Origin of the sequence: Lactobacillus sp. HMSC08B12, from assembly GCF_001808415.1 — a bacterium.
Taxonomy (GTDB): domain Bacteria; phylum Bacillota; class Bacilli; order Lactobacillales; family Lactobacillaceae; genus Lactobacillus; species Lactobacillus delbrueckii.
Map to the genome: position 1 here is coordinate 1 of NZ_KV793126.1, position 44,380 is coordinate 44,380.

42 protein-coding genes are annotated in these 44,380 nt (G+C 53.7%); 35 read left to right on the top strand and 7 right to left on the bottom strand.

All coding sequences use genetic code 11. The features are described 5' to 3' along the window. Positions 1-84: 84 nt before the first annotated feature. Positions 85-945 carry a competence protein CoiA gene (locus HMPREF3168_RS02505; protein ID WP_016396423.1) on the top strand — a complete coding sequence of 287 codons (861 nt, stop codon included), beginning with the start codon at positions 85-87 and terminating at the stop codon, positions 943-945. 12 nt (positions 946-957) lie between these two features. On the opposite strand, the gene HMPREF3168_RS02510 is transcribed toward HMPREF3168_RS02505, so the two are convergent. Together HMPREF3168_RS02510 and HMPREF3168_RS02515 are read right to left on the bottom strand one after the other, a co-directional pair. Then, on the bottom strand, positions 958-1,602 hold the full coding sequence (locus tag HMPREF3168_RS02510; protein ID WP_013439233.1) for a DsbA family protein: 645 nt from the start codon (positions 1,600-1,602) through the stop codon (positions 958-960). Between the two features lie 80 nt (positions 1,603-1,682). Then, positions 1,683-2,285, bottom strand: a complete 603-nt coding sequence (locus HMPREF3168_RS02515) for a CYTH domain-containing protein (RefSeq protein ID WP_070488352.1) — start codon at positions 2,283-2,285, stop codon at positions 1,683-1,685. A gap of 103 nt (positions 2,286-2,388) precedes the next feature. Here HMPREF3168_RS02515 and HMPREF3168_RS02520 point away from each other — a divergent pair, with 103 nt between their 5' ends. The 3 genes from HMPREF3168_RS02520 to HMPREF3168_RS02530 are packed head-to-tail and all read left to right on the top strand — an operon-like array spanning position 2,389 to position 4,723. Continuing rightward, positions 2,389-3,021, top strand: coding sequence for a GTP diphosphokinase (locus HMPREF3168_RS02520; RefSeq protein WP_003614078.1), 633 nt, complete (start codon positions 2,389-2,391; stop codon positions 3,019-3,021). Next, positions 3,018-3,815, top strand: a complete 798-nt coding sequence (locus HMPREF3168_RS02525; protein ID WP_003614098.1) for an NAD kinase — start codon at positions 3,018-3,020, stop codon at positions 3,813-3,815. Before HMPREF3168_RS02520 ends, HMPREF3168_RS02525 begins: the two co-directional genes overlap by 4 nt. A 14-nt stretch (positions 3,816-3,829) precedes the next feature. Next, entirely contained in the window at positions 3,830-4,723 is an 894-nt protein-coding gene (locus HMPREF3168_RS02530; protein ID WP_003614076.1) for an RluA family pseudouridine synthase, read from the top strand. Positions 4,724-4,808: 85 nt separating this feature from the next. Here the strand turns inward: HMPREF3168_RS02530 and HMPREF3168_RS02535 are convergent, their stop codons facing one another. The 3 genes from HMPREF3168_RS02535 to HMPREF3168_RS02545 all read right to left on the bottom strand — a co-directional run bounded on the left by HMPREF3168_RS02535 (position 4,809) and on the right by HMPREF3168_RS02545 (position 6,930). Beyond that, positions 4,809-4,997 carry a hypothetical protein gene (locus HMPREF3168_RS02535; protein WP_002877046.1) on the bottom strand — a complete coding sequence of 63 codons (189 nt, stop codon included), beginning with the start codon at positions 4,995-4,997 and terminating at the stop codon, positions 4,809-4,811. Positions 4,998-5,068: 71 nt separating this feature from the next. Continuing rightward, complete coding sequence (locus HMPREF3168_RS02540) at positions 5,069-5,896, bottom strand: undecaprenyl-diphosphate phosphatase (RefSeq protein WP_003614066.1); 828 nt, start codon at positions 5,894-5,896, stop codon at positions 5,069-5,071. 23 nt (positions 5,897-5,919) lie between these two features. Then, the gene (locus HMPREF3168_RS02545) at positions 5,920-6,930 is read right to left on the bottom strand and encodes a lactonase family protein (RefSeq protein ID WP_070488354.1); all 1,011 of its coding nucleotides are present in this window, start codon (positions 6,928-6,930) and stop codon (positions 5,920-5,922) included. A gap of 164 nt (positions 6,931-7,094) precedes the next feature. Between HMPREF3168_RS02545 and HMPREF3168_RS02550 the strand changes: the two genes are divergently transcribed. The 13 genes from HMPREF3168_RS02550 (at position 7,095) to HMPREF3168_RS02610 (ending at position 21,486) form a co-directional block, all read left to right on the top strand. Beyond that, a complete protein-coding gene (locus HMPREF3168_RS02550; RefSeq protein ID WP_070488356.1) occupies positions 7,095-7,475 on the top strand; it encodes a PTS glucitol/sorbitol transporter subunit IIA in 381 nt (126 codons plus the stop codon). Positions 7,476-7,484: 9 nt separating this feature from the next. Further along, entirely contained in the window at positions 7,485-8,666 is a 1,182-nt protein-coding gene (locus HMPREF3168_RS02555; RefSeq protein ID WP_003614074.1) for an AI-2E family transporter, read from the top strand. Continuing rightward, positions 8,667-9,224, top strand: coding sequence for a tRNA (cytidine(34)-2'-O)-methyltransferase (locus HMPREF3168_RS02560; RefSeq protein ID WP_070488358.1), 558 nt, complete (start codon positions 8,667-8,669; stop codon positions 9,222-9,224). A 30-nt stretch (positions 9,225-9,254) separates the two neighbouring features. Continuing rightward, positions 9,255-9,650 (top strand): DUF1149 family protein, encoded by a 396-nt coding sequence (locus HMPREF3168_RS02565; RefSeq protein ID WP_003614079.1) that lies wholly within the window; start codon positions 9,255-9,257, stop codon positions 9,648-9,650. A 19-nt stretch (positions 9,651-9,669) separates the two neighbouring features. Next, a complete protein-coding gene (locus HMPREF3168_RS02570; protein WP_070488360.1) occupies positions 9,670-12,036 on the top strand; it encodes an FtsK/SpoIIIE family DNA translocase in 2,367 nt (788 codons plus the stop codon). A gap of 5 nt (positions 12,037-12,041) precedes the next feature. After that, positions 12,042-13,265: a M16 family metallopeptidase gene (locus HMPREF3168_RS02575; RefSeq protein ID WP_070488362.1), complete on the top strand. Its 1,224-nt coding sequence runs from the start codon at positions 12,042-12,044 to the stop codon at positions 13,263-13,265. Beyond that, positions 13,262-14,515, top strand: a complete 1,254-nt coding sequence (locus HMPREF3168_RS02580; protein ID WP_003614093.1) for a M16 family metallopeptidase — start codon at positions 13,262-13,264, stop codon at positions 14,513-14,515. Before HMPREF3168_RS02575 ends, HMPREF3168_RS02580 begins: the two co-directional genes overlap by 4 nt. Then, positions 14,512-15,240, top strand: a complete 729-nt coding sequence (ymfI, locus tag HMPREF3168_RS02585; RefSeq protein WP_003614075.1) for an elongation factor P 5-aminopentanone reductase — start codon at positions 14,512-14,514, stop codon at positions 15,238-15,240. Before HMPREF3168_RS02580 ends, ymfI begins: the two co-directional genes overlap by 4 nt. Before the next feature lie 68 nt (positions 15,241-15,308). Further along, positions 15,309-16,466, top strand: coding sequence for a helix-turn-helix domain-containing protein (locus HMPREF3168_RS02590; RefSeq protein ID WP_070488364.1), 1,158 nt, complete (start codon positions 15,309-15,311; stop codon positions 16,464-16,466). Between the two features lie 44 nt (positions 16,467-16,510). Continuing rightward, complete coding sequence (pgsA, locus tag HMPREF3168_RS02595) at positions 16,511-17,074, top strand: CDP-diacylglycerol--glycerol-3-phosphate 3-phosphatidyltransferase (protein ID WP_003617247.1); 564 nt, start codon at positions 16,511-16,513, stop codon at positions 17,072-17,074. Positions 17,075-17,281: 207 nt separating this feature from the next. Beyond that, positions 17,282-18,391 carry a recombinase RecA gene (gene recA / locus HMPREF3168_RS02600; RefSeq protein WP_003614071.1) on the top strand — a complete coding sequence of 370 codons (1,110 nt, stop codon included), beginning with the start codon at positions 17,282-17,284 and terminating at the stop codon, positions 18,389-18,391. 148 nt (positions 18,392-18,539) lie between these two features. Continuing rightward, positions 18,540-20,183: a ribonuclease Y gene (gene rny, locus HMPREF3168_RS02605; RefSeq protein ID WP_003614761.1), complete on the top strand. Its 1,644-nt coding sequence runs from the start codon at positions 18,540-18,542 to the stop codon at positions 20,181-20,183. 103 nt (positions 20,184-20,286) lie between these two features. Next, a complete protein-coding gene (locus HMPREF3168_RS02610; protein WP_003614759.1) occupies positions 20,287-21,486 on the top strand; it encodes a glycosyltransferase family 4 protein in 1,200 nt (399 codons plus the stop codon). Positions 21,487-21,538: 52 nt separating this feature from the next. Here HMPREF3168_RS02610 and HMPREF3168_RS02615 read toward each other — a convergent pair whose 3' ends face one another. Further along, a complete protein-coding gene (locus tag HMPREF3168_RS02615) occupies positions 21,539-22,192 on the bottom strand; it encodes a YigZ family protein (protein ID WP_070488366.1) in 654 nt (217 codons plus the stop codon). Between the two features lie 43 nt (positions 22,193-22,235). Here HMPREF3168_RS02615 and HMPREF3168_RS02620 point away from each other — a divergent pair, with 43 nt between their 5' ends. The 18 genes from HMPREF3168_RS02620 to whiA all read left to right on the top strand — a co-directional run bounded on the left by HMPREF3168_RS02620 (position 22,236) and on the right by whiA (position 43,299). Further along, on the top strand, positions 22,236-23,513 hold the full coding sequence (locus tag HMPREF3168_RS02620) for a DEAD/DEAH box helicase (RefSeq protein ID WP_070488368.1): 1,278 nt from the start codon (positions 22,236-22,238) through the stop codon (positions 23,511-23,513). Next, complete coding sequence (locus HMPREF3168_RS02625) at positions 23,510-24,196, top strand: ComF family protein (RefSeq protein ID WP_003614720.1); 687 nt, start codon at positions 23,510-23,512, stop codon at positions 24,194-24,196. Before HMPREF3168_RS02620 ends, HMPREF3168_RS02625 begins: the two co-directional genes overlap by 4 nt. 79 nt (positions 24,197-24,275) lie before the next feature. Further along, entirely contained in the window at positions 24,276-24,833 is a 558-nt protein-coding gene (hpf, locus tag HMPREF3168_RS02630; RefSeq protein WP_003614803.1) for a ribosome hibernation-promoting factor, HPF/YfiA family, read from the top strand. A gap of 159 nt (positions 24,834-24,992) precedes the next feature. Beyond that, entirely contained in the window at positions 24,993-27,395 is a 2,403-nt protein-coding gene (secA, locus tag HMPREF3168_RS02635; RefSeq protein ID WP_003614769.1) for a preprotein translocase subunit SecA, read from the top strand. A gap of 88 nt (positions 27,396-27,483) precedes the next feature. Further along, positions 27,484-28,600 (top strand): peptide chain release factor 2 gene (prfB, locus tag HMPREF3168_RS02640; protein ID WP_164976362.1). Its coding sequence is split into 2 segments (ribosomal slippage): positions 27,484-27,555 and positions 27,557-28,600, totalling 1,116 coding nucleotides; the frame shifts between segments, so codons are not numbered across the junction. A gap of 10 nt (positions 28,601-28,610) precedes the next feature. Beyond that, positions 28,611-28,913 (top strand): hypothetical protein, encoded by a 303-nt coding sequence (locus HMPREF3168_RS02645; protein WP_003614791.1) that lies wholly within the window; start codon positions 28,611-28,613, stop codon positions 28,911-28,913. Further along, the gene (gene hprK / locus HMPREF3168_RS02650) at positions 28,888-29,847 is read left to right on the top strand and encodes an HPr(Ser) kinase/phosphatase (protein WP_003614749.1); all 960 of its coding nucleotides are present in this window, start codon (positions 28,888-28,890) and stop codon (positions 29,845-29,847) included. Before HMPREF3168_RS02645 ends, hprK begins: the two co-directional genes overlap by 26 nt. Beyond that, entirely contained in the window at positions 29,847-30,680 is an 834-nt protein-coding gene (lgt, locus tag HMPREF3168_RS02655) for a prolipoprotein diacylglyceryl transferase (RefSeq protein WP_002879962.1), read from the top strand. The genes hprK and lgt overlap by 1 nt, the downstream gene beginning before the upstream one ends. Before the next feature lie 5 nt (positions 30,681-30,685). Next, positions 30,686-31,702: an NAD(P)H-dependent glycerol-3-phosphate dehydrogenase gene (locus HMPREF3168_RS02660; RefSeq protein ID WP_003614711.1), complete on the top strand. Its 1,017-nt coding sequence runs from the start codon at positions 30,686-30,688 to the stop codon at positions 31,700-31,702. Positions 31,703-31,773: 71 nt separating this feature from the next. After that, positions 31,774-32,706, top strand: a complete 933-nt coding sequence (trxB, locus tag HMPREF3168_RS02665) for a thioredoxin-disulfide reductase (RefSeq protein WP_002879964.1) — start codon at positions 31,774-31,776, stop codon at positions 32,704-32,706. Between the two features lie 121 nt (positions 32,707-32,827). Next, complete coding sequence (uvrB, locus tag HMPREF3168_RS02670) at positions 32,828-34,870, top strand: excinuclease ABC subunit UvrB (protein WP_003614729.1); 2,043 nt, start codon at positions 32,828-32,830, stop codon at positions 34,868-34,870. Continuing rightward, a complete protein-coding gene (uvrA, locus tag HMPREF3168_RS02675) occupies positions 34,860-37,718 on the top strand; it encodes an excinuclease ABC subunit UvrA (protein ID WP_070488370.1) in 2,859 nt (952 codons plus the stop codon). Before uvrB ends, uvrA begins: the two co-directional genes overlap by 11 nt. Positions 37,719-37,814: 96 nt before the next feature. Continuing rightward, entirely contained in the window at positions 37,815-38,357 is a 543-nt protein-coding gene (locus HMPREF3168_RS02680) for an HdeD family acid-resistance protein (RefSeq protein WP_003614757.1), read from the top strand. Positions 38,358-38,479: 122 nt separating this feature from the next. Further along, positions 38,480-39,283, top strand: coding sequence for a M55 family metallopeptidase (locus HMPREF3168_RS02685; RefSeq protein WP_003614752.1), 804 nt, complete (start codon positions 38,480-38,482; stop codon positions 39,281-39,283). Between the two features lie 8 nt (positions 39,284-39,291). Continuing rightward, positions 39,292-40,350: a DmpA family aminopeptidase gene (locus tag HMPREF3168_RS02690; RefSeq protein WP_003614800.1), complete on the top strand. Its 1,059-nt coding sequence runs from the start codon at positions 39,292-39,294 to the stop codon at positions 40,348-40,350. Between the two features lie 101 nt (positions 40,351-40,451). Further along, a complete protein-coding gene (gene rapZ, locus HMPREF3168_RS02695) occupies positions 40,452-41,330 on the top strand; it encodes an RNase adapter RapZ (protein WP_002879973.1) in 879 nt (292 codons plus the stop codon). A 9-nt stretch (positions 41,331-41,339) separates the two neighbouring features. Then, positions 41,340-42,359: a gluconeogenesis factor YvcK family protein gene (yvcK, locus tag HMPREF3168_RS02700; RefSeq protein ID WP_016396401.1), complete on the top strand. Its 1,020-nt coding sequence runs from the start codon at positions 41,340-41,342 to the stop codon at positions 42,357-42,359. 7 nt (positions 42,360-42,366) lie between these two features. After that, positions 42,367-43,299: a DNA-binding protein WhiA gene (gene whiA / locus HMPREF3168_RS02705; RefSeq protein WP_070488372.1), complete on the top strand. Its 933-nt coding sequence runs from the start codon at positions 42,367-42,369 to the stop codon at positions 43,297-43,299. A gap of 67 nt (positions 43,300-43,366) precedes the next feature. Here the strand turns inward: whiA and HMPREF3168_RS02710 are convergent, their stop codons facing one another. Further along, positions 43,367-43,951 carry an ATP-dependent Clp protease proteolytic subunit gene (locus HMPREF3168_RS02710; RefSeq protein ID WP_002879977.1) on the bottom strand — a complete coding sequence of 195 codons (585 nt, stop codon included), beginning with the start codon at positions 43,949-43,951 and terminating at the stop codon, positions 43,367-43,369. Between the last annotated feature and the right edge of the window lie 429 nt (positions 43,952-44,380).

The following is a 44,380-nucleotide window of genomic DNA, read 5'->3' on the forward strand; positions in this document are numbered from 1 at the left end:
TAATCATCCAACACTAGGTTAGTATGTTTTGCCTATTTTAAAAAAATCTCCCCTTTTTGGCGTACTAGTTAATGGGGGATTATTTTGTACGCAGCTTTGTTAAATAAAGAACTGGTCCTGGCCGTCAGTGAGGCCGGCAAGGTCCGGGAGAACCCGGCCTATCTCAACCAGGAAGTCTACCGCTGCCCGCGCTGCCGGAAACCGGTCATCCTGGTTTTATCGCAGAAGGCAGAGCCTTTTTTCAAGCACTACCAGGCTTACCGGGGGCTAGGAGAACAAGAGGAGCACCGGCAGGGAAAAATGCTCCTCAAAGCCGCTTTGACCGCGGCGGGGCTAAATGCGAAAGCTGAAGTGCCGCTGGCTGACGGTGCCTTGCGGGCTGACATTTTGGCCACACCGCTCTTGGCCTTTGAAGTTCAGTGCGCGCCCTTAAGCAAGGGGGAGTTTGCCCACCGGCATGCCCTTTACCAGGCGATTGGGATTGAGGATGTCTGGTTGGTCGGCCGCCGGCATTTTTTAGGGGAAAAGCTAAAGCAGACCCAGCTGATCTTTTTCCGGGAAAACCGGTGCTGGGGAAGCTATTATCTAGAAATCCACCAAGAGGCAGGCTTGATTAGATTGAAGTACCAAATAAGGCAGGCCCCTGTCAGCCAGACCTTGCTGTACCGGCAGGTGGACTTCGCCTTGGACGCGGAAGGAATTGCCGCTTTATGGCACTTTAGTCCCCTTTTGCCCCCGCCTTTGGCCGATGACTGGGTCAAGGAGCGGGACTATCTGGACCAGCAGCTGAAGGAAAAGAGCAAGCTGGGTCAGAAGCTGGGGGAATTGATGTACCTGGCCGGCTACACTGTCTTTACTTTGCCCAAGGAAGCTTTTTCCACTTGGCGCAGGCCGGGGGAGAAAAGCTGGCTCTTGAAATTTTTGCAGCAAAAAAACAGCCCCTAAAGGAGAGGCTGGCTATAAGAGATGAAGGTGGCTGACCGGATAATAAAGTGGAGCATTCTCCGTTAGCTGCATCAAGGGTTCAAGGCAGCTGTCCGCGCTGTTTTGGAAAATTTGCAGGAGGTCGTCGTCGCTTAATTCACCATCAAGCAAGAGACCGCTGTCATCGATCTGGTCGTCAAAAATCACGGTTGAAGGCAGGGCCGTGATTTGGAATTTCCTGGCCAGCTGCTGGTCCTGGGCAATGACGTCTTTAAGGCAGGCATCTTTCAAAGTAGATGAAATTTTCTTTGGCTTGATATTGAGGCTTTCCATCAATTCTTCAGCCAAGGCCGGGGAATAAGACCGCTGGCCGTCACTCAAACTTTCCTGCAACTTGAACAAAAAGCTCCTGGCCTTCTTCTTGCCATAAGCGATTTGCACGGCATAGTAAAAGCTCTGGGCGCTGACTGAGGCATTGTGATAATTGGCTAAATTGATGGAAGTGTTGAAGTTCCAGTTCCGCTTGACCATGTCGGCTTTCATGGCTTCCATGGTTACCAGGGGAATGTAATTGACGGAAATTTCAAGTTGCAGTTCTTCCGCCAATAGCCGGATGCGTTTTTCAAGCTGGTAGCAGGATAAACCTAACGGATTGATAAACAGAAAAAGTTCGAACATGGTCGACCTCCAATTTTTGCTTCATCTGCTACTTTAACAAAGCTTTTACTTGAAAACAAAAGAAAAGCTTTCGCCTATTTTTACTTGGCATGCTGGCTGGCCCGGGCAATCTTGCTCTGGTTGTTGGCTGACTTGACCGGCAGGGCAAAGCGGGTCTTAATTTCTGCCAGGGCTTCCTTGATAGCAGCCGGGGAGTCATTTTCAATTTCCATTTCCCAGTCCTGGTAGCCGTCCGGGTAGCTGGTCTGGTCTAAAGTCAGCTCGCAGCCCTTTGGCCCGTCTAAAAGGATCCGCCGGGTCTTGCTCCAGGAAAAAAGGGTCAGCTGGCTGGCTTTGTCTGGGTAATGCTCTAAAAGGTACTGGCCAACATTGCCAGTCAGACTTGGCCGGCCCTTTTTTAAAAGGTCCTCGGCTTCAGGCAGGGTTAAATCATCATTGATTTCCAGGCTTTCATGGTAGGTCTCCTGCAGCTTCTTGACCGGAACCTTGATGGTTTCCTCAGCCCGGTCTTGGAAGCAGCGGATTCTGAGGGCACTGTGGTCTTCTTTTAGCTGCTTGTCCGGGGTGTCAAAATAGTGGTTGCTCTGTTTGAAGTCGCTCTTGACCGGGTAGGCAGCGACGATAGCCTCATAGCTGGCCTGGTCCAGGGCGACTTTGGCTTCAATTTCGCGGTTTTTGCTCATTTTTTAAGGCTCCTTTGTTAGATAAAAATTAAAAAGCTTGCGTTGGTGCTTTCGCTAACATCTATGTTAAAATGAATTTGTTTGAGATGGAAGGAAAATGTCTGTGATTACTGATTGGGATACTTTTTTATGGCCATACAATGAAGCCGTAAATGAACTAAAAGTTAAATTCAGAGCTCTTCGGCAGAGTTTCTTGACCAAGGGAGAGCATTCGCCAATAGAATTCGTGGTTGGCCGGGTGAAAACGGTCGACTCCATTAAAGAGAAAATGCAGCGGCGGGTCATCAGCCCGGACGTGATCGAAACCGACATGCAGGACATTGCCGGTATCCGGATCATGTGCCAGTTTGTCGATGACATCTACCGGGTCGTTGACCTGCTCCATGCCCGCGATGACCTGGAAGTCGTCGAAGAGCGCGACTATATCCAAAATGCCAAGCCGTCCGGCTACCGGTCCTACCACATGGTGGTGGCCTACACGGTTTATCTGCCCGAGGGGGCCAAGCGCCTTTTGGCGGAAATCCAGATCCGGACTCTGGCCATGAACTTCTGGGCCACGGTTGAGCATACCTTGAACTACAAGTACCAGGGGGCCTACCCGGAAGATATTTCTGAGCGGCTCAAGCGGACGGCGGAAGCTGCCTACCAGCTGGATGAAGAGATGTCCTCGATCAGAAATGAGGTCAAGGAAGCGCAGAAGATCTTCACCAAGAACAAGGGCAAGGAAAAGTCATGAAAGTAGCTATCGTTCACAATGACCGCGTGACCACCCAGGTGGCGGTCCGGCACCTGCAGGTGCTGCTCGCGGAAAAAGGCATTTTGCAGGACCAGCAGCATCCCGACCTGGTAATTTCTGTCGGCGGTGACGGGACCTTGATCTCTGCCTTTCACAAGTATAAGCAGCAGCTGGACAAGGTCTGCTTTGCCGGTATCCACACCGGCCACCTGGGCTTTTACACCGACTGGCGGAACTACGACATGGAGAAGCTGGTTGACGCCCTGGCCAGCCATCCCGTTGAAGAAAACGAGGTGGGCTACCCGCTTTTGGACATGAAGGTAACCACCAGCTGCGGGGAGAAGCGCTTTTTGGCCTTAAATGAAGCCTCAATCAAGCGGATTTCCAAGACCATGGAAGCTGAGGTCTGGCTCGGGGGCGAGCGCTTTGAGAATTTCCGGGGCGACGGGCTCTGCGTGTCAACCCCGACCGGGTCAACGGCCTACAGCAAGTCCCTGGGCGGAGCGGTAATCCACCCCCGCCTCAAGACCCTGCAGCTGACTGAAATTGCCTCGATCAACAACCTGGTCTTCCGGACGGTGGGCTCGCCCATCGTTATTGCCCCGGATGAGTGGATCACCATCGTGCCGAAGATTTCCGACCGGGCGGTCGTGATCGTCGACGGGGAAAGGATCAGCTTGACCGACGTGCAGAAAGTAGATTATAAAATTGCGGCGGAAGAGATTCGCTTTTACCAGTATGGCCACCACCATTTTTGGGAGCGGGTCAACGACGCCTTCATTGGTGACAGATAGTGCAAGTATACAAAATGATTGTTGCGAAAAATGACCCAGGCCAGCTGAGTCATTTTTTGCTGAAAAAAGGTTTTTCCCGGCGGGCAGTCAACAACTGCAAGAACCACGGCGGGATGATGTCGGTCAACCACCACCGCCGGAATGGCAGCTACCGGCTAAAAGAAGGGGACGTGGTCCACTTTTTGATGGGCCAAGAGCCGGTCAACCCCTGGCTCAAGGTCTCCCGCCGGCCCCTGGACATTGTTGAAGAAACGGCTGACTATTTGGTGATCAACAAGCCGGCCGGCCTTTTGTCGATTCCTTCCGGCTTTCATGCGGAAGACGCGGTAATCAACCGGGTGCTGGCTTACTTTGAAAAGCAGGGGGTCAACCCGGCTTACGTCAAGCCCCACATCGTGACCCGGCTGGACCAGGACACTTCCGGCCTGGTTCTCTTGGGCAAGAACGCCATCGCCCATGACCGCTTCAGCAAGCTGGGCAAGGATGATTTTATCAAAAAGTACCACGCTATCGTGCATGGCAACTTCGCCGAAGGAGATTTAAGCGGCCTGATCGACAAGCCCCTGGCCCGGGTGGGGGACACAGTCAAGCGGGAGGTCAATCCAAAGGGGCAAAGGGCCTTGACTGAATACCGGGTCCTTGACCAGGTCCCGGGGGCCAGTTTAATTGAACTCCGCCTGTTGACCGGTCGGACCCACCAGATCCGGATCCACATGGCTTCTATCGGCCATGTCCTTTACGGAGACGACCTATACGGGGCCAGGGATGCTTTTGCCCGCCAGGCCTTGAACTGCTTCTACCTGGCCTTCCCCAACCCCTTCGGCGGGGAAGAGCGGGAGATTGAGATTCCCGACCCAGGCGACATGCAGGGCTTGTGGCGGCAGCTGAAGCAAGAAGCAGGGAAATAAATTAGCAGCAAAATAACAAAACAATAAAATCAAAAAAGGAGACAGGCCGGCCTGTCTCCTTTTCTTATTCATCTGCTATCTATTTTTACGCGTTTGAGATTACTGCCCAAGCCAGGCCCCCGAGGGCGCAGATGGCTAGTAGCGGCAAAACTACTGAGCTGAGCAAGGCAAAGGCCAGGCCGACCCCGATCAAAAAGATCAGAACCCGCCAGAGGGCCACGCCCATCTTCCAACAGAGCCATAAAATAAAAAGTAAGCAAAGCAAACTTAACATGTTTGTTCACCGTCCTCTAGCTTGCTATTCTTAAGCAATAATCATAGCATATTTTCGCGTGAATACAAGGATTACGCAAATACCAGACCGCAGATGATGACGATGATCCCCAAAACAATCCGGTACCAGCCGAATGGCTTGAAGTCGTGGGTCTGCACGTACTTCAGCAGGAACTTGATTGACAGGTAGGCCACGATGAAGGAAACGACCATGCCAACCAAGAGGATAGCCAGCTGGTTGCCGAAAAAGACGTGGCCGGCCTTGAAGAACTTTACCAGCTTCAAAAGCGATGCCCCGAACATGGTCGGGATAGCCAGGAAGAAGGAGAACTCAGTTGCCACGTAGCGGCTTGACCCGATCAGCATGGCCCCCAGAATAGTTGCCCCAGACCGGGAAGTCCCCGGGATCATGGACAAAACCTGGAAGCAGCCGATCAAGAGGGCGGTCTTATAGCTCATCTTGTTTAAATCAGTCAAGCTCGGCTGCCGCTTGGCGTAGTAGTTTTCCAAGACGATGAAGAGGATACCGTAGATGATCAAGGTGGCGGAAATTACCTGCCAGGAGGTCATGTTTTCTTCCAGCCAGTCATTCAGTGGCAGGCCGATGATGATTGACGGCAGGACAGCCGCGATGACCTTGAACCAGATCTGCCAGGTCTGCCCTTTTTCCCGCTTGCTCTTTGACGGGGCAAAAGGATTCAGCTTGTTAAAGTAGATCACGATGACGCTCAAGATGGCCCCCAGCTGGATGACAACCATGAACATGTTGATGAAGCTGGTTGGCTGGTCTAACTTGATGATGTAGTCGGCCAGGTAGAGGTGGCCAGTTGAGGAGATCGGCAGAAATTCCGTAACCCCTTCGATGATGCCGAGAATGATGGCTTTGAAAATGTCTAGCATGTTACTAAAAAAATACTCCTAACTTAATCAGTGAATAAAACTCTGGTGCCTTCTGGAACCGCGATGTCCTTTTCCAGCGGGGTCAAGGTCCCGTCGCTTTGCCGCTGGTAGAGGGTAGCGTTATTGCTGTTTTGGTTGGCGGCAATGACGTACTTTTCCTCCGCGTCCCAGTTGAAGTCCCGCGGGAATTCGCCAAAAGTTGACACCCGCTGGACCAGCTTCAGGGCCTGGTCCGGCAAAACGGCAAAGACAGCGATTGAATCGTGGCCGCGGTTGGACACGTAAAGGAACTTGCCGTCACTTGACAGGCGGATGGCCGCTGCCCCGTTGTACTGGTCCCAGCTTTCCGGAATGGTTGAGTAGGTGGCCAGGGACCGGAACATCCAGTTTTCTTCGTCAAACTTGACCACGTTGACCTGGCTGGAAAGTTCACCGGCCACGTAGAAGTACTTGCCGTCCGGTGAGAAGGCCAGGTGGCGGCTGCCAAAGCCGTCTTCGTTTTGGTAGCTGGCCAGGTGGGTCAGCTTTTGCCCGTCAAAGCCGTAGAAGTCGACTCTGTCTTGGCCCAGGTCGCAGGAAACCAGGTGCCCGCCCGGAGTTCCATCAAAGTAGTGCGGGTGAGCGCCGGCTTGTTCAGGCCGCGGCCCTAAAGCCTTGTTTTCGTGCTTGACCTGGTCAAGCAGGGTCAGCTGCCCCTGGTCATCATAGCTGATGACGGCCAGGACCCCAGTGTGGTAGTTGGCCGTGTAGAGCAGCTTCTTTTCCTTGTTGATGCCGATGTAGGCCGGAGAAGACCCCTCGTGCAGCAGCTGGCTGACCAGCTTGCCGTTTGCAAAGGCCGCGATGCCCCCCTGGCCGTTTTCATTCTTAATGGTAAAAATGAACTGACCGTCTTTTTGGAAATAGGTTGGCCCGCCGACTTCAACGACGTTTCTTCTTTGTTCCAGATGGGCCTGGTCACCGGAGCCGATAAAGTCAAACTGGTAGATGCCGGCTGACTCGTGCTTGGTGTAGCCGCCAATTAAAATATGCAATTTAAACCTCCTTATTTACTCCACAATAACTCTAATTTAAATATTAAGCTTATCTTTAGCAAATGTCGATAAGAGATAGTCGTCCGTAAAGAATAATTAACAATTCTTTTCTTCTTAGCTTTAAGTTCCCGGTGAGTATGTTAGAATTTAACCAGGTGATAAAAATGAAATGGATATCTACAATTAAAGCAATCGGACCAAACGCGATCAGTGAAAAGGACCGCGTCGTAATTTTGTTTGGCCAGACGGCCAAAGATGAACTGCAGGACGTTTCCGTCATCCAGGCCTTTGATGATGAACAGGCTGCCCAGGCAGTCGTTCTTAAGAAGGGCGATACGGTGACCATTGATGGGACGACCTTTTTGATCAACTATGTTGGCCCTATGGCGGTCAGCAACTTGCGGGCCTTGCAGCACGCCAGCCTCTTTTTCACTGACAAAGTGCCAAAGAAGCCGATGCCCAACGCCCTCTACCTGGACTTGCCAGAAGACCAGGAAATGCCGAAGTTCAGAGTCGACGACGAAATCGTTTACGAACACCTGTAGGCTGGATTAATGAAGAAAAGAGACACGAGCCTCTTTACGGACTGGGTGCTTAACAACCGCTTCAGCGTCGGCTTGATCAATGTGCTCTTGGCCCTGGTGATCGTGCTGGTCTTTAACAAGATTTCCTTTATCTTGAATCCGGTCAACACCTTCATCAGCGCCATCCTGCCGCCCCTTTTGGTGGCCATGGTCCAGTACTATCTGATGGAGCCGGTGGTTGATAAGCTGGAAGAGAAGTTCAAGGTGCCGCGGACGGTCACCATCATGGTGATTTTTGCCATAGTCACGGTCTTCTTGATCTGGGCCATCAATTCCCTGATTCCGGTCGTCCAGAGCCAGATTGACTCCTTAGTCAAGAACTGGCCCACGATCTGGAAGAATTCGACCAACGCGGTTGATGAGCTCCTGCACAGTCCGAAATTCAGCGGCCTGCGCGATTCTCTGCAAAAGCAGATGACTTCTTTGCAGAAGAATTTCAGCAAGAGCATGGGGTCAACCGTCTCCAGCGCCCTGGGGAATTTAACCAGCGCGGTCACCGTGGCGACAGCCGTCTTCACGACCCTGGCCACAGCTCCGTTTTTGCTCTTCTTTATGTTGAAAGACGGACACAAACTGCGGCCTTTTCTGGTCAAGTTCGCTCCCCAGCGCTGGGAGCAGGCGACCAGCAAGCTGCTGCATGAAGTCAACCAGGCTGTGTCTTCTTACGTGATCGGCCAGGTTTCCGTGGCTATCTGCGTGGGGATCATGTTCTTCATTGGCTATACGATTATCGGCGAGCCTTATGGGGCAGCCCTGGCGATCTGTGCTGGCTTTTTGAACCTGATCCCTTACTTTGGGACCTTCATCGGTTTGATTCCGGCCTTAATCATCGCTTTAGTGACTAATTTGCCGATGGTGGCCAAGGTTTTAGTGGTTTTCTTTATTGAGCAGATCATTGAAACCCGGGTCATCAGCCCGCTGGTTGTCGGCAACCGCTTGAAGATGCACCCGGTGACGACGATTATCGTCATGCTGGGGGCCGGCTCAGTCTGGGGCCTGTGGGGCGTGATCGGCGGGATTCCGATCTACGCGGTGATGAAAATCCTTTTGACCCATGTCTACCGGTACTACCGGAAGGTTTCCCACCTTTATGACGACAGTTTCCAGGATGAAGCAGACCAGGCTGGACAAGAAGAAAAGGAAAGGAAATAAATGACTAACCATATTGTTTTGTTTGAGCCGGAAATTCCCGACAACACGGGCAACATTGCCAGAACCTGCGCAGGAACCAACACGGTGCTGGCCTTGATCGAGCCCTTGGGCTTCCGCCTGGACGACAAGCATCTCAAGCGGGCCGCTTTAGACTACGGCGGTGAAGTTGAAATCCGCCGCCATGACGACCTGCGGGCCTTTCTGGCTACTTTGCCGGACAATGCCGAGATGTACTTGATCTCCAAGTTCTCCAGCAAGGCTTATACTGACGTCGACTACACGGACGAAAGCAAGGACTACTACTTTGTTTTTGGCCGGGAAACGACCGGTTTGCCGGAAACCTTCATGCGACAATACGCGGACCGCAATCTCCGCATTCCCATGTCCGACAAGATCCGGGCCTTCAACCTGTCCAATTCGGCAGCTATTGTAATTTTTGAAGCCCTGCGTCAGCAAGGCTTTCCCCACATGGAAAAGTCCCATCACTATGAAAACGACAAGCTCAAGGACGACTACAACCGTCCTGGCCGCTACCAGCGGAACCTGCCCAAGCATTAGTGGCTAAAAAGAAATTTATGAGGTAAAATCATGGAATTTAACAAGCAGACCCCAATCATCGTTCGTGCCTTTCACTATGACCTGCTCGATGAGCCAGAAGAAAAGAACGAAGTCAACGTAGCCATCCGCCAGGTTGTCGCTACGGGCGAAGACGGCGTTGAAGATGCCGGCGAGGCAGGCGGCTACTACGAAGTAGCCGTTGTCTACGACGTTACGCCAGACGAAGACAACATCATCGAAATCAGCGGGGCCAACACCCAAGTCGTTCAGCTTCTGGGCTACCACGGCGACGGCCAGGACCTGGACCAGGAAACCTACCGTTTGCTCAGCCGGCCGCTGGTTGAATACATCGAAACCTTGACTTATGAAGTTAGCCAGGTTGCCTTGGATGAACCGATCAACTTGGACTTTGAACCTAATTTCTAAGGATTGAGCAGGTGAAGAAATGCCTCGAAAGAAAAGGCAGGCTAATCGTAAAAACAGAAATAAAAAGAAAAGAGAAGAATCTTTGAGCTGGGTGGTTACCGGGATCGTCTTGATCCTGGTAGCCATTTTGGTGTTATTACGCTTTGGCTGGCTGGGTAAGGAACTGGCCAATCTTTTGCGGCTCTTGATTGGGGACAGCTATCTTTTAGGCGGGGCCTTCCTGGCCATTTTGGGCCTGGTCATGCTGATTTACGGGCAGCCGCCCCGCTTTGGCTTTAAGCGGACAAGCGGCTTGATTTTGGCTTACCTGGGCCTTTTGTACATTTTGGCCAGCCGCTTTTTCAATGTCAGAAGCGTCCACAGCGAATTTTTGCCCGCCTTCAAGAACGTGATCTTTGAAGAACTGGCCCGGGCCAATGTCACCGTCAGCGTCGGCGGGGGCTGGATCGGGAGCTTCCTGTACGGGATCTTCTACCAGCTTTTAGGCCAGATTGGCGGCCTGTGCCTAGCTGTTTTGAACATAATCAGCGGGATCTTGATGTTCTTTGACGTCAAATTCCGCTCCCTGGTCGCTGCTTTTCAAAAAATTAGCCGCTCCTTTATCCAGCAAAGCAAGGATGGAGCCGGCCAGCTAAAGGGAAAGTACTCTGAATACAGGGAGCAGCAAAGAAAAGATCCCAACAACCGGGGGAAGCTGACCGACCCTTGGCGGGATAGCGAAGAAGCCAAGCCGGAGAAAAAAACAAGGCAAGAGAAGGCAGAGAAGCAGGCAGCCAAGCCTTCCCTGCCGGAAATCCAGGTGGCAGAGCAGCACCCTGACCCGCCGGTCACTCATTCACTGGAACTGGATGACCTGCCCAAGCCCCGCAGCCAGGCTGAAGATGACCAGAAGATGATTTTGGCCGACCAGCAGGTTGACCATGGTCTGGACAAGAGCACGGTCAGCTATGATGACAACTACCAGTTCCCGCCCCTGTCTCTGTTAAAGGCCGTCCAGGCCAGTGACCAGTCCAGCGACAAGGATAAAACCAGGCAGAACACGGCTATTTTGGAGGAAACCTTCAAGAGCTTCGGGGTGGAAGTCAATGTTAAAAAGGCTATCTTAGGCCCGACCATCACCCGCTACGAAGTCCAGCCAGCCGTCGGGGTCAAGGTCTCCCGGATTGTCAACCTGGCCGATGACTTAGCCCTGGCCCTGGCGGCCAAGGACATCAGAATTGAAGCCCCGATTCCGGGCAAGCCTTATATCGGGATTGAAGTGCCTAACCAGAAGGCCCAGTCCGTGGCTTTTAAAGATGCCATGGAGCACCAGGACCAAAAGGCCAAGGACCATCCTTTGATGGTGCCTTTGGGCAAGGACGTGACCGGGCAGATCATCAGCGCTGACTTGACCAAGATGCCCCACCTGCTGGTTGCCGGGTCAACCGGGTCCGGTAAGTCCGTGGCCATCAACACGATCTTGTCCAGCATCTTGATGAAGGCCCGGCCGGATGAAGTCAAGCTGGTTTTGATCGACCCGAAGATGGTCGAATTGTCAGTCTACAGCGGGGTTCCGCACTTGATGATCCCCGTTGTCACTGACTCCCGCCTGGCTTCCAAGGCCCTGAAAAAAGTCGTCGACGAAATGGAGCGGCGCTACAAGCTTTTTGCTGCCGGCAGCGTCCGCAATATGGGTGAATACAACCGCAAGGTGGCTGAGAACAATAAGGATACCAGCCGGCCGGTAATGGAGCCTTTGCCTTATATTCTGGTCGTTGTTGACGAATTGAGCGACTTGATGATGGTCGGCGGCCACGACGTGGAAAACTCCATCGTCCGCCTGGGCCAGATGGCCCGGGCCGCCGGCATCCACATGATCCTGGCTACCCAAAGGCCGAGCGTGGACGTCATCACCGGTTTGATCAAGGCCAATGTGCCGTCAAGAATTTCCTTTGCCGTTTCCAGCGGGGTCGACTCCCGGACTATTTTGGACCAGGTCGGCGCTGAAAAGCTGCTGGGCAGGGGGGACATGCTCTACCTGCCGATCGGGGCCTCCAAGCCTGACCGGATTCAAGGGGCCTACATCGATGTCGATGAGGTCGAAGCCGTCGTTGACTGGGTCAAGGGCCAGCAAAGCGCGGAATACGACGAGGAAATGATTCCCCAGGCCGGGGATGATGACGAAAGCAGCGATGACGACGTTGACGACGAGTACTACCAGCAGGCAGTGGACCTGGTCCGCCGCCAGCAGTCAGCCAGCACCTCCATGCTGCAGCGGCGGTTCAGAATCGGCTACAACCGGGCTGCCCGCCTGATTGACGAGCTGGAGGAGCACGGGGTAGTCGGCCCGCCGGAAGGCTCCAAGCCGCGAAAGGTGCTTTTGCCGCCTGAAGGACAAGAAGAATAAAAATAATGAACGAAGAAAATATCAGCATTCAAAGCAATCAAAAATTTACCAGCGGCAACCTGGGCCTGTTCGTCCGCCTGCCGCTGACCAAGCACAACATGGCTATGGCCAGCCTGCTCTGCCGCATGCAGATGAACGAAAGCGAACTCTTTCTGGATCCCGGCCTCCAGCAGGTCGAATTGCAGCAGCGCTACTCCTTCCAGTTTGAAGCAGTCGTGCAGCTTTTTGGCAAGGAAATGGTCATTTCCTACCTGGCCAATTTCGTTGAGCCCCAGGAAATCCTGGACCCGGACTACAACTACCGGCAGATAGCAGAAACTTTTGCCGGCCTGGCCACCCGGCCCTTGATTACGCCCAGCTCTGTCCAGCTGGCCCAAAGACAGCTGAAAGAAGAATACCAGGAGCTCATGGCTGAGCCGAGCAACGCGGCTTTAAGCGCCTTTTTAAACAACTGGTACGCGGACCAGCCCGATTACGCGGCCAGCTTCATCGGCTCGATTGAAGATATTACGAAAGCGACCAGCCAAGAAGTCCGCCGCTTTGCCGATGCCATCAAGACCCAGGCCAGCTGCGTATTTGGCCATGTCTATGATGCCCGCCAGGTTAAGCGCCTTTTGCAAAAGAAGCTGCAAGAAGAAGGCTGGCCGGGTCTAGCCTTGGACTTTGGCAGCCGGGACTTATTGATTTCGGCCCCGGACTTGCGGATTGAGAAAACAGACGAGCAGGGCAAGCAGCAGGCCCAGCTTTTCCTGGGCTATGCCTACAAGGGCCAGCCCAGCCTGCAGGATTTGGCCACGGGGACGGTCTTGCGCCAATACTTGACCGGAGACCAGTCCTCCCGGCTCTTCAGCAAGGTCAGGGAGGAAAACGGGGCGGCTTACACGGTGGAAAGCAACTGGTATGCTGACAATGCCCTCTTCTTGGTCAACGCCGGCCTGGATCCGGACAAGTTGGACTTAGCCCGGCAGATCATCGGCAAGGAGATGCAGATGGTGGCTGACGGCCGGATCGATCCGGGCCTGCTCAAGCAGAGCCGGCAGGCGCTGGCCAACCGCCACTTGCTCAACCAGGACCATGCCAGCTGGCTTTTAGCCAAAGACCTCCGCTACAAGCTCCATGCCGACTACGAGGACTTTGATATGATGGCCGCGGTCAGCCGGGTGACCAGCGGCCGGCTGGCTGACTTTGCCCAAAAGCTGTATCTGAATGAAAGCTATGTATTAAAATGATCAAACCAGAAATTATCAGAAAAGATTTCCCTTCCGGCTTCAAGGCCCAGGTGATCCGGCGCAAGGGTTTTAACCAGCGCTTTTTCGGCATTATCGTCGATTTCGGCAGCGCTGATCCCCAGCCCGTGCCCGGCCTGGCCCACTTTTTGGAGCACAAGCTTTTTGCCGCGGAAGAAGGCGACTTGTCCCTGGAATTTGAAAAAATTGGGGCCAGCGTCAATGCCTTTACCTCTTTCAATGAAACCATGTATTATGCCAGCGGGGTCAAGAACGTCGGCCCCATGATCGACCTGCTCTTCAAGCTGGTTGGCCAGCCCTACTTCACCGATGAGAATGTGGCCAAGGAAATCCCCATCATCCAGCAGGAATTAGCCATGTACCAGGATGAGCCCGACTGGATCCTGGGCGACCGGCTCCTGCGGGGCATCTATGGGGACTGCAACTTGGCCATCGACGTGGCCGGGACCAGGGAATCGATTGCCAGCGTGACTAAGGAAAAGCTCCAGGCGGCTTATGATGAAAACTACGTGGCAGCCCGCATGTCCTTTGTTGCCTGCGGGGACTTTACCGACAACCAGGTCAAGACCATTCTTAGACAGGCCAGGAAATTGTCAGACCAATACCTGCGCCCGGGCAAGCCGCAAAAAGAAGCGGACTTGGTGCCCTTTTTGCCAAGCGGGCAGGACTGGAACCTGATCGGCGGGGAAGTGCCCCTGTTTACGGCGGCTATCCCTTTGCCAAACTTTAAGAAAGTTTTAGCAAGTCGGGATATGAGTCAAATTTTGCTGGAAATCATGCTAGAATCAAAGCTAGGTGCCGCCAGCCACTGGTTCGCCAGTGCCAGACAAGCTGGCCTGGTCAGCCAGCCCCTCCAGATCAGCGTGACTTATACCCGGCAGGGGGCCTACGCGGTCTTGCTGGGGATGAGCCCGGAAGCAGAAGAGCTGCTGGACCAGATCAAGGCTGAACTGGCGCCAGACAAGCTTTTTCCCAAAAAGCAGGAAATGGAAATGCGCAAGCTCTTCGAGATTCACAAAAGAAGCTGGCTGGCCCAAACCGTGCGCAGCCTGGATAATTTGTCGGGTTTTGCCGTGGAAATGGCTGAAGAAAGCCTGGATGAGGAAGACTTGTTTGCCAATGTTGAGCAGATGCAGGCCATGAATTTTGCCGACTACCGGGCCTACTGCCAGGAGCTTTGCGAGGGCGCCAGCATCAACACGGCCCGTCTGCTTGAGGAGGATGACCAATGAAGCGAACACTGATTTTCGGGGCAACCGGCGGTATTGGCCAGGCCATTGCGGCCCGCCTGGCTGAGTCTGGCTGGTCCATGTACCTGCACTGCAACCGCAACTGGGAAGAGGCCAGCGATTTGGCCAGGACTCTGGCGGAAAAGCATCCCTTGCAGGATTTCATGCCGATCAAGCTGAACTTTTTAGCAGGCGACGACCAGCTCAAGAATTTTGCCAGCAGTCTTTTGCCCGTCAACGCGGTCGTTTTTGCCCAAGGGATCACCAACTATGACTTCCTGGGCAGCCAGAGTTCCCAGGTCATTGACCAGATCATCAAGGTCAATTTGGAGAACCCGATCAAGCTGACCAAGCTTTTGGAAAGCCAGCTTTTAAAGCAAGAGCACAGCCGGATCGTCTACCTGGGCTCAGTTTACGGGGGCCAGGGCAGCGCCATGGAAGCAGTCTACAGCGCGACTAAAGGCGGGATCAGCCGCTTTGCCCAGGCCTATGCCCGGGAAGTTGCCGCCAGCCGCTTCACGGTTAATGTCGTTGCCCCAGGGGCGGTCAACACGGCCATGAATGCCATGTTTTCCCCGGAAACCTTAAAAGAGCTGGCAGAAGAAATTCCGGCCGGCCACCTGGCCAAGCCCAAGGAAATTGCCTACTGGGTTGACTGTCTGCTTAACCCTGAGAGCGACTACCTGACCGGGCAAACGATTTATGTCAGTGGCGGCTGGCTGGAATAGGGCGACACATCCGCGGCCATTGTGCTATAATTTATAAACGAATTTTAAAGTGATTGAAGAGGTTAATAATGTCAGGCATTGGAGAACAACTACGTAAGGCAAGAGAGGCCAAGGGCCTTTCAATTTCCGATATTGAGAAGGCTACGAAGATCCAGAGCCGCTACCTGGAAGCAATCGAAAACAACGATTTCAACAAGCTGCCAGGCGACTTTTACGTCCGGGCTTTCATCCGCCAGTACGCGCAAATCGTCGGCTTGGACGGCAAGGAATTGCTGAGCCAGTACCAAGGCGAAGTTGCAAATGAAGTCACGAGCGAAGTCAGCCAGCCGGCAGCAAGCAGTCCGGCTCAAGAAGTTCATGAGGAAGCTCATGAAGAAGAAGAAGCTCCAGTAGAGCCGGCAGAAAATAAGCCGGCCAGAATCAGTGCCAGCCGGCCAGCCAAGCGGGAAGTTGCCGAGAAAGCTCCTAAGGACGCCAAGTGGCGCAAGCTTGTGCCCCGCCTGGCCCTGGGCTGCGGGATCGCCCTTTTGCTTTTGATCGGGGGGATGGTCTTTGCCAACATGAAGAAGACCGGGTCAAGCAGCCAGAAGGAAAATGCTGGCTCCAGCGTCACGATTACTTCCAAGAAGTCTTCCAGCAAGAAGAGCTCATCAGCTTCTTCTTCATCCAAGAAAAAGAAGACCAGCTCAATCAAGGTTGCTTCACTTGGCGGCTCAAGCTACCGGGTAACTGGCATCAAGTCCAGCACGCCATTGGTAGTCCGGTCAAGCAAGCAAAGCATCTACTACTACGTTTCCGTTGACAACGTGATCACCAACCAGGGGACCCTGCAAAGCGGTGAAAAGCACACGGAAACTGTCAAGAAGGGGCAAACTTTGATCGTTTACCTGGGGACTGATACTGGCGTGACTGTAACTGTTGGCGGCAAGAAGATTCCGTTCACTCCAATCAACGGCACGACCCGTTTGACTATCTACCTGGGTGACAGCTCTGCTTCAGCAAGCAGCTCCGCGGCAAGCCGCACGACTAGCACCAACACTAACACCAATACCAGCACGAGCTACAGCAGCCGGGCAAGTTCCAGCGTGCAAAGCTCAGCTTCCAGCCGGCCAGCAGCTTCCAGCTCCAGCGTTCGATCAAGCTCACAAGCTTCATCCAGCGCTGCCCCAAGCAGCCAGGCATCATCTGCTCCATCATCATCTGCCGCTTCCAGCAGCAAGCAATAAGAGAAGAATGACCATTAATTCTTAAAAGTGAGGAATTTAAAGCAATGAATTTACCAAATAAACTGACTGTTTTCCGAATCTTTTTGATTCCTATCTTCATGATCCTGCTGATTGCCCAATGGCCAGCCGGCTCATTCACCCTGGCAGGGACTGAAATTCTGTGGAGCCGGGTGGTGGCCATGATCGTCTTTGCCGTTGCTTCCGCAACCGACTGGTTTGACGGCCACATCGCTCGCTCCCGGGGACTGGTAACCAACTTTGGTAAGTTTGCTGACCCGCTGGCGGACAAGATGCTGACCATGACGGCCTTCATCTTCATGGTTGCATTGAATCTGGCTCCAGCCTGGGTTGTAGCCATCATCGTCTGCCGGGAACTGGCTGTGACCGGCCTGCGCCTGATCGTGGTCGAAAACAACGGCAAGGTCATGGCGGCTGCCATGCCTGGCAAGATCAAGACCACCTGCCAGATGCTGTCAATCATCTTCCTGCTCTTTGGCGACATCTTCCACCTGGGCACCATCCTGCTCTACCTGGCTCTGATCTTCACGATCTACTCCGGCTACGACTACTTCCATTCTTCATGGGATGTCTTCAAGGGTTCAATGTAAGCATTTAGAAAATCACTATTCTTTAAAAATGAGTATCAGCAAGGTACTCATTTTTTATTTTTTAAGTCAGATTGGGGAAAAAAGGGCTTTTTTCTTGTACTAGTAAGTGGAGGAGAAATAGTTTGAACGTTAGTTCGGATTTTTCTTGCTTTTTACCAGGCCTTCAAAGTATAATGTTTAGTAGTAAGTTTCCAGGAGGGAAAAAATTTGGCTAAAGATGAAAAACAAGCGGCTCTTGAAGCGGCTTTAAAGAAAATTGAAAAGAACTTCGGTAAAGGCGCGGTCATGCGGATGGGCGAGAAGGTCGACACCCAGATCTCGACTGTTCCGTCAGGCTCACTGGCCCTGGACGCGGCCTTGGGCGTGGGCGGCTACCCGCGGGGCCGGATCGTGGAAATCTACGGGCCGGAATCTTCCGGTAAGACGACCGTTGCCCTGCACGCCGTAGCTGAAGTGCAGAAGCGGGGCGGCACGGCGGCCTACATCGACGCGGAAAACGCCATGGACCCGGCTTACGCTGAAGCCTTGGGCGTGGACATCGACCAATTGATCCTGTCTCAGCCAAACACTGGGGAAGAAGGGCTGCAAATCGCGGACACCTTGATCTCCAGCGGGGCCATCGACATCGTCGTGGTCGACTCCGTTGCCGCCCTGGTGCCGCGGGCCGAAATCGAAGGTGAAATGGGTGACTCCCACGTCGGTCTCCAGGCCCGCCTGATGAGCCAGGCCTTGCGCAAGCTCTCCGGGACGATTGCCAAGACCAAGACCATTGCCATCTTCATCAACCAGATCCGGGAAAAGGTCGGCGTCATGTTTGGTAATCCCGAAACCACCCCAGGTGGTCGGGCGCTGAAGTTCTACTCAACCATCCGGCTGGAAGTCCGCCGGGCGGAACAGATCAAGCAGTCCACCAACGTTATCGGTAATCGGGTCAAGATCAAAGTGGTCAAGAACAAGGTTGCTCCGCCATTTAAGGTAGCTGAAGTCGACATCATGTACGGGCAGGGGATCTCCCAGTCCGGCGAACTGCTGGACATGGCTGCTGACCAGGACATCGTCGACAAGGCCGGGGCCTGGTACTCCTACCACGGTGAAAAGATCGGCCAGGGCCGGGAAAACGCCAAGAAGTACCTGGAGGAACACCCGGACGTTTCCGAGGACATCCGGACCCAGGTCCGCAAGGCTTACGGAATCGATGCTGAATCTCTGGAAGAAAAGGAAAATCCAGAGAAGGTCAAGGAGCAGCGGGCTAAGAAGGCAGCTCCTGGCGAAGAGAAGCCAGCAGAGCCGGCAAGTCCGGAAAAGACTGATAAATAGGCAGTTTTTGGCCAATAAAAAGATTGCGAGCAGAAGTCTGGCAATCTTTTTTGTTTCCGCAAATGCAGCTAAGGAATTGACTTGACCAAAAATGTAACATATGATTAGTAATGTGCGAATAATTCTAAATACAAAGGCGACGTAACTCATGATGAATAATACTATATTTCTTCTCGCAACAGTCGCTGTAATTTTTCTTATTTCACTTGTCGTGGGATGCCTGATTGGTTATGCCATCCGGAAGAATGCCTGGGAAACCAAGGCGGAAAACGCCCGGCAGAGCGCGGAGGCAATTTTGGCCAAGGCGAAAGCCGAAGTCGAAGTAGCCAAGGCCGAGGTCCAGGCGCAGAAGCAGGCCGCTGAAGCCGTTAAGCGGGATGCTGAGACGGAGAAGAAGGCCAAGATCCTGGAAGCCCAGGAAGAAATCAGGGATTACCGGCAGAAGGTTGAAGACGAGCTGAACAGGCGCCGCGATGAAGCGGCCCGCAAGGAAAACCGTCTTCAGCAGAAAGAAGATACCCTGGATCACCGCAGCAGCCTGCTCGATGACCGGGAGAAACAACTCACACAAAGGAAAGACCAAATCAAACAGCAGGAAGAAAAAGCCGCTGGTTTGCTGGAAGAAGCGCACGGGCTGGTCGAGAAGCAGAAAGACAAGCTGCTGGAAATCTCCCGCTTAGACGAAGAAGAGGCCAAGAAGATTGTCCTGGCCCAGGTCTCCGACCACCTGACCAAGGAGAAGGCGGAGCTGATTCGGGCTAACGAGGAAGAAATCAGTGCCAGAGCCGACCGCTTTGCCCGCCAAATCATCGTGGATGCCATCCAGAGCAGCGCGGCGGATACGGTCGTGGAAACGACCGTGTCAGTCGTGGACCTGCCAAACGATGACATGAAGGGGCGGATCATCGGCCGCGAAGGCCGGAACATCCGCTCTTTTGAAGCCATGACTGGGGTGGACTTGATCATTGACGATACGCCAAAGACGGTCACCTTGAGCGGTTTTGACTCCATCAGACGGGAAGTTGCCAAGCGGGCCCTGCAGAAACTGATCAAGGACGGGCGGATTCATCCGGCCCGGATCGAAGAGATGGTTGACAAGGCGCGCAAGGAAGTCAACGACGATATTTACGAGGCTGGTGAAAGTGCCTTGATGGAACTGGGCATCCACCGGATGAACCCGGAACTGGTCAAGATCCTGGGCCGGCTGAAGTACCGAACTTCCTATGGCCAGAACGTGCTGGCGCACTCGATTGAAGTCGGGAAGCTGGCCGGGACTATGGCAGCTGAACTTGGTTTGGATGAAAAATTAGCGGTTCGCGCGGGATTATTACACGATATTGGCAAGGCAATCGACCATGATATCGAAGGCTCCCACGTAGAAATCGGTGTTGAATTGACCCGGAAATACCATGAACCGGACCTGGTGGTCAACGCGATCGCTGCCCACCACGGTGATGTGCCGAAGCTCTCCTTCATCGCTGACCTGGTCGTGGCGGCGGACACTATTTCCTCCGCCCGGCCTGGGGCAAGAAGCGAAAGCTTGGAGAACTACATCCGCCGTTTGACGGAACTGGAAGACATTGCTGGCAGCTATGACGGCGTCAAGCAGGCATATGCCATCCAGGCCGGCCGGGAAGTCCGCGTAATGGTTGAGCCAGGCAAGATCTCAGATGATGAGACCACGGTTTTGGCCCACGAAATCCGGGACAGGGTCGAGAAAGAACTCGATTACCCGGGCAATATCAAGATCACCGTAATACGGGAGAAACGTGCCGTGGCAGTTGCCAAATAAAGCAGAAAGTCCAGATTGAATTCTGGACTTTTTTGTTAGCATTTGGCAAATCGCCTTAAAGCCCGGTATAATTAACTCAACTAGACTCAGAAAGCGGAATTTCATGTTTAAGATTATCGTTGACCTTTTTTTACTGGTGATCATCCAAGTAGCGATCACGCCTTTCATCCGGCGCCTGGCCTTTGTCCTGGGGGCGGTGGACAATCCTAACGCCCGCCGGGTCAACAAGAAACCCATGCCGACTATCGGGGGGCTGGGGATTTTCGTGACTTACAATATCGGGACCTTCATCTTGCTCAGAGAGCAGTTTCCGACCCACGAGCTCTTTGCCCTTTTGCTGGCGTCCAGCGTGATCGTCTTGACCGGGATGATCGATGATATTTTAGAACTCAAGCCCGGGCAAAAAATGGGCGGGATCTTCATCGCGGCTATGATTATCTACTTTTTGGCCGAAATCCGGATGACCGAGCTGAATATTCCTTTTACCGGCCAGACCATCAATTTGCCCTGGTATCTCAGCCTGCCGATTACCATCTTCTGGATCCTGGCCTTGACCAACGCGGTCAACTTGATTGACGGCTTAGACGGCCTGGCGGCCGGTGTGTCCTGCATCTCGCTTTTGACCATGGGGATCGTCGGCTACTTCTTCTTGCGTAACCAGGGCCTGTACGTGCCGATCGCCTGCTTTATGCTGGCGGCCTGCCTCCTGGGCTTTTTGCCTTACAACTTCAACCCGGCCAAGATCTTTTTAGGGGACACCGGGGCCCTCTACCTGGGCTTCATGATCTCGGTTTTAGCCTTAAAGGGCTTGAAGAACGTGACCTTTATTTCTTTGCTGGTACCGGTGATCATCTTGGGCGTGCCGATCTCTGATACGGTCTATGCCATGATCCGCCGCAAGCTGAACAAGAAGCCGATTTCCCAGGCGGACAAGCACCACCTCCACCACCAGCTGATGAACTTGGGCCTAACCCAAAGGCAGACGGTACTGGTGATTTACGCCCTGTCCTTGATCTTCTCCTTCGTGTCCATGCTCTTCCTCTTGTCGCCGATCTGGGCCATGGCCCTCTTGCTGGTCGGCCTCTTGATCGCCGTTGAGCTCTTCGTGGAATCGATCGGCCTTTTAGGGGAAAAATACAAGCCCCTCAGCCACTTGATTAACCGCCTGGTTTTACATAGCACCCACACTAAGGAGCCGGACGTTGAAGTCTGGCTCCAGGGCGAGGCCAAGCCCCGGAAGTGGCAAGAGCGGTCCAAGGGGGGGCACAAGCCTGCTGAGAAAAATAGCGGTAAAAAACAATAAAGCTGAACAGACAAAAGAAAATGACCAAGCAGAAATGCTTGGTCATTTTTGGTTAGAATCTTTTTTCTCCGCTTTTAACGGGAATTTCGTTACAGCGCTGGTCCCCCTTGATCAGATCGGGTTCCCCGTTTAAGAGCTCGGTTAGATCGCTGATAAAGGGGTCAATCTGGTCCAGGTAGATGGAAATGGTGATGTTTACGCCATATTCAGTGCCGGCAACGAAGACCTCTTTTTCCTTAAGGAAGTGGTCGACCTTGTCATAGCGGTTGTAGGGGATGGTAAAAATCAATTCCTGCTGCTTAACCCGCTTGACGATGCCAATGGCTTCAGCTGCCTCGCTGACGCTGGAAGAGTATGCCCGGATGAGGCCGCCGGCCCCTAATTTGATTCCGCCGAAATACCGGGTCACGACGACGGCGACATTCTTCAGGCCCATTAATTGCAGGGTCTTTAATTCCGGCACCCCGGCCGTACCGGCTGGTTCGCCGTTGTCGCTGCTTTTGACCCGGTCGTCATTAATGCCCAAGGTGTAGGCATAGGTGTTGTGGGTGGCGTCATGGTACTTTTTGCTGGTCGCGGCAATAAAGTCCCGGGCCTCTTCCTCATCCTGGACCCGGGCAAGAGTCGCGATGAAGCGGCTCTTCTTGATGACCAGCTCATGCTGGCCGTTTTCTTTGATTGTTAAAAAATCTGCTTCTTTTGACAAAAAATCATCCCTTTTTGGTGTATTAGTTAGTGGAGGCAAAAAAATGACAGAAGAAAAAGAATCTCTGGCCGGCCGCCAATGGCTGGTTGACAAAGTGGATAATAGCATAAAAGAGGGGCAGACGGCAATTCCCGCCATCGAAAATGGCATCTGCCAGCGCTGCGGCAGCTCATGCTGGGCCCGCCTGCCGTCGGGCTTTTTGTATTGCCGTGCTTGCGTGGGCCTGGGCCGGCTGGATGAGGGCAAGCTTTTGGTCCGCCAGGCGGCTGGCAGTCATTACCCGGCCAGGGCGGGGATGACCTGGACAGGGCAGCTGCAAGAGCGGCAGGAGGGTGTGAGCCGCTTTTTATTGGAGAAATTTGCCGCTAAAGAGGACTGCCTGGTTGAGGCCGTGACCGGGGCGGGGAAGACGGAGATGATTTTTCCCTTATTGGCTGAGGCTTTCAGCCGCGGCTGCCGGGTAGCCATTGCCACGCCCAGAATCGACGTGGTCAATGAGCTTTACCCCCGCCTAGTAGCAGCCTTCGGGGAGGTGGAGATCGGCAAGTACCATGGCCGGGAGGAAAAGGAAGCGGCCAATGAGCAGCTGGTCATCTGTACGACCCACCAGCTGCTGAAGTACTACCAGGCCTTTGACCTTTTGATCATCGATGAGATCGACTCCTTCCCATATGCCGGCAATCCCCAGTTGCATTTTGCCGCGGGCAATGCTGTTAAAAAAACGGGTAGCCGGGTCTTTTTGACGGCCACCCCGCCTGAGGACCTGCTAAAAGCGGCCAGTCAGGGGAAACTGGCCATCGTCAGGCTCAACCGCCGCTTTCACGGCTATCCCTTGCCTGTGCCCCGGCTGGACCTGTACGTCAAGCCTTTTTTGACCAAGGGCCGCCTGCATCCGAAATTAGCCCGGCGGATCAAAATGGCGGCCAAAAGCGGCCACCCCCTCCTGGTCTTTTTGCCCAGAATTGCCCAGATGCCCCAGTATTTTGCCGCTGTCAAAAGGCTCCTGCCCGACTTGCGCCTGTCAACCGTCTATGCCCAGGACCCGGACCGGCTGGAGAAGGTGGAAAAATTCCGCAAAGGCGACCTGGACCTGCTTTTGACGACCACAATCTTGGAGCGGGGGGTGACCTTTAAGCATGTTTGGGTGATCATCGTGGCCGCTGATGATGAGATTTATTCCGCTGCCAGCCTGGTCCAGATTGCCGGCCGGGTGGGCAGAGACAAGCAGGATCCGGACGGGCTGGTGCTTTTTTGCTACCGGCGCTACAGCCGGCAGATCAGAAGCGCGGTCAAGCAGATCAAGGAGATGAACTGGGGATGAGTCTTTGCCTTTTTTGCGACCAGCCTTTTACCGGAGATTTGGACATGAGGCGCCTGCTTTTGCCGGGCAAAAGCAAGACTTCCTGCCTGTGTCCATCCTGCCGCCAGCAGTTTGCGCAGATCGGCCCCGCCTTTTGCCCCCAGTGCGGCCGCCAGCAGGATAGCGGGGAAATCTGCCAGGACTGCCAGAAGTGGCGGCGGATCTACCAGGGGAATTTTTTGCACAACCAGGCCGTCTACTGCTACAACCAGGCCTTTCATGACCTGATGGTCCGCTACAAGCGCTACGGGGACTACCTGCTCTGCCAAGTTTTGCAGGAATTGGCCGCCCCTGCTGTCCAAAAATTAGCGGCCGACTACTACGTCCCGGTCCCGACTTCACCTGAGCACCGGGAAAAGCGGGGCTATGACACGGTCTGGGAAATTTTTACCCCCCTTTTGCCCTTAACGCCACTTTTAGCCAAGAAGGCTAGAGCTGGGGCCCAGGGGGAAAAGGACAAAAAAGCCAGGATGCAGGCCAAGCAAAATTTCTTTTTAAATCCTGAATTTAGGGGTACAATAACAGGCAAGATCATCCTTTTGGATGACATTTACACCACAGGCCGAACACTTTACCATGCGCGCGACGCGATTGAAACGGCTTTTCCTAAATGCCAGGTCGAAAGTTTTTCAATTAGTCGCTAAATATTTTCACAAAGCGCTTTCAAGTTTGGTATAATATGAGTGTAAAGAAACCGCGCAAGCGGGAAAGGAGATAATTATTATGTTAAAGTACAATGTTCGTGGCGAAAATATTGAAGTCACTGAAGCTTTGAGAGATTATGTTGAAAAGCGCTTGACCAAGTTGGAAAAGTACTTTGATCTGAGCCAGGACGTAATCGCTCATGTAAATCTGAAGGTATACCGTGACCACTCAGCTAAGGTTGAAGTAACCATTCCGCTTCCATACCTGGTTTTGAGAGCTGAAGAAACTACGGATGACATGTACCGCAGCATTGACTTTGTTTCCGAAAAGCTTGAACGCCAAATCAGAAAGTACAAGACCCGCGTCAACCGCAAGAGCCGTGAAAAGGGCGTTGAAGAATTCTTTATCCCTGAAGAAGCTCCGGTTGAAGAGGAGAAGGAAGAAAAGGCTCCAATGTTCAAGATTGTCCGCAACAAGCGGGTTAACTTGAAGCCAATGGACCCAGAAGAAGCCATCTTGCAAATGGACATGCTGGAACACGACTTCTTCGTCTTCCAAGACGCTGAAACCAACGGCACCAGCGTGGTTTACCGCCGCAACGACGGCAGCTACGGCTTGATTGAAACTAACGAATAGTTTCGCCGCTTATCCAACTGAATACTAAGGCTGCAAGCCAGGCAGGGCACGATAATTATTGTGCCCTGCTTATTTTTGTAGATTATTTTAATTTTTGGCATTTACATGTTAAAATTATTCTGTGATTTTAGACTAAATATCAGAATTAAGGACGATTAGATGGCAAACATTTTAAAGAAGTTATACAACGCTGATAAAAGAGAACTTAAGCGTTTTGAAAAAATTGCTGACCAAGTAGAGTCATACGCTGACCAAATGGCCGCTCTCTCTGACGAAGAATTGCAGGCCAAGACGCCGGAATTCCGGAGCCGGATTGAAAAGGGCGAAAGCTTAGACGACCTGCTGCCGGAAGCCTTTGCCGTATCCCGGGAAGCTTCCAAGCGGGTTCTGGGCCTGTACCCATTCCGCGTGCAGATCCTCGGCGGGATTGCCCTGCACCGGGGCAACATTGCCGAAATGATGACCGGGGAAGGTAAGACCTTGACGGCCACCATGCCGGTTTACCTCAACGCTTTGTCTGGCAAGGGCGTGCACGTTGTTACTGTCAACGAATACCTGTCCAGCCGTGACGAAACTGAAATGGGCCAGCTTTACCGCTGGCTGGGCCTGACGGTCGGCTTGAACCTTAGCACCATGTCCCCGGAAGAAAAGCGGGAAGCTTACGCCTGCGACGTAACTTACTCAACTAACTCTGAACTGGGCTTTGACTACCTCCGGGACAACATGGTTGTCTACAAGGAACAAATGGTGCAGCGGCCGCTTAACTACGCCATCATCGACGAAGTTGACTCCATCTTGATCGACGAAGCGCGGACGCCTTTGATCATTTCCGGTGAAGCTGAACAAGCCAACGCTGACTACGTCCGGGCTGACCGCTTTGTCAAGAAGCTGGTGGAAGACAAGAGCGACAATGACGCCGATGACGATGAAGACCACGGCGACTACAAGATCGACTGGCCAACCAAGACTATTTCCCTGACCAGAACCGGGATCCAGAAGGCCTGCGACCACTTTGGCCTCAAGAACCTTTACGACGTTGAAAACCAGAAGCTGGTCCACCACATCGACCAGGCTCTGCGGGCCAACTACATCATGCTCAAGGACATCGACTACGTTGTCCAAGACGGTGAAGTCTTGATCGTTGACTCCTTTACCGGCCGTGTTATGGAAGGCCGCCGCTACTCAGACGGCCTGCACCAGGCTATCGAAGCCAAGGAAGGGGTCAAGATCCAGGAAGAATCCCAGACCCAGGCCACAATTACTTACCAGAACTACTTCAGAATGTACCAGAAGCTGTCCGGGATGACCGGTACGGCCAAGACTGAAGAAGAAGAATTCCGTGAAATCTACAACATGGAAGTCATCACCATCCCGACCAACCGGCCAGTTATCAGACAGGACATGCCAGACCTGCTCTACCCGACCCTGGACTCCAAGTTCAAGGCCGTGGTTGACGAAATCAAGGAGCGGCACGCCAAGGGCCAGCCAATCCTGGTCGGCACGGTGGCCATTGAATCTTCTGAACGCTTGAGCCACATGCTGGACAAGGAACACATCCCGCATGCTGTCTTGAACGCCAAGAACCACGCCAAGGAAGCAGCCATCATCATGAATGCTGGCCAAAGAGGGGCAGTTACGATTGCCACCAACATGGCCGGGCGTGGGACTGACATCAAGCTGGGGCCTGGCGTCAAGGAACTGGGCGGTTTGGCCGTAATCGGGACTGAAAGACACGAATCCCGCCGTATCGACAACCAGCTGCGGGGCCGGTCCGGCCGGCAGGGTGACCCGGGTTACACCCGCTTCTACCTGTCCTTGGAAGACGACTTGCTGAAGCGCTTCGGGGGCGACCGGGTCAAGGACTTCCTTGACCGCCTGTCCGACAATGACGACGACAAGGTCATCGAAAGCCGCTTGATCACCCACCAGGTTGAATCAGCCCAAAAGCGGGTTGAAGGGAACAACTACGACACCCGGAAGCAGACCCTGCAATACGACGACGTTATGCGGATCCAGCGTGAAATCATCTACAAGGAACGGATGCAGGTTATCGATGAGCAGCAGTCCTTGAAGAGTGTCTTGATGCCGATGATTCACCGGACTATCGACCACCAAGTGGACATGTTCACCCAAGGCGACCGGTCGACTTGGCGCCTGGACTCCTTGCGCGACTTTATCGTTTCCAGCCTGGCCAGTGAAGAATACGTTGATTCAGAAATCGACTTCAAGACCTTCACGCCAGATGCCCTTAAGCAGCAGCTTTACCAGCTGGTTGAAGACAACTACCAGGAAAAGGAAGCTGCCCTGGCTGATCCGGAACAAATGCTGGAATTTGAAAAGGTGGTTATCCTCCGCGTGGTTGACGAACACTGGACCAACCACATTGACGCCATGGACCAATTGCGGCAGTCAATCGGCCTGCGGGGCTACGGCCAGCTGAACCCGCTGGTTGAATACCAGGACTCCGGCTACAACATGTTTGAAGAAATGATCAGCGACATCGAGTTTGACGTGACTCGCCTCTTCATGAAGGCTCAGATCAGAAACAACTTGAGTCGGTAATAAATCAGCAAAGAGGGGGCGGGAGCCTCCTCTTTTTGGTTATAATTGTAGTAAACAAAAAGAGTATTTTTAGCAAAGGAAAAAGACAATGGAAATCAGTGAAATTCAAAATGCTTTAGACGAGTTGCGGACCCGGCTTAACCACTTCAGGGGGTCTCTTTGACTTCGATAATATCAGCGAAAGCATTGAAATCAACGAAGCCAAGATGGCGGAACCGGGCTTTTGGGACAATCAGGAAAAGGCCCAGAAATTGATCAGTGAGACCAACCTGCTCAAGGAAAAGCGGGACTCCTTCCTGGCTCTGGAAAAAGACCTGACCGATGAAGAAACGGCCCTGGAATTGCTGCGCCTGGAAGCAGACGCGGACCTGCAAAAGGACACCGAAGACCAGCTGGCCAAGCTGCAGGAAGAGTTCCACCAGTATGAATTGAACCTGCTCTTGTCGGGCGAGTACGATGACCATAACGCCTTGATGGAAATCCACCCGGGGGCCGGCGGCACTGAAGCCATGGACTGGGGGAACATGCTGCTCCGGATGTACCAGCGCTATTGCGACTCCCGTGGCCTTAAGTTTGAAGTCAACAACTTTGAACCAGGTGATGAAGCCGGCTTAAAGAGCGTCAGCGTCCGGATTTCCGGCAAGAATGCCTACGGGCTGCTGAAGTCTGAACACGGCGTTCACCGCCTGGTCCGGATTTCGCCTTTTGACTCAGCCAAAAGACGGCACACTTCTTTTGCCTCGGTTGAAGTTATCCCCGAAGTCGATGACTCCATTGAAATCGACATTGACCCTAAGGACCTCAGAATTGACGTCTACCGGTCATCCGGGGCGGGCGGCCAGCACATTAACAAGACTTCCAGTGCCGTCCGGATTACCCACATCCCAACCGGGATCGTGACGACTTCCCAGGCCCAGCGGTCCCAGTTCCAGAACCGGGACACGGCCATGAATGAAATGCGGGCCAAGCTTTTCCACCTGGAAGAAGAGAAGAAGCGCAAGGAAAAGGCGGCCTTGAAGGGTGAGCAATTGGACATTGCCTGGGGCTCGCAGATCCGGTCTTACGTCTTCCACCCATACAGCATGGTCAAAGACCACCGGACCGGCTATGAAACCGCCGATGTGGGCGGGGTGATGGACGGGAAGCTGGATCCCTTCATCTACGCCTACCTGCAGTGGCGTTTGAGCCAGGAAAATCCAGAATAAGAGGAAAAATATGTCATTTACCACGATAATACTGCTGGTTTTGGCGGCGGTAGTCGCCCTGGCCCTGCTCTCGGTTTTCTTCAAGGCCTTGATTGCCTTGCTGCCGGTGGGCCTGGTCGTAATTTTGCTATTATGGCTCTACTACCGCTTTTACTGGCGGAAGAAATACAAGCTGCCCAGCCGGCCGGAGCCCGACAGGTTCAAGCCAGGCCAGGCAGATCCGGAGCGGCCGCGGAAACAGGCGCAAGATGTGACAGTGCGAGATGTTGATGATAGTGAGGTACATGATGACGAACACGGTAAAACTAACTGAGCTCATTAATGACAATTCCAACCTGCGGGTTCTGCAGGGACAGGAATGCGTGGCTGGCAAGAAGATTACGGTTTCCGACGTTTACCGGCCGGGACTGGAATTGAGCGGCTACTTTGACTTTTACCCGGCTGACCGGGTCCAGCTTCTGGGCAGAACGGAAATTTCCTACGCTGCCCGGCTGGACCACGACCTGCGCCGGAAAGTTTTTGAAAAAATCTGCCAGAAAGAAACTCCCTGCGTGCTGGTTTCCCGCAACCTGCCGGTGCCGGTTGAACTGAAGGAAGCGGCAGAAGCAGCCGGGACCCCGATCTTGATTTCCAATGACGCCACGACCTACTTGATGAGCATGATCACCCAGTACCTGGCCGTCAAGCTGGCGGAAAGAAGCAGCGTTCACGGGGTCCTGGTCGAAGTTTTCGGGATGGGGGTCCTCTTGACCGGGGAATCCGGGGTCGGCAAGTCCGAAACCGCCCTGGCCCTGGTGCAGCACGGTCACCGCTTGATCGCTGACGACCGGGTGGATGTCTACCAAAGAGACCACGAGACTGTGGTCGGGGAAGCTCCCCGTATTTTGAAGCACTTGATGGAAATCCGGGGGATCGGGATCATTGACGTCCTCAAGCTCTTCGGGATTGGGGCCATCAAGGATGAAACCGAGATCTCCCTGGTCATCAACTTGACCAACTGGAACTCCAAGGCCAACTATGACCGCCTGGGCTTCCAGGAAAACACCCGGATCATCTGCGGGATCGCGGTTCCCCAGGTCACTATTCCGGTCAAGGTCGGCCGGAACATGGAAAACATCGTGGAAGTGGCCGTCATGAACTTCAGAGCCAAGGCCATGGGCTTTGACGCGGCCAAGACTTTTGATGAAAACTTGACCAGCCTGATCGCGGAAAACAGTGAGGAAGAAAAAGGGGGTAAAGCAGACTAATGACTTTAGCACTGAATCCAATCGCCTTCAGTATCGGGGACATTCACGTCCGCTGGTACGGAATCATCATCGCCTGCGGGATCCTGCTGGCTACCTTCATGTCGATCAGAGAAGGGCAAAGACGGCAGATCATGAGCGATGACTTCATCGACTTGCTCTTGTGGGGCGTGCCGATCGGCTTTATCGGGGCCCGGATCTACTATGTCATTTTTGAATGGGGCTACTTCTCCCAGCACCCGGATGAAATTATCGCCATCTGGAACGGGGGGATTGCCATTTACGGGGGCTTGATCGCCGGGGCGATCGTCCTTTTGGTCTTCTGCTACCGGCGCTTCTTGTCGCCATTTCTAGTCCTGGACATCGTGGCGCCGGGCGTGATGGCGGCCCAGGTCCTGGGCCGGTGGGGCAATTTTATGAACCAGGAGGCCCACGGGGCCAAGTGCAGCCTGCAGTATCTGCAAAACCTCCACTTGCCCCAGTTCATCATCGACCAGATGTACATTAATGGCAGCTACTACAAGCCGACTTTTTTGTATGAATCTTTCTTTAACCTGATCGGTCTGATCATCATCCTCTCCCTGCGCCACAAGAAGCATCTTTTTAAGCAGGGGGAAGTCTTCATGCTTTACCTGGCCTGGTACTCCGTAGTCCGCTTTTTCGTGGAAGGGATGCGGACGGACAGCCTCTATATCTTTGGTGTCATCCGGGTTTCCCAGGCCCTCAGCCTCCTGCTTTTAATCGCTGTGGTTATTTTATTTGTCTACCGGCGTGTCAAAGTCAAGCCAAAGTGGTATCTTGAAGGAAGCGGTTTAAAATATCCATACGAGAGGTAGAAAAAATGACAAAAATTTCCGTTTTAGGCGCCGGTTCCTGGGGGTCAGTCCTGGCCTCCATGCTGGCTGACAACGGCCACGAGGTGGCCCTTTACGCCCACCGGCAAGTTATTGCTGATGAGATCAACCAAGATCACACTAACCTGCACTACATGAAGGACTGGACCTTGAACCCCAGCGTTTGGGCCAGCACCGACATGGGGCAGGTTCTGAAAGACTGTGACGTTATCCTGTTTGCCGTGCCGACCAGCGCGATCCGGTCAGTGGCTAAAGCGGTCCGGCAGGTCTTGGACGAAAATGGCCGCCAGCCTTACCTGGTTTCGGCCACCAAGGGGATTGAACCGGGGACTAAAAAGCTGGTTTTGCAGATTTTTAAAGACGAAATCTACCCAGACGGATTTGACAAGATGATCGTCCTGTCCGGTCCCAGCCACGCGGAAAATACCGCCCAAAAGGACCTGACGGCCATTACCCTGGCTTCAACTAGTCTGGACAACGCGGCCAAGATGCAGAAGATTTTTTCAAATGACTATGTCCGCTTCTACACCAGCAACGACCCAATCGGGGTCCAGGTCGGCGGGGCTGTTAAAAACGTCATCGCCATCGCGGCTGGGATCCTGGCGGGCCTGGGCTACGGGGACAATGCCAAGGCAGCCTTGATGACCCGGGGCCTGACGGAAATCACCCGCCTGGGCGTGGCCTTTGGCGGCCAGCCTTGGACCTTCAGTGGCCTGTCCGGGATCGGCGACTTGATCGTTACTTGTACCTCAGTCAACTCCCGGAACTGGCGCTGCGGCTACCAGCTGGGCCAGGGCAAGCCCCTGGACGAAGTCTTGGCCAACATGGGCCAGGTTGTTGAAGGGGCCACGACCGTCAAGGCCGTGTACGAAATCTGCGACAAGTATTCTTTGGACATGCCGATTTCAGCTTCCATCTACAAGGTCCTCTATGAGGGGGCCAAGATCGACGATGAGATCAAGCTGATGATGAGCCGGCAGATGGGACCGGAAATCAGAATTTAAAAGAGGCTTGCAATCTTTTGAAAATCCTGTATGATATTACTTATAAAAAGTAAGTGGCAAGGAGGCTGTTTATGACCAAAGAAGTTGACGTAGTAATCATTGGTGCCGGTCCAGCCGGCATGACGGCAGCAGTTTACGCGGCCCGGGCCAACCTGAAGACGGTCCTCTTAGACCGGGGGATTTACGGGGGGCAGATGAACAACACTGCCGACATCGACAATTACCCGGGCTTTGTGGAAGTTCAGGGGCCGGAACTGGGCGAAAAGATGTATCAGACCGTGCAAAACGCCGGGGCCAGCTATGAATATGGCGACGTCCAGGCCGTCAAGCTGGAAGGCGACTACAAGCGGGTGATTACGGACAGCGAGGAATACCTGGCTCCAGCCGTGATCATCGCGACTGGATCAGAGCACAAGCACTTGAACGTGCCGGGAGAGGAAACTTATTCCGGCCATGGTGTTTCTTACTGCGCCGTCTGCGATGCAGCTTTCTTCAGAGATGAAGACGTGACGGTGATCGGCGGGGGCGACTCGGCCATCCAGGAAGGGCTCTACCTGGCTCAGTCAGCCAAGTCAGTCACGGTCGTTCACAGAAGAGACCAGCTGCGGGCCAAGCCTGAACTGCAGGAGAAGGCCTTCAAGCACCCGAAGATCAAGTTTGTCTGGAACGCCCTGACTGAAGAAATCGTCGGCGAAGACGGCAAGGTCAGCGGGATCCGTTACAAGGACAAGGTCAGCGGGGAAGAAAAGGAATTTGCCACCAAGGGCGTCTTCATTTACGTTGGCGTTTTGCCAGTGACTAAGGCCCTGGATGGCCTGGACATCCTGGACGAAAACGGCTGGATTCCTACTGACGAATTGATGCGGACCCGGCAGGAAGGGATCTTCGCGGCCGGCGACGTGCGGCCAAAGGATTTGCGCCAGGTAACGACCGCCGTGGGCGAAGGCAGCGTGGCCGGGCAGGAAGCTTACAACTACCTGCAAGCCAAGGGCTTTTTGAAATAGATATTAAAAGCAGCGGACAAGTGGTCTGCTGCTTTTTTCTTTGAGCAAAATATTTCTAGAATCTATGTTCGGGTAGTAAAATAGATTACGACTGATTATTGCAAGTTTAAGGGGGAAAAAAGTGATTAAGCGGCAAGACAATAACAAATTTGAACTCGTCTCACCATATAAGCCGGCCGGTGACCAGCAGCAGGCCATCGACCAGCTGACGGCCGGTTTTCAAGCCGGCGATAAAGAGCAGATCCTCAAGGGGGCAACGGGGACGGGGAAGACCTATACCATGGCCAATGTAATTGCCAAAATGAACAAGCCGACCCTGGTCATTACCCACAACAAGACCCTGGTTGGCCAGCTCTACAATGAATTTAAGGAATTTTTCCCGAACAACGCCGTGGAATACTTCGTTTCCTACTATGACTACTACCAGCCGGAAGCCTATGTGCCCCAGTCAGACACTTACATTGAAAAAGACGCCTCGATCAACGACGAAATCGACCAGCTGCGGCACGCCGCCACCAGCGCCTTGATGTCCAGAAATGACGTCATCGTGGTGGCTTCCGTTTCCTGTATATACGGCTTGGGTGACCCAAGAGAATACGCGGCCAGCGTGTTAAACGTCTATACTGGCCAGGAATACGAAAGAAACACCCTGCTCAGAGACTTGGTCAACATCCAGTACGACAGAAACGACATCGACTTCCAGCGGGGCCGCTTCCGGGTCCGGGGCGACGTTGTGGAAGTTTTCCCGGCCGGCTATTCCGACCGGGCCTACCGGATTGAATTTTTTGGCGACGAAATCGACCGGATTGTTGAAGTTGACCCCTTGACCGGGGAAGTGCACGGGGTCAGAGACAGCATCTCCCTTTTCCCGGCAACCCACTTCATGACCAACGATGATCAACTGGCCGGGGCTATCGACCGGATCAAGGCTGAGATGGACGACCAGGTCAAGAAGTTTGAAAAAGAAGGCAAGCTGCTGGAGGCAGAAAGAATCAAGCAGCGGACCACCTACGACTTGGAAATGCTGAGAGAAGTCGGCTACACCAACGGGATTGAAAACTACTCCCGGCAGATGGAAAACCGCAAAGCCGGTGAGCCGCCATACACCCTTTTGGACTTCTTCCCCAAGGATTCCCTAATTTTAATCGACGAATCCCACGCCACCATGCCGGAAATCCGGGCCATGTACAACGGGGACAGAAACAGAAAGCAGACCTTGATTGACTATGGCTTCCGCCTGCCATCAGCCTTGGACAACCGGCCCCTAAAGCTGGAAGAATTTGAGCAGCATGTCAACCAGATCATGTATGTGTCAGCCACCCCGGGTGACTATGAATTAAACCAGACTAGCCGGATCGTGGAACAGGTCATCCGGCCGACCGGCCTTTTGGACCCGAAGATCGAGGTCCGGCCAATTGAAGGGCAGATCGATGACCTGGTTGCTGAAATCAACCTGCGGATTGAAAGAAAGGAACGGGTTTTTGTCACTACTTTGACCAAAAAAATGGCTGAAGACTTGACCGACTACTTGAAAGACCTGGGCATCAAGGTCCGCTACCTGCACTCGGACATTAAAACCCTGGAAAGAATGCAGATCATCCGCGACCTCCGCTTGGGCAAGTTTGATGTTTTGATCGGGATCAACCTGCTTAGGGAAGGGATCGACGTACCGGAAGTTTCCCTGGTGGCCATTCTGGACGCGGACAAGGAAGGCTTCCTGCGGGCCTACCGGCCGCTGATCCAGACCATGGGCCGGGCGGCCCGGAACGCCAACGGTGAAGTTATCATGTATGCTGACCGGATCACCGATTCCATGAAGCTGGCGATTGATGAAACGAACCGCCGCCGGGCCATCCAGATGAAGTACAATGAAGAGCATGGGATCGTGCCAAAGACCATCATCAAGCCGGTCCGGGACATGATCTCCGTGGTCAAGGCCGACAAGGAAGCCGAAAAGTCAGACTCCTTCGCCGACCTCAACTTCGACGAGCTGACGGCCAAGCAGAAGAAGCAGATGATCGCCAACTTGAAAGAGCAGATGCAAGACGCGGCCAAGCGCTTGGACTTTGAAAGCGCGGCTAACCTCCGCGACGCGATTATCGAATTGGAAGGCTCTGTAAGAAAACCGATTAAGAAGAAAGGCAAGGACTTCAATGGCAGATAGAAAGATTGTCATCCGCGGTGCCCGTGAGCACAATTTAAAAGACATCGACGTAACCATTCCTAAAGACCAGCTGGTCGTTATTACTGGCTTATCGGGTTCTGGCAAGAGCTCACTGGCTTTTGACACCCTGTACGCTGAAGGCCGGCGCCGCTACGTCGAATCTCTGTCCAGCTATGCCCGCCAGTTTTTAGGGCAAATGGACAAGGCCGACGTCGACTCAATCGACGGCCTTAACCCGGCCATTTCCATCGACCAGAAGACGACCTCCCACAATCCCCGCTCAACGGTCGGCACGGTTACTGAAATCAACGACTACCTCCGCCTGCTCTGGGCCAGGGTCGGCCACCCTTACTGCCCAAACGACGGCACCTTGATCCAGCGGCAGTCGGTTGACCAGATGGTGACCCGGATCCTGGATTTGCCGGAAAGAAGCAAGATCCAGCTTTTGTCCCCGGTCATCCGGGGCAAGCGGGGCGAGCACAAGGAGGTTTTCGCCCGAATCCGCCGGGCCGGCTATGTCCGGGTGATCGTTGACGGCGAGCTGCACGACGCCAGTGAGGAATTTGCTTTAGAGAAAAACAAGCGCCATGATATCGAAATCGTGGTTGACCGCCTGGTCATCAAAGACGGGATCCGGTCCCGCCTCTTTGACTCGGCTGAAGCAGCCCTGCGCCTGTCTGAGGGCTACATGGACGTTGACGTGATCGGGGGCGAGAAGCTCAGTTTTTCTGAATACTACGCCTGTCCTCTTTGCGGCTTTACAGTCGGGGAAATGGAGCCCCGACTTTTCTCCTTCAACGCGCCTTTCGGGGCCTGCCCGGCCTGCGATGGCCTGGGGATGAAGCTGGCGGTTGACCCGGACTTAGTGGTCCCGGACAAGGACAAGAGCTTGGCTGAAGGGGCCCTGGCTCCTTGGGCAGGGTCAAAGTACTACATGGGGATGCTGGAGCAGGCCTGCGCGGCTTTGAAGATCCCGATGGACAAGCCTTTTAAAAAGCTGACCAAGCGGCAAAGAGACATTATCTTAAATGGGTCAGACAAGGAAATCCACTTCCACCTGGAAGGGGACTTCGGGGTCAACGACACCAAGCAGCCCTTTGAAGGGGTGATCAACAATGTCGACCGCCGCTACGCCAAGCCAATGTCCAAGTTCATGCAGGAAGTCATGGGCAAGTACATAACTGAATTGCCTTGTGAGGTCTGCGGCGGCAAGCGGCTTAATGAGAAGGCCCTGGCCGTTAAGGTCAATGGCAAGAACCTGGCTGAAGCCAGTGACTTGTCAATCAAGGACGGCCTGGCCTTTTTCAAGGCAGTTGACTTAAGTGAGCAGGAAGCTGCTATCGCCAAGCCGATCCTAAAAGAAGTCTGCGACCGCTTGAATTTCCTGGTTAGCGTCGGCCTGGACTACCTGACCCTGTCCAGATCAGCCGGGACTTTATCCGGCGGGGAAGCCCAGCGGATCCGCCTGGCCACCCAGATCGGGTCCAACCTGTCCGGGGTTATGTATGTCTTGGATGAACCGTCTATCGGCCTGCACCAGCGGGACAACGACCGCTTGATCGCTTCTTTGAAGCGGATGCGGGACCTGGGCAACTCCTTGATTGTCGTTGAACACGACGATGAAACTATGCGGGCTGCTGACTACTTGATTGACATGGGGCCAGGGGCCGGCAGCCAGGGCGGGGAGGTTACGGCGGCCGGAACGCCGGAAGAAGTCATGGCCAATCCGAAGTCTTTGACTGGCCAGTACCTGCGGGGAGAAAAGTTCATCCCGGTACCATTGAAGCGGCGCAAGGGCAGCGGCAAGAAGCTGAAGCTGACCGGGGCGGCGGAAAACAACCTGAAGAATATCAGCGTCGAATTCCCTTTGAGTGAATTCGTGGTCGTGACCGGGGTTTCCGGGTCCGGCAAGTCCACCCTGGTCAACCAGATTTTAAAGCGGGTCCTGGCCCAGAAGCTCAACCACAATTCCGCCAAGCCGGGCAAGTATGACAAGCTGACCGGCTGGAAGAATATTGAAAAAGTGATCGACATCGACCAAAGCCCGATCGGCCGGACCCCGCGGAGCAACCCGGCGACCTACACCAGCGTCTTTGACGATATCCGGACCCTTTTTGCCCAGACCAATGAAGCCAAGATGCGGGGCTACACCAAGGCCCGCTTCTCCTTCAACGTCAAGGGCGGGCGCTGCGAAACCTGCCACGGGGATGGGATCCTCAAGATCGAAATGAACTTCCTGCCGGACGTCTACGTTCCTTGTGAAGTCTGCCATGGCCAGCGCTATAATTCTGAAACTTTGGAAGTGACTTACCGGGAAAAGAATATCGCCCAGGTCCTGGACATGACGATCAGTGAAGCTTGTGACTTCTTCGTTAATATTCCCAAGATCCACCGCAAGCTGCAGACCATCGTCGACGTTGGTCTGGGCTATGTCAAACTGGGCCAGCCAGCCACCACTTTGTCCGGCGGGGAAGCCCAGCGGATGAAACTGGCCAGCGAACTGCAGAAGTTATCGACTGGGAAAAACTTCTACATCCTGGATGAACCAACTACTGGCCTGCACACCGACGACATCAAGCGCCTTTTGGAAGTCCTCCAGCGCCTGGTGGACCAGGGCAACACGGTTTTGGTGATCGAACACAACTTGGACGTGATCAAGACGGCTGACTGGCTGATCGACCTGGGCCCTAACGGGGGCGAGCGGGGCGGCCAGGTGGTCTGCACGGGGACGCCGGAAGAGGTGGCAGACTGCCCAGAGTCCTGGACTGGCAAGTATCTCAAGCCAGTTTTGGGCCGGGACAAAGCTTTGACTGAAAGCAGTCTTGCAAATAAAGAAAAAGAATCTTAATCACGCCCTAAACCTTTTTTAGCAAAGTATTGTAAAATGAAAGCTGAAGCCAAATAATTGTCAGAATTTTTACTTCAGTGTGAAGGGGTGATTTTTATGTTTGATTCTGTCTACAACGAAAAACGCGGCTTTGACTGGGGCGTCTTCATCGCTGGGGTCATCTCCGTCGTTTTAAGCATTTTTCTCTTTGCCAACCCTGGCAAGGGCTTGCGGGGCCTGGTCATCGTTCTGGCCGTCTTGTTGATCATGCAGGGGAGCGCTTGGATTTCCATGTATGCCGGCTTTCACGGTATCTTTGGCCCGTCTTGGACGACCCTTTTATCGGGGATCTTTGACATTTTGATCGGGATCTTCTTCCTGTGGGATAACAAGGTCGGGGCATACACGATCGCGATCTTGGTGGCTATCTGGTTCATCGTCGACTCGGTGATCGGGATCGTCTTTGCCTGGCACCTGCGTTTCTTTGAGACCGGCTGGTATTTCTTCTTCAACCTGCTCTTGAACATCCTGGGCCTGGTCGTCGGGGTTATGCTTCTGCTCAGACCGATTATCGCGGTGATGAGCACGGTCTACTTGATCGCGATCTACCTGATGATCTTCGGGATAAATGAGATTGCTTTGGCCTTTATGCACCGTTAAGCATTTTAAACTGCCGATACTTAACAGATTGTTTAAGTGTTGGCAGTTTTTTTTGATGGTAAAATGAAAGTAAGCAGTAAAAAAGTGTAAGGAAAAAACAAAAAGCAGGGAGGCAATGGAAAATGGAGAAAAAGATTTATATTTCCTGCGACATGGAGGGCTGCGCCGGCGTTACCAGCTGGGAGCAAACCCATTATGGCCACAAGGGCTATGACCTGGCTTTAAAAGAGATGACCCGAGAAACCGTGGCCGCGGTCAAGGCCTGCCAGCAGGCCGGCTACCAGGTGACCGTCAAAGACGGGCATGAGGACGGGATCAACCTGGATCCGGCCCTGTTGCCGGCGGGCACGGAACTGATCCAGGGCTGGGACTCTTCACCAGAAGAAATGATGGCGGGAATTTCAACCGACTATGCCGGGGCAATCCATATCGGCAGCCACTCTCCGGCCGGCTCCAGCGAAACGCCCTTGGACCATACAGTGGAACATGGCTGGTATTCCTGGGTCAAGCTGAACGGGGAATTGGCCTCGGAATTTACCTTCAACAGCCTCTGCGCGGCCCAGTACGGGGTACCCTCACTTTTCCTGGCCGGGGATGCCGGAATTTGCCGGCGGGCTGAGGACTTTTGCCCGGGCATCGTGACCTGTGCCACTAAAAAAGGGGTGGGCAGCGCGACTGTCAATAAGAGCCCCCAGGAAGTCGCAGCGGGCATCGCGACCGGGATCAAGGAAGCCTTGGCGGGGCCCGGTGGTCTGCCGCTTTTAGCTGACGAATACCTGCTGGAATTCTGCTTTTCTTCAGCAGGCCGGGCCAGAGCCGCTTCTTTTTACCCGGGAGCTGAGCGAGCAGGCGAGCGGATCGTTTCCTACCGGGCCAAGAGCATTATGGAACTCTTGACGGCGAAAATGTTCATGACGGAAATCTGAGGTGGAAGATGGGCTTAAAAGGAGAACTGTTTTTGCCCCGGGCTTATCAAACCGGAGAGAAAAACGACATAACCGATGTTCCGGGGATCAAGGTGGGCCAGGTGACCCTGCGAAAGGGCGGGGTTAATACCGGCGTCACGGCAATCTTGCCCGGGAGTGATATTTTTAAGCAAAAAATGCTGGCCAGCGGCCAGGTCATCAATGGCTTCGGCAAAACTACCGGCCTGGTTCAGATCAATGAGCTGGGTACTTTGGAGACTCCGATTCTCATGACCAACACCCTGGCCGTGGGGACCTGCTGGACGGCCTTGACCCGCTACATGCTGGACCGGAACCCGGATATCGGCCTCACAACCGGGACGGTTAACCCGGTCGTAATGGAGTGTAACGACGGTGATTTGAATGATATTAGGTCCCTGCCGGTTAAAGAGAGCGATGCTCTGACGGCTTTAGCTTTAGCTGAGGGTAATCCGCCCCTGCTGGAAGGTAATGTCGGTGCCGGAACCGGTATGCGCTGTTTAGGCTTTAAGGGCGGCATCGGGTCAGCTTCACGGCTTTTGGAACTGGGCGGGAAAAAATATCACGTAGCCAGCCTGGTCTGCGCCAATTTCGGGGCTTTTGGCAAGTTGCGGGCTGGCAGCCGCCTTTTGGGCCAGGAACTAAAAGATGCCGTTTTGGCCCGGGCGAAAGCAGAAAATAACCAGCTTTATGCCCGCTATCAAAAAGACCAGGGGTCAATCGTGATGGTGATCGCCACCGACCTGCCTCTCTCCAGCCGGCAACTAGGCCGCCTGGCCCGCCGGAGCGCGGTTGGCTTAGCCAGAACCGGGTCGTATATCGGCGATGGTTCTGGCGACATTGCCCTGGCTTTTTCCACGGCGCAAAGGGTCAGCCATTTCGCTAAAGAAGCGGAAAGCTTTAGCTTTTTGCCGGACAGCCATCTGGACCCGGTCTTTGAAGCCGGGGCGGAGACAATCGAAGAAGCGGTCTTGAGTGCCTTGGTCCACGCTGAGACCTTGACTGGTTTTCAAGGGAGAAGGGTCTACGGCTTAGGGGATTTTTTATAAAAATAGTGGAGAATAGGAATGCAGCTAGGGCAAAATAATTGCCAAGACGCGGCACGCCCGGTATGATAGAGTTTAACGTTTTATGGGAGCAATACGGAATCATGCATGAAAAACACAAGAAACAGCTGTTGATTTTGACGGGGATGAGCGGGGCCGGCAAGACGGTCGCCGCCCACTCATTAGAAGATGTCGGCTACTTCGTGGTTGACAACCTGCCCCCGGAATTGCTGGGCAATTTCTGGGACTTGATGAACACCTCGGAAGACTTTGAAAAAGTTGCCGTGGTGATCGACCTCAGGGTCAAGTCCTTCTACAAGGACCTAATCGACGAAATCAACTCCCTGGAAGACAGCGGCCAGACCCAGGCCACGATTGTCTTTTTGGAAGCTTCTGACGACACCTTGGTGGCCCGCTACAAGGAAACCCGCCGCCTGCCGCCTTTAGCGGAAAACGGCCGCCTTTTAGACGGGATCCGGGATGAACGCCGCATTTTGACTCCGGTCAGAAACCGGTCCAACTACATTTTGGATACCTCCAAGATGACGACGAAGGAACTGAAGCAGAAGCTGCAGAGCAAATTCGGGGAACTCCACAAGCCAAAATTCGGGATTGAGGTTATGTCCTTCGGCTTCAAATATGGAATGCCAATTGACGCTGACATCGTCATGGATGTCCGCTTTTTGCCTAATCCCTTCTACATTCCGGAACTGCGTCCCTTCACGGGGCTGGACAAGCGGGTCTTCAACTATGTCATGGACAAGGATGAAACCAAGGTCTTTTATGGCAAGCTGCTGGACCTCTTGTTGACAGCAATTCCCGGCTACATTGACGAAGGCAAGGAAAAACTGACGATCGCCATCGGCTGCACGGGCGGTCAGCACCGCAGCGTTTCGATCGCCCAGCAGCTGGCGCGCGACTTGTCTGAAAAATATCCGGTTGACATTACCCACCGGGAAATCAGCCGTTATCTCAGAAAGTAGGAATTCAGCATGTCTTTTGGCGAAAACAAGATCATCCGCATCATCAAGCGCCGCCGGCCCCGGGTGGTCGTCATCGGCGGGGGGACCGGCCTGCCAGTCATTTTGCAGGCCTTGAAAAAGCAGGACGCGGAGATCACGGCGATCGTGACCGTCTCTGACGACGGCGGGTCATCCGGGATCATCCGCAACTACATCAACGTCGTTCCCCCGGGCGACATCCGCAATGTCCTGGTTTCCTTGAGCGACCTCTCGCAAGAAAAAAAGCAGATCTTCCAGTACCGCTTTGAATCAAAGGACTCCTTTTTCTCCGGCCACGCCATCGGCAACTTGATCATCGCGGCCTTAAGCGAGATGCAGGGGAATATTTTTGACGCTGTCCAGAACTTATCAGCCATGATGGAGGTTGATGGTCACATTTATCCTTCTGCTAACGAACCTTTGACCTTGAACGCGGAATTCATGGACGGCAGCCAGAGCAGCGGGGAAGTGGAAATTACCAGCCAGCACAAGCAGATCAAGCGGGTCTGGGTAACAGCTGATGACGGTGAGCCGGCAGCTCCCAGTCCGGTGATCGAGGCCATTATGCAGGCCGATGCTATTGTCCTGGGGCCAGGGTCCTTGTTTACCTCGATTCTGCCGAACCTGATGATCCCGAATGTTGGCCAGGCAGTCCGGGAGACTAAGGCTGAAGTGGTTTACGTCTGCAACATCATGACCCAGGCCGGGGAAACGGTGGGCTTAAGCGATGCCGACCACGTCCGGGTCATCAACCAGCACCTGGGCGGCAATTATATCGACACTGCCCTGGTCAATGGGGCCCGGATCGACATGACCAAGTTCCATCCGGAAGACTATGATGAGTATTTAAAGCCGGTCGCCAACGACTTTGCCGGCCTGCAGGAACAGAACTGCCGGGTGATTACGGATGACTTTATCGACCAGCGAAGCGGCCTGGTCTTCCATGACGGCGACAAGGTGGCCAGGGAAATCATTGACCTGGCCCTGCAGGAAATGTTTAAGAGAAAGTAGGAAGTTAATGGCGAGTTATGCCAGTGAGGTAAAAAAAGAACTGACTTCAATCGAGGTCCATCCCGAGCATGCCAAGGCGGAACTGGCGGCCTTTTTGCGGATGAATGCGGTTTTGAGCCGGCATGGCGGGCAGATGAGCCTGGACATCGTGACGGAAAACCCGGCCATTGCCCGGCGGATTTTTTCCCTGATCAAGACGGCCTACGGCTTTGAGCCCCAGCTGATCGTGACCCGGAAGATGAAGCTGAAGAAGAACCACCAGTATCTGGTCAGAGTGGCCCAGATGGTCAGCGAGATTATGGCGGATTTAGAGATCTATTCCCCGAAAAAAGGCTTCATCACCGGGGTGCCGGACAAGATCAAGTATTCAGAGCAGCGGTCAATGTCCTACCTGCGGGGGGCCTTTTTGGCCAGCGGCAGCGTCAACAATCCGGAAACCAGCCGCTACCACCTGGAAATCTATTGCACCTATGCCAACCACAGCCAGGATCTGCAGAAGATCATGAACAAGTACTTTGACCTCAATGCCAAGGTGACGGCCCGCAGAAGCGGCAGCATCGTCTACTTGAAAGAAGCGGAAAAAATCGGCGACTTCCTTCATGTGGTCGGGGCGGTCAATGCCATGCTGGCCTTTGAGGACCTGCGGATCATGCGGGACATGCGCAATTCCGTCAACCGCCTGGTCAACTGCGACACGGCCAACCTCCGCAAGACGGCCGGCGCGGCAGCCAAGCAGGTGGAAGACATTGAATTGATTGACCAAAAGCAGGGCCTGGAGTCTTTGCCGGAAAAGCTGGCCAGCCTGGCCCGCTTCCGCCTGCAGCACCCGGAACTTTCCCTCAAGGAACTGGCTGAGCAGGTTCCCGACGGGCCGATTTCCAAGTCCGGGGTTAACCACCGCTTGAAGAAATTGCATGAGATCGCGGAAAACCTCCGCTAATAATAAGACAACAAAAAATCCAGACGGCTATTTCAGTCGTCTGGATTTTCTTTTCCCGATAAGCGGATTACTTGTTTTGGTTGACCATGATGTCGTCAATCAAGCCGTAGTCCTTGGCTTCCTGAGCGGTCATGTAGTGGTCGCGTTCAGTGTCGCGCTTGATGGTTTCGATGTCCTGGCCGGAGTCCTTGGCCAAGATTTCATTGATCATCTTTCTGGTCTTCAAGATTTCTTCAGCGGCAATTTGGATTTCCGTGGCTTGCCCTTGCGCCCCGCCCAAAGGCTGGTGGATGAGGACAGTAGCGTGCGGCAGGGCAAAACGCTTGCCCTTTTCGCCTTCAGCCAAAATGATTGAGGCCATGGAAGCTGCCATACCGGTGGCAATGGTGGAAACTGGTGACTTGATGAAGTTCATGGTGTCCACGATAGCCATGCCGGAAGTGATCACACCGCCTGGTGAGTTGATGTACATGTAAATGTCTTTAGTATTGTCTTGCGCGTCAAGGAAAAGCAGCTGGGCAATGATGGAGTTGGCCATTTGGTCGTTAACTTCACCGCTCAGCATGATGATCCGGTCCTTCAGCAAGCGGGAGTAAATGTCATAAGCGCGTTCGCCGCGGGCCGTTTGTTCAATAACTGTAGGTACTAACATAATTTTCCTCCTAGTGATTGGATTAGCACTCATTTGGATATAGTGCTAATTAAAACACTCCTGGCCGGGTCTGTCAAACTTGGCGCACTCTTTTTCAAAAAATAAACTGGTGCTATAATGTCCTTGTGTGAAAAGGCTTTTTTAGCTGGAAAGAATCTAATTTATATAGAAAGTGAAAAAGAAATGGATAAGAAACTGCTCTGCTTGCTCCTGCTGGCGGCGGCCTTTATTGGCCAGGCCTAAACGGCCCAGGCGGCCACGGTCAGCAAGATGCCTGGCACGAAAAACATGGGGATCTATGCCAAAGTAACCAAGAAGGGCGCCAGCAAGAAAGTGACGACCACTAAGTACTTTAAGTACAGCAAGATCCAGTCAACGGCCAGCAAGAAGACCAAGAAGGGCTATGAGCTGATTGAGACGGTCTGTGAG

Excerpts from the sequence above, each read along its gene's own strand:
- HMPREF3168_RS02575 (WP_070488362.1), top strand. The coding sequence starts at position 12,042 with ATGAACGAAGAAAATATCAGCATTCAAAGCAATCAAAAATTTACCAGC.
- HMPREF3168_RS02530 (WP_003614076.1), top strand. The coding sequence starts at position 3,830 with ATGATTGTTGCGAAAAATGACCCAGGCCAGCTGAGTCATTTTTTGCTG.
- hprK (WP_003614749.1), top strand. The coding sequence starts at position 28,888 with ATGACGAACACGGTAAAACTAACTGAGCTCATTAATGACAATTCCAAC.
- HMPREF3168_RS02565 (WP_003614079.1), top strand. The coding sequence starts at position 9,255 with ATGGAATTTAACAAGCAGACCCCAATCATCGTTCGTGCCTTTCACTAT.
- secA (WP_003614769.1), top strand. The coding sequence starts at position 24,993 with ATGGCAAACATTTTAAAGAAGTTATACAACGCTGATAAAAGAGAACTT.
- HMPREF3168_RS02550 (WP_070488356.1), top strand. The coding sequence starts at position 7,095 with ATGAAATGGATATCTACAATTAAAGCAATCGGACCAAACGCGATCAGT.
- HMPREF3168_RS02570 (WP_070488360.1), top strand. The coding sequence starts at position 9,670 with ATGCCTCGAAAGAAAAGGCAGGCTAATCGTAAAAACAGAAATAAAAAG.
- HMPREF3168_RS02590 (WP_070488364.1), top strand. The coding sequence starts at position 15,309 with ATGTCAGGCATTGGAGAACAACTACGTAAGGCAAGAGAGGCCAAGGGC.
- rapZ (WP_002879973.1), top strand. The coding sequence starts at position 40,452 with ATGCATGAAAAACACAAGAAACAGCTGTTGATTTTGACGGGGATGAGC.
- HMPREF3168_RS02560 (WP_070488358.1), top strand. The coding sequence starts at position 8,667 with ATGACTAACCATATTGTTTTGTTTGAGCCGGAAATTCCCGACAACACG.
- HMPREF3168_RS02610 (WP_003614759.1), top strand. The coding sequence starts at position 20,287 with ATGTTTAAGATTATCGTTGACCTTTTTTTACTGGTGATCATCCAAGTA.
- HMPREF3168_RS02645 (WP_003614791.1), top strand. The coding sequence starts at position 28,611 with ATGTCATTTACCACGATAATACTGCTGGTTTTGGCGGCGGTAGTCGCC.
- HMPREF3168_RS02620 (WP_070488368.1), top strand. The coding sequence starts at position 22,236 with ATGACAGAAGAAAAAGAATCTCTGGCCGGCCGCCAATGGCTGGTTGAC.
- ymfI (WP_003614075.1), top strand. The coding sequence starts at position 14,512 with ATGAAGCGAACACTGATTTTCGGGGCAACCGGCGGTATTGGCCAGGCC.
- HMPREF3168_RS02540 (WP_003614066.1), bottom strand. The coding sequence starts at position 5,896 with ATGCTAGACATTTTCAAAGCCATCATTCTCGGCATCATCGAAGGGGTT.
- uvrA (WP_070488370.1), top strand. The coding sequence starts at position 34,860 with ATGGCAGATAGAAAGATTGTCATCCGCGGTGCCCGTGAGCACAATTTA.
- pgsA (WP_003617247.1), top strand. The coding sequence starts at position 16,511 with ATGAATTTACCAAATAAACTGACTGTTTTCCGAATCTTTTTGATTCCT.
- HMPREF3168_RS02690 (WP_003614800.1), top strand. The coding sequence starts at position 39,292 with ATGGGCTTAAAAGGAGAACTGTTTTTGCCCCGGGCTTATCAAACCGGA.
- HMPREF3168_RS02535 (WP_002877046.1), bottom strand. The coding sequence starts at position 4,997 with ATGTTAAGTTTGCTTTGCTTACTTTTTATTTTATGGCTCTGTTGGAAG.
- HMPREF3168_RS02625 (WP_003614720.1), top strand. The coding sequence starts at position 23,510 with ATGAGTCTTTGCCTTTTTTGCGACCAGCCTTTTACCGGAGATTTGGAC.
- HMPREF3168_RS02660 (WP_003614711.1), top strand. The coding sequence starts at position 30,686 with ATGACAAAAATTTCCGTTTTAGGCGCCGGTTCCTGGGGGTCAGTCCTG.
- HMPREF3168_RS02710 (WP_002879977.1), bottom strand. The coding sequence starts at position 43,951 with ATGTTAGTACCTACAGTTATTGAACAAACGGCCCGCGGCGAACGCGCT.
- yvcK (WP_016396401.1), top strand. The coding sequence starts at position 41,340 with ATGTCTTTTGGCGAAAACAAGATCATCCGCATCATCAAGCGCCGCCGG.
- HMPREF3168_RS02525 (WP_003614098.1), top strand. The coding sequence starts at position 3,018 with ATGAAAGTAGCTATCGTTCACAATGACCGCGTGACCACCCAGGTGGCG.
- HMPREF3168_RS02580 (WP_003614093.1), top strand. The coding sequence starts at position 13,262 with ATGATCAAACCAGAAATTATCAGAAAAGATTTCCCTTCCGGCTTCAAG.
- HMPREF3168_RS02685 (WP_003614752.1), top strand. The coding sequence starts at position 38,480 with ATGGAGAAAAAGATTTATATTTCCTGCGACATGGAGGGCTGCGCCGGC.
- HMPREF3168_RS02515 (WP_070488352.1), bottom strand. The coding sequence starts at position 2,285 with ATGAGCAAAAACCGCGAAATTGAAGCCAAAGTCGCCCTGGACCAGGCC.
- lgt (WP_002879962.1), top strand. The coding sequence starts at position 29,847 with ATGACTTTAGCACTGAATCCAATCGCCTTCAGTATCGGGGACATTCAC.
- HMPREF3168_RS02510 (WP_013439233.1), bottom strand. The coding sequence starts at position 1,602 with ATGTTCGAACTTTTTCTGTTTATCAATCCGTTAGGTTTATCCTGCTAC.
- trxB (WP_002879964.1), top strand. The coding sequence starts at position 31,774 with ATGACCAAAGAAGTTGACGTAGTAATCATTGGTGCCGGTCCAGCCGGC.
- rny (WP_003614761.1), top strand. The coding sequence starts at position 18,540 with ATGATGAATAATACTATATTTCTTCTCGCAACAGTCGCTGTAATTTTT.
- HMPREF3168_RS02680 (WP_003614757.1), top strand. The coding sequence starts at position 37,815 with ATGTTTGATTCTGTCTACAACGAAAAACGCGGCTTTGACTGGGGCGTC.
- hpf (WP_003614803.1), top strand. The coding sequence starts at position 24,276 with ATGTTAAAGTACAATGTTCGTGGCGAAAATATTGAAGTCACTGAAGCT.
- whiA (WP_070488372.1), top strand. The coding sequence starts at position 42,367 with ATGGCGAGTTATGCCAGTGAGGTAAAAAAAGAACTGACTTCAATCGAG.
- HMPREF3168_RS02555 (WP_003614074.1), top strand. The coding sequence starts at position 7,485 with ATGAAGAAAAGAGACACGAGCCTCTTTACGGACTGGGTGCTTAACAAC.